Source organism: Lapillicoccus sp. (assembly GCF_046595215.1).
GTDB lineage: Bacteria > Actinomycetota > Actinomycetes > Actinomycetales > Dermatophilaceae > Lapillicoccus.
This window is the reverse complement of the sequence record NZ_JBKJPP010000126.1, coordinates 1-54,524: the sequence shown is the minus strand read 5'-3', so window position 1 is coordinate 54,524 and position 54,524 is coordinate 1. Positions and strand designations below refer to the sequence as shown.

At 70.0% G+C, this 54,524-nt stretch carries 55 protein-coding genes (1 of these 55 running past the window's edge); 16 read left to right on the top strand and 39 right to left on the bottom strand.

Annotated elements, in window-relative coordinates:
• Positions 1–577 carry the 5' portion of an IclR family transcriptional regulator gene (locus tag ACLL9L_RS10760; RefSeq protein WP_411284649.1) on the bottom strand. The gene continues 230 nt to the left of window position 1, outside the view, so the window shows 577 of its 807 coding nt (coding positions 1–577); the start codon lies at positions 575–577; its stop codon lies off the left edge, out of view.
• Between the two features lie 145 nt (positions 578–722).
• Between ACLL9L_RS10760 and betA the strand changes: the two genes are divergently transcribed.
• Positions 723–2,414, top strand: a complete 1,692-nt coding sequence (gene betA / locus ACLL9L_RS10755; protein ID WP_411284668.1) for a choline dehydrogenase — start codon at positions 723–725, stop codon at positions 2,412–2,414.
• A gap of 13 nt (positions 2,415–2,427) precedes the next feature.
• Here the strand turns inward: betA and ACLL9L_RS10750 are convergent, their stop codons facing one another.
• The 9 genes from ACLL9L_RS10750 to ACLL9L_RS10710 form a co-directional block, all read right to left on the bottom strand.
• Complete coding sequence (locus ACLL9L_RS10750; RefSeq protein ID WP_411284648.1) at positions 2,428–3,045, bottom strand: sarcosine oxidase subunit gamma; 618 nt, start codon at positions 3,043–3,045, stop codon at positions 2,428–2,430.
• Positions 3,035–5,884 (bottom strand): 2Fe-2S iron-sulfur cluster-binding protein, encoded by a 2,850-nt coding sequence (locus ACLL9L_RS10745; RefSeq protein WP_411284667.1) that lies wholly within the window; start codon positions 5,882–5,884, stop codon positions 3,035–3,037. The genes ACLL9L_RS10750 and ACLL9L_RS10745 overlap by 11 nt, the downstream gene beginning before the upstream one ends.
• 8 nt (positions 5,885–5,892) lie before the next feature.
• Positions 5,893–6,171, bottom strand: coding sequence for a sarcosine oxidase subunit delta (locus ACLL9L_RS10740; protein ID WP_411284647.1), 279 nt, complete (start codon positions 6,169–6,171; stop codon positions 5,893–5,895).
• A gap of 59 nt (positions 6,172–6,230) precedes the next feature.
• Positions 6,231–7,496 carry a sarcosine oxidase subunit beta family protein gene (locus ACLL9L_RS10735; protein ID WP_411284646.1) on the bottom strand — a complete coding sequence of 422 codons (1,266 nt, stop codon included), beginning with the start codon at positions 7,494–7,496 and terminating at the stop codon, positions 6,231–6,233.
• A complete protein-coding gene (locus ACLL9L_RS10730) occupies positions 7,496–9,934 on the bottom strand; it encodes a GcvT family protein (RefSeq protein ID WP_411284645.1) in 2,439 nt (812 codons plus the stop codon). The genes ACLL9L_RS10735 and ACLL9L_RS10730 overlap by 1 nt, the downstream gene beginning before the upstream one ends.
• A gap of 108 nt (positions 9,935–10,042) precedes the next feature.
• Positions 10,043–11,032: an ABC transporter substrate-binding protein gene (locus ACLL9L_RS10725; RefSeq protein WP_411284644.1), complete on the bottom strand. Its 990-nt coding sequence runs from the start codon at positions 11,030–11,032 to the stop codon at positions 10,043–10,045.
• A 100-nt stretch (positions 11,033–11,132) separates the two neighbouring features.
• Positions 11,133–13,118: an ABC transporter permease gene (locus ACLL9L_RS10720; RefSeq protein WP_411284643.1), complete on the bottom strand. Its 1,986-nt coding sequence runs from the start codon at positions 13,116–13,118 to the stop codon at positions 11,133–11,135.
• Complete coding sequence (locus ACLL9L_RS10715; protein ID WP_411284642.1) at positions 13,115–14,206, bottom strand: quaternary amine ABC transporter ATP-binding protein; 1,092 nt, start codon at positions 14,204–14,206, stop codon at positions 13,115–13,117. The genes ACLL9L_RS10720 and ACLL9L_RS10715 overlap by 4 nt, the downstream gene beginning before the upstream one ends.
• Entirely contained in the window at positions 14,203–15,672 is a 1,470-nt protein-coding gene (locus ACLL9L_RS10710; protein ID WP_411284641.1) for an aldehyde dehydrogenase family protein, read from the bottom strand. Before ACLL9L_RS10710 ends, ACLL9L_RS10715 begins: the two co-directional genes overlap by 4 nt.
• 376 nt (positions 15,673–16,048) lie before the next feature.
• On the opposite strand from ACLL9L_RS10710, the gene ACLL9L_RS10705 reads away from it, so the two are divergent.
• Complete coding sequence (locus tag ACLL9L_RS10705; protein ID WP_411284640.1) at positions 16,049–16,465, top strand: hypothetical protein; 417 nt, start codon at positions 16,049–16,051, stop codon at positions 16,463–16,465.
• On the opposite strand, the gene ACLL9L_RS10700 is transcribed toward ACLL9L_RS10705, so the two are convergent.
• Complete coding sequence (locus ACLL9L_RS10700) at positions 16,422–17,453, bottom strand: 4-hydroxy-3-methylbut-2-enyl diphosphate reductase (protein WP_411284639.1); 1,032 nt, start codon at positions 17,451–17,453, stop codon at positions 16,422–16,424. The genes ACLL9L_RS10705 and ACLL9L_RS10700 overlap by 44 nt on opposite strands.
• Before the next feature lie 104 nt (positions 17,454–17,557).
• Between ACLL9L_RS10700 and ACLL9L_RS10695 the strand changes: the two genes are divergently transcribed.
• Genes ACLL9L_RS10695 through ACLL9L_RS10680 form a run of 4 tightly spaced genes read left to right on the top strand, consistent with a single transcriptional unit; the run spans position 17,558 to position 20,196 of the window.
• The gene (locus ACLL9L_RS10695; RefSeq protein ID WP_411284638.1) at positions 17,558–17,935 is read left to right on the top strand and encodes a hypothetical protein; all 378 of its coding nucleotides are present in this window, start codon (positions 17,558–17,560) and stop codon (positions 17,933–17,935) included.
• A 10-nt stretch (positions 17,936–17,945) separates the two neighbouring features.
• On the top strand, positions 17,946–18,590 hold the full coding sequence (locus ACLL9L_RS10690; protein WP_411284637.1) for a vWA domain-containing protein: 645 nt from the start codon (positions 17,946–17,948) through the stop codon (positions 18,588–18,590).
• Positions 18,591–18,626: 36 nt separating this feature from the next.
• Positions 18,627–19,916 (top strand): exodeoxyribonuclease VII large subunit, encoded by a 1,290-nt coding sequence (xseA, locus tag ACLL9L_RS10685; protein WP_411284636.1) that lies wholly within the window; start codon positions 18,627–18,629, stop codon positions 19,914–19,916.
• 19 nt (positions 19,917–19,935) lie between these two features.
• On the top strand, positions 19,936–20,196 hold the full coding sequence (locus tag ACLL9L_RS10680) for an exodeoxyribonuclease VII small subunit (protein WP_411284635.1): 261 nt from the start codon (positions 19,936–19,938) through the stop codon (positions 20,194–20,196).
• Positions 20,197–20,203: 7 nt separating this feature from the next.
• On the opposite strand, the gene ACLL9L_RS10675 is transcribed toward ACLL9L_RS10680, so the two are convergent.
• Positions 20,204–20,815: a DUF4245 domain-containing protein gene (locus ACLL9L_RS10675; protein WP_411284634.1), complete on the bottom strand. Its 612-nt coding sequence runs from the start codon at positions 20,813–20,815 to the stop codon at positions 20,204–20,206.
• 124 nt (positions 20,816–20,939) lie between these two features.
• Between ACLL9L_RS10675 and glpX the strand changes: the two genes are divergently transcribed.
• Both glpX and ACLL9L_RS10665 read left to right on the top strand, forming a co-directional pair.
• Positions 20,940–21,941, top strand: coding sequence for a class II fructose-bisphosphatase (gene glpX / locus ACLL9L_RS10670; RefSeq protein WP_411284633.1), 1,002 nt, complete (start codon positions 20,940–20,942; stop codon positions 21,939–21,941).
• 5 nt (positions 21,942–21,946) lie between these two features.
• On the top strand, positions 21,947–22,861 hold the full coding sequence (locus tag ACLL9L_RS10665; protein ID WP_411284666.1) for a carbohydrate kinase family protein: 915 nt from the start codon (positions 21,947–21,949) through the stop codon (positions 22,859–22,861).
• Between the two features lie 99 nt (positions 22,862–22,960).
• Here the strand turns inward: ACLL9L_RS10665 and ACLL9L_RS10660 are convergent, their stop codons facing one another.
• The 3 genes from ACLL9L_RS10660 to ACLL9L_RS10650 form a co-directional block, all read right to left on the bottom strand.
• On the bottom strand, positions 22,961–23,884 hold the full coding sequence (locus tag ACLL9L_RS10660; RefSeq protein ID WP_411284632.1) for a carbohydrate ABC transporter permease: 924 nt from the start codon (positions 23,882–23,884) through the stop codon (positions 22,961–22,963).
• On the bottom strand, positions 23,881–24,870 hold the full coding sequence (locus ACLL9L_RS10655) for a carbohydrate ABC transporter permease (RefSeq protein WP_411284631.1): 990 nt from the start codon (positions 24,868–24,870) through the stop codon (positions 23,881–23,883). Before ACLL9L_RS10655 ends, ACLL9L_RS10660 begins: the two co-directional genes overlap by 4 nt.
• A 93-nt stretch (positions 24,871–24,963) precedes the next feature.
• Entirely contained in the window at positions 24,964–26,301 is a 1,338-nt protein-coding gene (locus tag ACLL9L_RS10650) for an ABC transporter substrate-binding protein (protein ID WP_411284630.1), read from the bottom strand.
• 414 nt (positions 26,302–26,715) lie between these two features.
• On the opposite strand from ACLL9L_RS10650, the gene ACLL9L_RS10645 reads away from it, so the two are divergent.
• On the top strand, positions 26,716–27,219 hold the full coding sequence (locus ACLL9L_RS10645) for a beta-class carbonic anhydrase (RefSeq protein ID WP_411284629.1): 504 nt from the start codon (positions 26,716–26,718) through the stop codon (positions 27,217–27,219).
• 27 nt (positions 27,220–27,246) lie between these two features.
• Here ACLL9L_RS10645 and ACLL9L_RS10640 read toward each other — a convergent pair whose 3' ends face one another.
• The 4 genes from ACLL9L_RS10640 to rplM form a co-directional block, all read right to left on the bottom strand.
• Positions 27,247–28,593, bottom strand: coding sequence for a 6-phospho-beta-glucosidase (locus ACLL9L_RS10640; protein WP_411284628.1), 1,347 nt, complete (start codon positions 28,591–28,593; stop codon positions 27,247–27,249).
• Positions 28,594–28,830: 237 nt separating this feature from the next.
• A complete protein-coding gene (gene glmM, locus ACLL9L_RS10635; RefSeq protein ID WP_411284627.1) occupies positions 28,831–30,177 on the bottom strand; it encodes a phosphoglucosamine mutase in 1,347 nt (448 codons plus the stop codon).
• A 148-nt stretch (positions 30,178–30,325) separates the two neighbouring features.
• On the bottom strand, positions 30,326–30,844 hold the full coding sequence (rpsI, locus tag ACLL9L_RS10630) for a 30S ribosomal protein S9 (RefSeq protein WP_411284626.1): 519 nt from the start codon (positions 30,842–30,844) through the stop codon (positions 30,326–30,328).
• A gap of 42 nt (positions 30,845–30,886) precedes the next feature.
• A complete protein-coding gene (gene rplM / locus ACLL9L_RS10625) occupies positions 30,887–31,330 on the bottom strand; it encodes a 50S ribosomal protein L13 (protein ID WP_411284625.1) in 444 nt (147 codons plus the stop codon).
• 254 nt (positions 31,331–31,584) lie between these two features.
• On the opposite strand from rplM, the gene ACLL9L_RS10620 reads away from it, so the two are divergent.
• Both ACLL9L_RS10620 and ACLL9L_RS10615 read left to right on the top strand, forming a co-directional pair.
• A complete protein-coding gene (locus tag ACLL9L_RS10620; RefSeq protein ID WP_411284624.1) occupies positions 31,585–32,175 on the top strand; it encodes a helix-turn-helix domain-containing protein in 591 nt (196 codons plus the stop codon).
• Positions 32,172–33,449, top strand: coding sequence for an MFS transporter (locus ACLL9L_RS10615; RefSeq protein WP_411284623.1), 1,278 nt, complete (start codon positions 32,172–32,174; stop codon positions 33,447–33,449). Before ACLL9L_RS10620 ends, ACLL9L_RS10615 begins: the two co-directional genes overlap by 4 nt.
• 107 nt (positions 33,450–33,556) lie before the next feature.
• On the opposite strand, the gene ACLL9L_RS10610 is transcribed toward ACLL9L_RS10615, so the two are convergent.
• From ACLL9L_RS10610 to ACLL9L_RS10595, 4 genes are all read right to left on the bottom strand, one after another.
• Entirely contained in the window at positions 33,557–34,591 is a 1,035-nt protein-coding gene (locus tag ACLL9L_RS10610; protein ID WP_411284622.1) for a DUF2891 family protein, read from the bottom strand.
• Positions 34,592–34,603: 12 nt separating this feature from the next.
• Positions 34,604–35,578 carry a DUF979 domain-containing protein gene (locus ACLL9L_RS10605; protein ID WP_411284621.1) on the bottom strand — a complete coding sequence of 325 codons (975 nt, stop codon included), beginning with the start codon at positions 35,576–35,578 and terminating at the stop codon, positions 34,604–34,606.
• Complete coding sequence (locus ACLL9L_RS10600) at positions 35,575–36,282, bottom strand: DUF969 domain-containing protein (RefSeq protein ID WP_411284620.1); 708 nt, start codon at positions 36,280–36,282, stop codon at positions 35,575–35,577. Before ACLL9L_RS10600 ends, ACLL9L_RS10605 begins: the two co-directional genes overlap by 4 nt.
• Before the next feature lie 129 nt (positions 36,283–36,411).
• A complete protein-coding gene (locus ACLL9L_RS10595; RefSeq protein ID WP_411284619.1) occupies positions 36,412–37,113 on the bottom strand; it encodes a GntR family transcriptional regulator in 702 nt (233 codons plus the stop codon).
• 103 nt (positions 37,114–37,216) lie between these two features.
• Between ACLL9L_RS10595 and ACLL9L_RS10590 the strand changes: the two genes are divergently transcribed.
• From ACLL9L_RS10590 to ACLL9L_RS10580, 3 genes are read left to right on the top strand one after another with little or no spacing between them, the layout of a single operon-like run.
• Entirely contained in the window at positions 37,217–37,987 is a 771-nt protein-coding gene (locus ACLL9L_RS10590) for a LamB/YcsF family protein (protein ID WP_411284618.1), read from the top strand.
• Positions 37,984–38,607 carry a 5-oxoprolinase subunit B family protein gene (locus ACLL9L_RS10585; protein ID WP_411284617.1) on the top strand — a complete coding sequence of 208 codons (624 nt, stop codon included), beginning with the start codon at positions 37,984–37,986 and terminating at the stop codon, positions 38,605–38,607. The genes ACLL9L_RS10590 and ACLL9L_RS10585 overlap by 4 nt, the downstream gene beginning before the upstream one ends.
• Positions 38,604–39,476: a biotin-dependent carboxyltransferase family protein gene (locus ACLL9L_RS10580; RefSeq protein ID WP_411284616.1), complete on the top strand. Its 873-nt coding sequence runs from the start codon at positions 38,604–38,606 to the stop codon at positions 39,474–39,476. The genes ACLL9L_RS10585 and ACLL9L_RS10580 overlap by 4 nt, the downstream gene beginning before the upstream one ends.
• Positions 39,477–39,526: 50 nt before the next feature.
• Here the strand turns inward: ACLL9L_RS10580 and ACLL9L_RS10575 are convergent, their stop codons facing one another.
• The 7 genes from ACLL9L_RS10575 to ACLL9L_RS10545 form a co-directional block, all read right to left on the bottom strand.
• The gene (locus ACLL9L_RS10575; protein WP_411284615.1) at positions 39,527–40,750 is read right to left on the bottom strand and encodes a CehA/McbA family metallohydrolase; all 1,224 of its coding nucleotides are present in this window, start codon (positions 40,748–40,750) and stop codon (positions 39,527–39,529) included.
• On the bottom strand, positions 40,747–41,793 hold the full coding sequence (locus ACLL9L_RS10570; RefSeq protein ID WP_411284614.1) for an ABC transporter ATP-binding protein: 1,047 nt from the start codon (positions 41,791–41,793) through the stop codon (positions 40,747–40,749). Before ACLL9L_RS10570 ends, ACLL9L_RS10575 begins: the two co-directional genes overlap by 4 nt.
• The gene (locus tag ACLL9L_RS10565; RefSeq protein WP_411284613.1) at positions 41,793–42,614 is read right to left on the bottom strand and encodes a carbohydrate ABC transporter permease; all 822 of its coding nucleotides are present in this window, start codon (positions 42,612–42,614) and stop codon (positions 41,793–41,795) included. The genes ACLL9L_RS10570 and ACLL9L_RS10565 overlap by 1 nt, the downstream gene beginning before the upstream one ends.
• On the bottom strand, positions 42,611–43,540 hold the full coding sequence (locus ACLL9L_RS10560; RefSeq protein WP_411284612.1) for a carbohydrate ABC transporter permease: 930 nt from the start codon (positions 43,538–43,540) through the stop codon (positions 42,611–42,613). Before ACLL9L_RS10560 ends, ACLL9L_RS10565 begins: the two co-directional genes overlap by 4 nt.
• 103 nt (positions 43,541–43,643) lie before the next feature.
• Positions 43,644–45,071: an extracellular solute-binding protein gene (locus tag ACLL9L_RS10555; protein ID WP_411284611.1), complete on the bottom strand. Its 1,428-nt coding sequence runs from the start codon at positions 45,069–45,071 to the stop codon at positions 43,644–43,646.
• Positions 45,072–45,218: 147 nt separating this feature from the next.
• Positions 45,219–46,964, bottom strand: coding sequence for an ABC-F family ATP-binding cassette domain-containing protein (locus ACLL9L_RS10550; RefSeq protein WP_411284610.1), 1,746 nt, complete (start codon positions 46,962–46,964; stop codon positions 45,219–45,221).
• Positions 46,965–47,044: 80 nt separating this feature from the next.
• Complete coding sequence (locus ACLL9L_RS10545; RefSeq protein WP_411284609.1) at positions 47,045–47,689, bottom strand: TetR/AcrR family transcriptional regulator; 645 nt, start codon at positions 47,687–47,689, stop codon at positions 47,045–47,047.
• Between the two features lie 67 nt (positions 47,690–47,756).
• Between ACLL9L_RS10545 and ACLL9L_RS10540 the strand changes: the two genes are divergently transcribed.
• Positions 47,757–48,251 carry a dimethylsulfonioproprionate lyase family protein gene (locus tag ACLL9L_RS10540; RefSeq protein ID WP_411284608.1) on the top strand — a complete coding sequence of 165 codons (495 nt, stop codon included), beginning with the start codon at positions 47,757–47,759 and terminating at the stop codon, positions 48,249–48,251.
• Positions 48,252–48,254: 3 nt separating this feature from the next.
• Entirely contained in the window at positions 48,255–48,737 is a 483-nt protein-coding gene (locus ACLL9L_RS10535; RefSeq protein ID WP_411284607.1) for a methyltransferase family protein, read from the top strand.
• Here ACLL9L_RS10535 and truA read toward each other — a convergent pair.
• The 9 genes from truA to infA all read right to left on the bottom strand — a co-directional run bounded on the left by truA (position 48,734) and on the right by infA (position 54,303).
• Positions 48,734–49,579: a tRNA pseudouridine(38-40) synthase TruA gene (truA, locus tag ACLL9L_RS10530; RefSeq protein ID WP_411284606.1), complete on the bottom strand. Its 846-nt coding sequence runs from the start codon at positions 49,577–49,579 to the stop codon at positions 48,734–48,736. The genes ACLL9L_RS10535 and truA overlap by 4 nt on opposite strands.
• Positions 49,579–50,115, bottom strand: a complete 537-nt coding sequence (locus ACLL9L_RS10525) for a mycothiol transferase (protein WP_411284605.1) — start codon at positions 50,113–50,115, stop codon at positions 49,579–49,581. The genes truA and ACLL9L_RS10525 overlap by 1 nt, the downstream gene beginning before the upstream one ends.
• A gap of 98 nt (positions 50,116–50,213) precedes the next feature.
• Positions 50,214–50,939 carry a 50S ribosomal protein L17 gene (gene rplQ, locus ACLL9L_RS10520; RefSeq protein ID WP_411284604.1) on the bottom strand — a complete coding sequence of 242 codons (726 nt, stop codon included), beginning with the start codon at positions 50,937–50,939 and terminating at the stop codon, positions 50,214–50,216.
• A gap of 29 nt (positions 50,940–50,968) precedes the next feature.
• Positions 50,969–52,012, bottom strand: a complete 1,044-nt coding sequence (locus ACLL9L_RS10515; RefSeq protein ID WP_411284603.1) for a DNA-directed RNA polymerase subunit alpha — start codon at positions 52,010–52,012, stop codon at positions 50,969–50,971.
• A gap of 200 nt (positions 52,013–52,212) precedes the next feature.
• Positions 52,213–52,821, bottom strand: a complete 609-nt coding sequence (gene rpsD / locus ACLL9L_RS10510; protein WP_411284602.1) for a 30S ribosomal protein S4 — start codon at positions 52,819–52,821, stop codon at positions 52,213–52,215.
• Between the two features lie 43 nt (positions 52,822–52,864).
• Positions 52,865–53,272, bottom strand: a complete 408-nt coding sequence (gene rpsK, locus ACLL9L_RS10505; protein WP_411284601.1) for a 30S ribosomal protein S11 — start codon at positions 53,270–53,272, stop codon at positions 52,865–52,867.
• A complete protein-coding gene (gene rpsM, locus ACLL9L_RS10500) occupies positions 53,272–53,649 on the bottom strand; it encodes a 30S ribosomal protein S13 (protein WP_411284600.1) in 378 nt (125 codons plus the stop codon). Before rpsM ends, rpsK begins: the two co-directional genes overlap by 1 nt.
• 221 nt (positions 53,650–53,870) lie before the next feature.
• Complete coding sequence (rpmJ, locus tag ACLL9L_RS10495) at positions 53,871–53,984, bottom strand: 50S ribosomal protein L36 (protein WP_034715213.1); 114 nt, start codon at positions 53,982–53,984, stop codon at positions 53,871–53,873.
• Positions 53,985–54,081: 97 nt separating this feature from the next.
• Entirely contained in the window at positions 54,082–54,303 is a 222-nt protein-coding gene (gene infA, locus ACLL9L_RS10490; RefSeq protein ID WP_411284599.1) for a translation initiation factor IF-1, read from the bottom strand.
• Between the last annotated feature and the right edge of the window lie 221 nt (positions 54,304–54,524).

Genomic DNA, 54,524 nt, shown 5'->3' with positions numbered 1-54,524 from the left:
ACGCGAGCTCGGTGCGGTCGGTGATGGTGTGCTCGGTGAAGCGCTCGGTGCCGGCCGCGTCCAGCAGGGCGTCCCGCTCGTGGCGTTCGAGGTGGGCCAGCAGCACCTTCCCGCTCGAGGTGGCGTGCAGCGGCGTCAGCTGGCCCAGCCAGTTCTGGGCCGCCACGGCCGCGAAACCCTGGGCCTGGTCGACGTTCACGACGTAGTGCGAGCGGATGACCGCGAGGTTGACGGTCTCGTCGAAGTCGGCCGCCAGCTCGTCGAGGACGGGTCGGGCCTGCCGGACGAGGTCGAGGCGGCCCGGGATGGCGCTGGCCAGCCGCAGGATGCCGAACCCCAGGTGGTACTTGCCGCGTTCCTGGTTCTGCTCGACCAGCCCACGCGCCTCGAGGGCTCCCAGGAGGCGGAAGGCGGTCGACTTGTGCACACCGATGTCCGCCGCCACCTCACTGACGCCGGCGCCGCCGCGCCGGGCCAGGATCTCCAGGACGCTCACGGCCCGGTCGACCGACTGGACGCCCCCGCCGGAGTCCGCGGTCTTTGCGGATCTCGGCGCCTTCGGCGGGTTGTTGCTCATGACGCAACTGTAGCAATCCGGAGCTCTGTTGCGGATCGTGCGACCTGGTGCGCAATCTGGGACGACGCCCTAGACTGGTGCCCCGGGGGTGCTGCCCCGCACCCGGCGCCCGACTGTGTGGAGGAAGCCCATGACCTCGCCCCCGATGGCCACGGCATACGACTTCGTCATCGTCGGCGGCGGCTCGGCCGGGTGCGCCCTCGCGAACCGGCTGTCCGCGGACCCGGCCCACTCGGTGCTCGTCCTCGAAGCCGGCCGCAACGACTCCCTCTGGGACGTGTTCATCCACATGCCGGCGGCGCTGCCCTTCCCCATCGGCAGCCGGTTCTACGACTGGAGGTACCGCTCCGAGCCCGAGCCCCACCTGAACGGCCGGCGGATCTATCACGCCCGCGGCAAGGTCCTGGGCGGGTCGAGCAGCATCAACGGGATGATCTTCCAGCGCGGCAACCCGCTCGACTACGAGCGCTGGGCCGCCGACCCGGGGATGCAGACGTGGGACTACGCCCACTGCCTGCCCTACTTCAACCGGATGGAGAGCTGCCTCGCCTCCGACGCGGACGACGTCTTCCGCGGGCACGACGGCCCGTTGGCACTTGAGCGCGGTCCCGCGACGAACCCGTTGTTCCGGGCGTTCTTCCGGGCCGGGGAGCAGGCCGGCTATGCCCGCACCGACGACGTCAACGGCTACCGGCAGGAGGGCTTTGCCGCCTTCGACCGCAACATCCGACGCGGCCGCCGGCTCTCGGCCGCCCGGGCCTATCTCCACCCGGTGATGGGCCGTCCCAACCTCACCGTGCTCACCGGGGCCATGGCGACGAAGATCCTCTTCGAGGGTAAGGCCGCCGTGGGCGTGGAGTACCGCCGCAGCCGCCGCGGCGGTCTCGGCCGCCGGGGCACGACCCAGCAGGTCCGCGCCGGGACCGTGGTGCTGTGCGGCGGCGCGATCAACTCCCCCCAGCTGCTCCAGCTGTCGGGCGTGGGCAACGCGGGCGAGCTGACGGCGCTCGGGATCGACGTGGTGCACGACCTACCCGGTGTCGGGGAGAACCTGCAGGACCACCTCGAGGTCTACATCCAGTACGCCTGCAGGCAGAAGGTGACGATGCAGAAGTACCTCAAGCACGTCTACAAGCCGTGGATCGGGGCCAACTGGCTCTTCCTGCGCCGCGGTCCCGGCGCGACGAACCACTTCGAGGGTGGGGCGTTCGTGCGCTCCAACGAGGACGTCACCTACCCCAACCTCATGTTCCACTTCCTCCCGATCGCCGTGCGTTACGACGGGTCCGCTCCCGAGGGCGGCGAGGGATATCAGGTGCACGTCGGGCCGATGTACTCCGACGCCATCGGCTCGGTGAAGATCCGCAGCAACGACCCGCTGGAGCACCCGTTCCTGCGCTTCAACTACCTCTCCACCGACCAGGACCGCCGGGAGTGGGTCGAGTCGGTGCGGGTGGCCAGGCACATCCTCAACCAGCCGGCCTTCGAGCCGTTCAACGCCGGCGAGGTCTCCCCCGGTCCCGAGGTCGAGACCGACGAGCAGATCCTGGACTGGGTGCGCAAGGACGGCGAGACCGCGCTGCACCCCTCGTGCACCCTCAAGATGGGGCTCGACGAGATGTCCGTCGTCGACCCACTGACGATGGGCGTGCACGGGCTGGAGAACCTCAAGGTCGTCGACGCCTCGGTGATGCCCTACGTCACGAACGGCAACATCTACGCCCCCGTGATGATGGTGGCCGAGAAGGCCGCCGACCTCATCCTCGGCAGGACCCCGCTGCCCCCGGCCGAGGTCGAGTTCTACCGCCACCAGCGGCAGGCCCCGAGCACCACCTGAGGGGCGGCGTCGCTCAGTCGTCGCTCCCGGCATACTCCAGGCTCGCGTCGAGCAGCCAGTCGGCGACGTAGGTCGCGAACGAGGACCGCACGAGCAGGAGGTATGCCGGGCGCTCGCCACCGCGGGCGAGCAGCAGCACCGGGGCCAGGCCCAGGAGGACCTGCTCGCACCGACCGACGGTGAAGACGCTCGGGTGCAGGTCCAGCGAGCAGCCCTTGGCGAGGACGTCGAGGACCCGGTCCCCGGACAGCTCGATGGTGGTCCGGTGCGCCGAGACGTCCACGACGGCGCCGTTCTCGCCCTCGACCGCGTGGAGCAGGTCGGTCCCGAGAGCTGTCGCGAAGCCCGTGGCGCGCACATCCGTGGGATCGGCGGGGGCGACCACGAGGAACTCGTCCGGTCCCAGCCACATCGTCGTCAGCTCGCCCGAGCGGACGGCGGTGTTCGGCTCCGTCGGGAGGGGAGCCCCGAGGAGCTGCGCCACGGCGCCGGCGGCGGGCCCGACCGGGTCAACGCGCAGGTCGAGCTGGGTGAGGAACGGCACCTCACGCAGTCCCACGCCGGTCGGGTTCGCGGCCAGCTCGGCGGCCCGGTGCCCGAGCGGGCTCCGCCGCCTCGTGTCAGCCGTCACGGCGGGTCCCCTCGGGGTCGTAGAGCACGGGTTCGGCGACCGTCACGGCCACCACCTGCTCGCCCATCGGCACGTAGAGGGTGTCACCGATCCGGTCGCGTCCCCCCTTGACCAGGGCCAGCGCGAAGGTCCCCTCGAGGGCAACGCTGCGATAGCTGGAGGTCACGTGGCCGAGCATCGGGACGGGGGGCTCCGGCAGCTCGGCGGTCTGGATCAGCTGCGACCCCTCGGGCAGCAGCACGTCCCGCTGGACGGGCAGCAGGCCGACGAGGTGCTTGCGGTCGGGCCGGTTGTTGTCGGCGCGGGCGAAGGAGCGCTTGCCGATGAAGTCGGCCTTCTTCTTCGAGACGACCCATGCCATGCCGAGATCGTGGGGGGTCACCGTGCCGTCGGTGTCCTGCCCGATGATCGGGTAGCCCTTCTCCGCTCGCAGCACGTGCATGGCCTGCGTGCCATACGGGGTGATGCCGAAGTCCGACCCCGCCACGTGCAGGGCCTCCCAGAGACTCACGGCGTCCCAGCCGCTGACGTTGATCTCGAAGGCGAGCTCGCCCGAGAAGCTGATCCGGCAGACGCGGGCCGCCAGCCCGGCCACCACCGCGTCGCGCCAGGTCATGAACGGGAACGCGTCGTTCTCGACGGCCAGGTCGGGCGCCACCCGGGACAGGACCTCGCGTGACCGGGGCCCGACGAGGGCCACGGTGGCCCACTGCTCGGTGACGCTGGTGAGCCGGACGGCGAGGTGGGGCCACTCGGTCTGCAGCCACTCCTCCATCCAGTCGAGGACGGTGGCCGCGTTGCCGGTCGTCGTCGTGAGCACGAACCGGTCCGCGGAGAGACGCATGACGGTGCCGTCGTCGATGGCCATCCCGTCCACCCCACACATCACGCCGTAGCGCACCGAGCCCACCTTGAGGCTGCTCATGAGGTTGGTGTAGACGAGGTCGAGGAACTCTGCGGCACCGGAGCCGGACGCCTCGATCTTGCCCAGCGTCGAGGCATCCATCATCGCCACCCCCTGCCGGGCGGCTGCGCACTCGCGCAGCACGGCCGTCTCTTGGTCCTCTCCGGTCAGCGGGAAGAACCACGGCCGCTTCCACTGCCCGACGTCCTCGAACAGGGCCCCCGCGTCCTCGTGCGAGCGGTGCAGGGGGGTGACCCGCTCCGGGTCGTGCAGGTGCCCCCGGTCACGGCCGGCGAGCGCCACGAACGAGACCGGCGTGTAGGGCGGACGGAACGTCGTCGTGCCCAGGTCGCCGATCTCGACCCCGAGGCGGTCCGCGACGATCCCGGACGTGATGATCCCCGAGGTCTTGCCCTGGTCGTGGGCGGTGCCGATGGTGGTGTAGCGCTTCACGTGCTCCACCGAGCGCAGCCCGGCGCTGGTGGCGCGCAGGATGTCGGCCACCGTGGCGTCGCGCTGCAGGTCGACGAACTGCCGCGCCCCCCGGTCGACCTCGGACGGGTCCGGCACGGACCACAGGGTCAGCGACGCCTCGAGCGGGACCGACTCGGTCTCGTGGACGGTGCCCGACTGCGGCGTGTCGAGCCCCAGGGCCGCCAGGGCCCGCGAGCCCGCGTCGGCGCCGTCGGCCAGGCACTCCCCCAGGCTGAACCGCCCTGCTGCGGCGCCCGCGACACCGACTCCCCTGACCTGCGCTCCGGGCAGGAACGCGCCGATGGCGTCATCGTAGGTCAGTCGTCCCCGGGCCTGGCTGTAGAGGTGGACCGCCGGGTTCCACCCGCCGGAGACGAGCAGCACGTCACAGCCGAGCCCCGTCCGTGGTCCGAGGGCGCCGTCGACCATGCGCGCGACATGGGCCCGGCTGACCCGTCTGTTGCCGCTCGTGCCGGTGACCACGTGCCCCTCGCGCACCTCGATGCCACGCCGCTCGCACTGCTGGACCCAGTGGGTGGGCGCGACGGGTCGGGCGTCGACGACGGCCGCCACCTCCACACCCGCGTCGGACAGCTCCACGGCGGCGCCGTAGGCGCTGTCGTTGGTGGTGAAGACCACGGCGCGCTCTCCGACGAGGACGCCGAAGCGGTGCAGGTAGGTGCGGGCGCTGCCGGCGAGCATGATGCCGGGGCGGTCGTTGTCCGTGAACACGACCGGACGCTCGTGGGCCCCGGTGGCCAGCACGACCTCGCGGGCACGCAGCCGCCAGATCCGTTGGCGTGAAACGTGGTCCGGGGCCCTGAGGCCCAGGTGGTCGGTGCGTCGCTCGATCGCCAGGACGAAGCCGTCGTCATAGAAGCCGAACGCGGTGGTCCGCCTCAGGACGCGGACCTCGGGGAGGCTGGCCAGCTCCGCCAGCGCCAGCGCGACCCACTCCAGCGCGGGACGTCCGTCGATGAGGTCGACGCTGCCGAGGAGGGAGCCGCCCGCTTCGGGCTGGTCGTCCAGCAGCACCACTCGGGAGCCGGAGCGGGCGGCGACGAGGGCAGCCGCCAGCCCGGCCGGTCCGGCACCGACCACGAGGACGTCGCAGTGCGCGTGCATCGCGTCGTAGCGGGCCGGGTCCGGCTCGGTGGCCAGCCGGCCCCTGCCGGGGAGACCGCGGGCGACGAGGCCGTCGAAGAGCTCGATGGTCGTGGCCGTGAGCATTGGCTCCGGGAAGGGAACCTCCATCTGCACCAACGCATTGGGGTCCTCGGCGCCGGCCGCCATGATCCCGCGCGGGCGACCGTGACGGATGCTGCTCGACACCTCGTGCACCCCGTTGGCGAGCAGGGCCGAGGCCAGCGTGTCCCCCTGGTGCCCGGTGTGGGTCACCCCGTCGAAGGTGAAGGACAGCTCGACGTCACGCTCGACCCGGCCCCCTGCAGCCGTGCGCATCGGGGTGCTCACGTGATGACCGGCTTCGGGTCGCCGACGCGATAGATCGCCAGCAGCTGGTGGGTCGAGGTGTCCCGCACCGCGTTGAACCAGCGACGGCACCCGGCCGAGTGGCACCAGCGTTCGGCGAAGGCGCCCTTGGGGTTGTCGCGGAAGAAGACGTAGCGAGCCCACTCCTCGTCGTCCAGGGCCTGCGGGTCCTCGGGATAGGGCACGTGGGCCTGGCCTCCGTAGTGGTACTCCACCTCGTCGCGGGGCCCACACCAGGGGCACGGGATCAGCTGCATCGACTCACTCCAGGTCTGCGCTCTGCGGTCTGTGGTTTGGTCTGGTCTGTGCCTGGTGATCAGTGCGCCACGGCGGCGGCGCCGTGCTCGTCGACGAGCGCCCCGGTCGTGAACCGCTGGAAGGTGAAGGCCTCGATCAGCTCGTGGGGCTTGCCGTGGGCGAGGGTGTCGGCAAGACACCACCCGACGCCCGGGGTGGCCTTGAACCCCCCGGTGCCCCACCCGCAGTTGACGTAGAGGCCCTCGACGTCCGTGAGGCCGACGATCGGGGAGGCGTCTGGTGTCGTGTCGACGATGCCGGCCCAGGTCCGCAGCAGGTGGGCCCGGGCGAAGACGGGGAACAGCTCCAGGGCCGCCGCCATCTGACGTTCGATGATGTGGAAGGCACCCCGTTGGCCATAGCCGTTGTAGGCGTCGATGCCCGCTCCCATGACGAGCTCGCCCTTGTGGGCCTGCGAGACGTAGACGTGGACGGCGTTGGACATCACCACGGTGGGGTGCACGGGCTCCAGGAGCTCCGACACCAGCGCCTGCAGCGGATGGCTCTGGAGCGGCAGCTCCAGGTCGACCATCTTGGCCAGCACCGAGGTGTGGCCCGCCGCGCACAGCGCCACCGTGTCGCCCCGGATGCGGCCCCTGGTGGTCTGGACGCCGGTGACGCGGCCCCCTGAGGTGTCGATGCCGGTGACCTCACAGTCCTGGATCAGGTCGACGCCCATCGCGTCCGCGGCGCGGGCATAGCCCCACGCGACGTAGTCGTGCTTCGCGATGCCGGCCCGGGGCTGGTAGGTCGCGCCGAGCACCGGGTAGCGCACGTCCTGGGAGATGTTGACGATCGGGCAGAGCTCCTTGACCTGGCGCGCGTCCACCCACTCGGCGTCGATCCCGTTGAGCCTGTTGGCGTTCACCCGGCGGACGCTGTCCCGCACGTCCTGCAGGGAGTGCGCCAGGTTGAGCACACCGCGCTGGCTGAAGAGGATGGGATAGTCGAGGTCCTCCTCGAGGGTCTCCCACAGCTTGAGCGAGTGCTCGTAGATCCCGGCGCTCTCGTCCCAGAGGTAGTTGCTGCGGATGATGGTGGTGTTCCGGGCCATGTTGCCGCCGGCGAGCCAGCCCTTCTCCAGGACCGCGACGTTCGTGATGCCGTGGTTCCTGGCGAGGTAGTAGGCCGTGGCCAGGCCGTGACCGCCGCCGCCGATGATGATGGCGTCATAGTGCTTCTTGGGCTCGGTGTTGCGCCAGAGGAAGGCCGGGTGCTCGGGGGTGTTGCCGTCGTCCGCCGGGCGAGGCGGCGTGGTGTTGGCTGCCTTTGTGTCCGCAGCCATCAGCTGCGCAGCCTGGTCATGCCGGGGTCGAACAGGGGCTCAGCCGTGACGACGGCGTCGATCCGCTGGTCGAAGTATCCGATCTGCACATGGGTGCCCGCCGTGGACAGCGCGCTCGGCAGCCACGCATACGCGATGCCCGTGCCGATGGTGTACCCGTAGCCCGCGCTCGTGACGTAGCCGACGCAGGCGTCGCCGGCGTAGACCGGCTCCTTGCCCATGACGAGGGAGCCGGGCTCCGGGAGGGTCAGGCACGTCAGCACGGACGTGCTCGCGTCCCTGCGGGCGAGCAGCGCCTCCCGCCCGATGAAGTCGCCCTTGTCGAGCTTCACGGCGAAGCCGAGCCCGGCCTGGTAGGGCTCGTGCTCGAAGGTCATGTCGGCGCCGAAGGAGCGGTAGCCCTTCTCCAGCCGCAGGCTCGAGAAGGCTCCGCGGCCGGCGGCGATGACCCCATGCTGCTGCCCCGCCTCCCAGATCAGGTCCCACAGCCGCTCGCCCTGGTCAGCGCTGGTGTAGAGCTCCCAACCGAGCTCACCGACGTAGGACAGGCGCATCGCCGTCACGGGCACGGTGCCGATGAAGGCCGGTGTCGAGCGGAAGTACTTCAGCGCCTCGTGGCTGAAGTCGGTCCCGGTGAGGGGCGCGATGACGTCCCGGGCGCGAGGGCCCCACAGGCCGATGCAGCAGGTGCCCGGGGTGGCGTCGCGGACCTGGACGGTGCCGGCCTCGGGAAGGTGGCGGGTGAACCAGTCGAGATCGAGGTTGCCGTTCGCGCCGACCTGGAAGCGGTCCGCCGCGAGACGGGCGACGGTGACGTCACTGCGGATCCCGCCGTCGACGTCGAGCAGGAGGCAGTAGGTCACGGACCCGACCGACGTGTCGACGTTGCCGGTGACGAGCGAGTTGAGGTATGCCGCGGCGTGGCGTCCGGTGACCTCGATCCGCTTCAGGGCGGTCATGTCGTAGAGGGCGACCGCCTCGCGGGTGACCTGGGCCTCGGCGGCGACGATCGGCGACCAGTGCTGCGCCGCCCAGCCGTCCGGCGTGGCGATGTCGCGACCTTCGACGAGCCCCGCATTTGCCTCGTACCACTGGGGTCGCTCCCATCCGGACGCCTCGAGGAAGACGGCCCCGAGCTCCTGCTGGCGGTGGTGGAACGGGCTGGTGCGCAGCGGCCGCAGGCTCTCGGCCGGCTCCAGCGGGTGGAGGATGTCGTAGACCTCGACGAAGTTCTGGCAGTCCCGGGTGAGGACGTAGTCGGGTGAGAGCTGGTGGGCCTCGAACCGGTTCACGTCGCACTCGTGCAGGTCGAAGCTCGAGCAGTGCCCGTCCACCAGCAGCTCGGCGACCGCCCGGCCGACCCCGGCCGAGTGGGTGACCCACACGGCCTCGGCGACCCAGAATCCCGAGACCTGCGGCGACTGCCCGATGAGCGGCATGTTGTCGGTCGTGAAGGAGAAGAGGCCGTTGATGCCCTCCTCCACCTTGGCGTCGCGGGTCGAGGGGAGCAGGACCTGGGTCTGGGCCCAGGCCTGCTCGAAGTCCTCCTCGGTGAACTCCATCACCGAGGGCATGCCCGCGCACTCGTTCGTGCGGGCGATGTCCTGCGCCCGGATCGGCATCGGACGGTGGCCGTAGTAGCCGACGCCGAGGGCGTCGAACCGCTCGCGGTAGTACAGGTCCTGGTCCTGGTGGCGCAGGATCGGCAGGACCGCCTCCCGGTCGCGGCCGGCGAGCGCGGGCACGGCCGAGGTCCAGGCGAGCTGGTGCCCGAGCGGGGTGAGGGGCAGCGTCATCCCCACCTTGGCGGCAATGACGGGGCCCCAGATGCCGGCGCAGCAGACGACGACGTCAGCGGGGAAGTCGCCGTGGTCGGTGACGACGCCGATAACGGCGCCGTCGACGACGGTGATGTCGAGGACCTCGTGCCGGTCCAGGACCGTCGCGCCCCGCTCGGCCGCGCGCCGCGTCTGCGCGTCCACGGCGCGGACGGCCTTGGCGATGCCGTCGGTCGGGGTGAACAGCCCGCCGAGAACGACCGCGGGATCGAGCAGCGGGTACTTCGCGGCGGTCTCGGCGGCGTCGAGCAGCTGGGACTCGACGCCCCACGCGCTCAGCCAGCCGGCCCTGCGGTGCAGCTCCGCGACCCGCTCGGGGGTGGTCGCGACCTCGAGCCCACCGACCTGCAGGAAGCACGGCTGCCCGTCGACCTCGAGGCTGCAGAGCTTCTCGACGGTGTAGCGCGCCAGCTCGGTCATCGTCTTGGACGCGCTGGCCTGGAAGACGAGGCCCGGGGCGTGGCTGGTCGAGCCTCCGGGCGCGGGCAGCTCGCCCTGCTCGAGGATGGTCACGTCGTCCCACCCGCGAAGGGTCAGCTCGTCGACGAGCGCCGCACCCACCACGCCGGCACCGATGATGACCACGCGCGGACCCGGCATACCAACCTCCAACGTCTCATCTGGCGCAACATCATGCGTTCTACGCAACGATCGTGGAGGATCGCCCCGCCCCTGTCAAGGCCTGCCGGACCGTCTGCCACGCACGGGTCAGGACAACCAGGCCGCGACCTTGGCAGGGTTGGCCTCCACCCACTTCTTGGCAGCGTCCTCGTCGGACATCTTGTCCTGGGCGATGTACTTCGCGACGAGGTTCTGGTCCTCGTTGGTCCAGGTGAACTTCTTGACCAGCGCGTATGCCGGGCTGCCGGACGTCGCGAACTTCGTCGAGACGACCTTGTTGAGGGTGTAGTCCGGGTAGTCGCAGGCCACCTTGGCCGCGTCCGCGTCGCACCCCGCGGTGTAGGCCGGGAGCTTGACCTTGACCAGCGGCACCTCGGAGAGGAACCACTGCGGCGAGTAGAAGTAGCCGATCATCGGCTTCTTGGTCTGCTCGGCCTGGCGGAAGCTGGTGATCAGCGCCGCCTCCGAACCGGAGTAGACCACCTTGTAGTTGAGGTTGAGGTTCTTCACCAGGGCGGCGTCGTTGGTGACGAAGCCGGGGTCACCGTCGAGGAGCTGGCCCTGGTCACCGGACTCGGAGGTCTTGAAGAGCGACGCGTACTTGTTGAGGTTGTTGTGGTCCGTGATGTCGGGGTACTGGGCCGCCAGGGACGGCGTGACGTACCAGCCGATCGCGCCGATGTTGCCGCTCGGTCCGGCATCCTGGGCCACCTTCTGCTCGGTGATGTACTTCTTCGCCAGGTCCTCGTGTCCCCAGTTCTCGAGGATGGCGTCGACCTCACCCGTGCCGAAGCCCTGCCACGACACCTGCTCGTCGAGGTTCTTCTTGACGACCTTGCAGCCCAGCTTGTTCTGCGCCACGTAGGCGATCACGGCCGCGTTGGCCTCATAGCCGACCCAGGCGTTGACCGCCAGGTTGAACGTGCCGCAGGTGGCCCCGGACGGACCCCCGGATGCGGGAGCCGCGGCGGTCTCGCCCACCTTGGCACCGCTGCAGGCGGCCAGCGCAACGGCCACGCCTGCCGCGACGAGTGCGGTCACGGGTCGAGAGCTGTTGCCGTTCCTGGAGAGTCTCATGGTGTGGTGCCCTTTCGGTCGGTTCGGTCGGTTCGGTCGGATGACGGGGGTGGGTTCGGGGGGTCTCGGGGCCGGCTGCGCCAGGGCGGCGGATGAGCGCTCACAGGCGCCCGTGGTGGGTCCGCGCGTCGGCTCGCCGGGCCACCGCCTGGGTCACCCGGTCGAGCATGATCCCGAGGAGCACGATCGCCAGTCCGGCGGCGAGACCCTTGCCGAAGAGGGCGTTCTGGCGGAAGCCGGCCACGACGTCGTAGCCGAGCGCCCCCCCTCCGACGAGCCCGCCGACCACGACCATCGACAGGACGTAGATGAGTCCCTGGTTGGTGGCCAGCGTGAGGGTCCGCAGGGACATCGGCAGCTGGACCTTGGTGATGATCTGCCACGCGGTGGACCCGGCTGCGGTGGCGGCCTCGATGGTCGTCGGTGACACGGCGGCGATCCCGTCGGCGATGATCTTGATCGCCACCGGTGAGGCATAGACCACCGCGGCCGCGATCCCCGTGAACCGGCTGGCGGCGAAGAGCGCCACGAACGGGACGAGGTAGACGAACGACGGCATCGTCTGGGCGGCGTCGAGCACCGGCCGGATCACCCGGTCGACCCGCGGGCTGCGCCCCATCCACACGCCGACGACCAGGCCCAGCGCCATGACGAGGACCGTCGCGAGCAGCGTGGCGGCCAAGGTCGCCATGGCGTCCGACCACAGCCCCGTGGCGATGAGCAGGGCCAGGCACACCGCGGTCGTCAGGGCGGCGCGGGCGCGCCCGGCCACCGCGGCCAGGGCGATGAGCGCAGCGCTCACGAGCCACCAGGGGGACTCGGTCAGCAGGCTCTGCAGCGGGTTGAGCAACCCGTTGGTGGTGACGTCCTTGAAGCCGTTGGTGACCCCGCTCAGGTTCAGCTGCACCCAGTTCGTCACCGTCGTCGCGAGCTGGGCGATCGGGGCACCCAGGTTGACGTCCGCCGGGAACTCCGCCGCCCAGACAAAGGTGTAGGCGAGGTAGACGCAGACGGCCGTCACGAGGCCGCCCGCGATGAGGCCCATCCGTCGCGCCCTGGCCGCGCGCGTGCCGCCACTGCGCCGGGCGGTCTCCACCCTGACGCTGGCGGCAGTGGTGACCCGGTCGAAGACGATGGCCATGACGACGATCGACAGTCCCGCGTTGAACGCGCGTCCCACGTCGAGGGACTGCAGCGAGCGCAGCACGACCTGGCCCAGCCCGGGCGCGTCGATGAGGGCGGCGATGGTGACCATCGACAGGGCCGCCATGATCGTCTGGTTGATGCCGATGACGATGGTGCGCTTGGCCATCGGCAGCATGACGTTGCGCAGCATCTGCAGGCGGGTGGCGCCGAGGGAGCCCGCGGCCTCGAGGGTCTCCCCGGGCACCTGCCGGATGCCGTGTGCGGTGATCCTGATCACCGGGGGCGCGGCGTAGATCAGGGTCGCGATGACGGCCGACGCCGGTCCGATCAGGAAGACGAGGGTGAGCGGCGCCAGGTAGACGAAGGTCGGCATCGTCTGCATGAAGTCCAGCACGGGGGTGACGAGCCGGTTGACCCGGTCGGACAACCCGGCCCAGATCCCGATGGGGAGACCGAGCAGCAGCGCCACGAGGACCGCTGCCAGGGTGAGCGAGAAGGTGTCCATGCTCTCGCGCCACAGCCCCTGCAGGCCCATGAAGGTGAAGCCGGCGACGGTCAGCGCGGCGACCTTGAGGTTGCCCAGGGCCCAGGCACCGAAGCCGAGCAGCGCGATCACGCCGAGCCACCCGATGAGCGGGACGGGCCGACCGAACGCCGGCTGCGCCACGAGCCCCGAGATGAAGGTCGTGAGCTGGTCGATCACCAGCCGGATCTCGTTGAAGAAGTAGAGGAACAGCGGGTTGGTGTTGCGGTTGGCGCCCACGGAGTCGTTGAGGTCGTTGAGCCGGGTGTGCAGTCCGGTGACGTCCGACGTCGCCAGGGCGAGGGTGTCGCGACCCCGGAGCACGGCATACCCCACCACCCACACGGCGAGGATCGCCGCGATGAGCACACCCCGGCTCACCCGGATGCCGGCCCGGACAGCCGTGACCGTGGTCATGACCCGGCGACCACGGCGAGGATCTCGGCGTTGCCGACGACGCCCAGCAGGCGGCCGTCCGCGACCACCTTGATCGGGCGTTCGGCCTCGAGCACCGCTCGCACGGCGTCACGCACGATGACGTCCGGGCCGAACTCCGGGCCCTCGAGGTCGTCACCGTCGGCGACCGGACGCATGATCCACCGCAGCGTCAGGACGTGGGAGCGGGGCACCTCACGCACGAAGTCGCGCACGTAGTCGTCCGCGGGGGCCCCGACCAGCTCGGCGCCGGTCCCGATCTGGACCAGGCGGCCGTCGCGCATGATGAGGATCCGGTCGCCCAGCTTCAGCGCCTCGGAGAGATCGTGCGTGATGAAGACCATCGTCTTGCCGACCTCGTGGTGCAGCCGGATGACCTCGTTCTGCATGTCGCGCCGGATGAGCGGGTCGAGCGCGGAGAACGGCTCGTCGAAGAGCAGGACGTCCGGGTCCCCGGCGAGCGCGCGGGCCAGGCCGACCCGCTGCTGCATCCCCCCGGACAGCTGGTCGGGGAAGGAGTGCTCGTATCCCGTCAGCCCGACGAGGTCGATCACCTCGGCGGCGCGCCTGAGCCGCTCGGCCTTGGCGGTGCCGCGGATCTCGAGGCCGTAGGCGACGTTGTCGACGACGCGACGGTGAGGCAGCAGCCCGAAGTGCTGGAACACCATCGAGATCCGTTGCCGGCGCAGGTCGCGCAGGGCCTTCTCGTTGCAGTTCAGGATGTCCTCGCCCTGGAAGACGACCTCCCCCGCGGTCGGCTCGATCAGCCGCGTGAGACAACGGACCAGCGTCGACTTGCCGGACCCCGAGAGCCCCATGACGACGAACACCTCGCCGGGCGCGACGTCAAAGCTCAGGTCGCACACCGCGGCGACGCATCCGGTCGCCTCCTTGAGCTCCTTGCGCGAGAGGGAGGACAGCTCCGTCGACCCGGGCACGCCGTCCGCCTTCTCGCCGAAGACCTTCCAGAGGTTGCGGACCGAGATGACCGGCTCCACCGCCGGTGTCGCGTGCACGGCCATGGCCCGATCTCCTTCGGTCGCGGGCGCGACGCCCGTGTCGGTGCTCATGCGTGGAACCAGTGCTCGGCTCGAGGCCGCACGTTCTGCCAGATGTGCTTGGTCTCGCGGTACTCCTGCAGCCCGGCCTGCCCGAGCTCCCGGCCCACGCCCGACTGCTTGAACCCGCCCCACTCGGCCTGCGGCACGTAGGGGTGGTAGTCGTTGATCCAGATCGTCCCGTGGCGCAGCAGCGCGGCCACCCGCTGGGCCTTGCCGCCGTCCTGGGTCCACACCGCGCCGGCCAGGCCGAAGGTGGTGTCGTTGGCGATCCGGACCGCGTCCGCCTCGTCGGTGAAGCGCTCGACCGTGAGGACCGGCCCGAAGGACTCCTCCTGCACGACCCGCATCGTCGTGAGGCAGTCGTCGAGCACGGTCGGTCGGTAGAAGAAGCCCTTCGCGAGGTCGCCCTCCGTGTCCCTCGTCCCGCCGCAGCGCAGCACAGCGCCCTCGGCCAGACCACCCTCGACGTATGCCGCGACCTTGTCCAGGTGGGCCCGGGAGATCAACGTCCCGGTCTCGGCCTGCTCGTCGAAGGGGCCACCGAGCCGGATCCCCTTCGCGCGGCGCACGACCTCGTCGACGAAGCGGTCGTGCAGCTCCTCCTGGACGACCAGCCGGGCCCCGGCCGAGCAGACCTGGCCGGAGTGGAGGAAGACCGCGGTGAGGGCGTGGTCCACGGCCGCGTCGAAGTCCGCGTCGGCAAAGATGATGTTGGGGTTCTTGCCCCCCAGCTCGAGGGCGACCTTCTTGATGGTCCGGGCCGCGCTCGCCATGATCTGGCGCCCGGTCTCGAGGCCGCCGGTGAAGGACACCAGGTCGACGTCCGGGTGCTCGGACAACGGTGCGCCGACCTCGGCGCCGGTGCCGAGCACGAGGTTGGCGACCCCCGGGGGGAGCCCCGCCTCCGCGAGCGTGCGCATGAGCAGGACGGCCGTCGACGGGGTGAGCTCGCTCGGCTTGAGGATGAAGGTGTTGCCGGCCACGAGGGCCGGGGCGACCTTCCAGGACACCTGCAACAGGGGGTAGTTCCACGGGGTGATGAGGCCGCAGACCCCGACCGGCTCGTGCACCACCGCGCTGATGGCGTCGGCGACCCCGGTGTCGATGACCCGTCCGGCGTCGGTGCCGGCGATCCCGGCGTAGTGGCGGAGACAACGCACCACGTCGTCGATGTCGAGCTCGGCCTCGACGAGCCGCTTGCCGGTGTCGAGCGCCTCCGCCCGGGCGTACTCCGCCGTGTCCCGGACCATCAGGTCGGCCGCCCGGGTCAGCAGTGCGCCGCGCTCGCGTTCGGGCGTCCGCGGCCAGGGACCGTTGTCGAAGGCACGTCGCGCAGCGCTGATCGCCCGCTCGGTGTCGGCCCGGGTCCCCTCGGAGAGCGTGGCAACGAGTGAGCCGTCGGCGGGGCAACGGATCTCCCGCCGGCCACCGGCCACGGGGTCCTGCCACTCGCCGTCGAGGTAGAGCTCCGCCACGTCGTCACCCTTCGGAGGAACGGTAGCGGCAATGACAGTTGTTGCTCATTGCGCAGTGGGCTTCTTCCTGTGCAACAGGGTGCTGGGCTGGGTCCCCCCTGTCAAGACTTCTAGTTGATGTTGCTCACATTGTGAAGCGGACGGGTCGACCGCTCAGGGGGCGGTCTCGGCCGCAACCCTCTCGAGGTGGCTGCGCAGCGCCGCACGGACTCTGGCCGTGCTCGTCTCCCCGGATAGAGGGCGAGATGCAGCGAGAGCCCGTCGAGCAGACCGTGGAGCTCGTCGACCGGGCGCACGGGCACCGCGCCCTCGCTGGTGGACCTCGTGCTGCTCACTGCGACGGTCCTCGACCTGCGCGGCGGCGGCACGGCCCACCGTGGCGCACACCCTCGCCGGCGTCTACCTGGGCTGCTCGGTGGGGTTCGGGCACCACCTCCTCGGCCGGGCCGACGTGCGGTTCGCGCACCGGTTTGCCGGCGGCCCAGCTCCGACGCCGAAGCCGAGACACGGAGCCGGCCGCGCGGCATACGACAGCCGGGCCTGGCTGCGCCACCTCACGGCATACGGGGTCGGGGTGGGCCTCATGCTGCTCGCGGTGGTTGCCGTCGGGGATTCCTCGCGCACCGGGGAGTTCCTCGACACCGCGAGGTGGTGGACGGCCCTGCTGGTCGTCGACGGACTGGTCGTCGACGGACTGGTCGCCCTCGGCTACCGCCTCTGGCCGCGGGCTGATCCGGCTCGGGCTCGCGCTAGTGCAGGGACTCGGCAGCCCGGCCCGACGGATCGTGCGTGAGCTCGGCGGGCTCCTGCCCGGAACGGGCCTTGAGGTCACGGCGCAGCTCGGTGGGCAGGCTGAAGAGGAGCGACTCCTCGGCCGCCACGACGGTGTCGACGTCGGCGTAACCCCGCTCGGCGAGGAAGGCGAGGACGTCCCTCACCAGCAGCTCGGGCACGCTTGCTCCCGAGGTCACCCCCACGGTGGCGACCCCCTCGAGCCAGGCCTCGTCGATCTCGTCGGCGTAGTCGACGAGGTGTCCCGCGCGAGCGCCGTGCTCGACGGCCACCTCGACGAGCCGCACCGAGTTCGAGGAGTTGCGCGACCCGACGACGATCATCAGGTCGCAGTCCTGGGCCATCTGCTTGACGGCGAGCTGGCGGTTCTGGGTGGCATAACAGATGTCGTCGCTCGGCGGGTCCTGCAACAGCGGGAACTTCTCCCGCAGTCGGCGCACCGTCTCCATCGTCTCGTCCACCGACAGCGTCGTCTGGGAGAGCCAGACGACCTTCTCCGGGTTGCGGACCTCGACGTTGGCGACATCGTCCGGGTTGTCGACGATGGTGATGTGCTCGGGTGCCTCACCCGAGGTGCCGACGACCTCCTCGTGACCCTCATGGCCGATGAGGAGGATGTCGAAGTCGTCGTCAGCGAAGCGGACCGCCTCGCGGTGGACCTTCGTCACCAAGGGGCAGGTCGCGTCGATGGTCTTCAGGCTGCGTGCCCTTGCCTCCTCGTGGACGACCGGTGCGACCCCGTGGGCGCTGAAGACCACGGTGGCTCCCTCGGGCACCTCGTCGGTCTCCTCGACGAAGATCGCCCCGCGCTTCTGCAGGGTCGTCACGACGTGCCTGTTGTGGACGATCTCCTTGCGCACGTAGACCGGCGGGCCGTAGAGCTCGAGCGCCTTCTCCACGGTGATGACGGCCCGGTCGACGCCGGCGCAGTAGCCGCGCGGGGCGGCCAGGAGCACGCGCTTGTGCTGGACCTCGGACGACTGGGACATGCCCTCATCGTACGTGCGCCCAGACGGGCCACCTCATCCCCCCGTATGCTGGGCCTCCCGTCGCACTTTCTGCGTAACCGCACTTTCTGCGGTATGCTCGAGCGATGTCGAGCACTGAGGACAACCAGCTCCGGGCGATCCACGCCGACCTCGACGCCGCCTCCGGCGTCGAGCCGGCGAGCGCCCTGCCGCACCTGCGCGCGGCTGCCGACCGACTGACCCGGCTCATCGACGAGTCGATGGCGCAGGCCGTCCTGACGGGCAGGGCGTCACTGCGCTCGGCCGGGGCGGGCGCCGGACTGTCGGAGAACGCCGTCGGTCCCCGACTGGCCCGGACCCTCGCCCTGGGGGCCTATGCCAACGAAGACGGTCGGGTCACCGCAGCGGGCGTGCAACGCGCCCGGTACGACCACGAGAGCGGCACGGCCAGGACCGGGGCGGCGAGCGAGCCGCTGCGGTTCAAGCCGCGCCGCACCACCTGAGAGGACGACCATGTCACGTCACGACCTGACCCATCTCTTCTTCCTGCTCGACCGCAGCGGGTCGATGCAGTCGATCAAGACTGACACCGAGGGCGGGTTCGCCGCCTTCATCGAGGAGCAGCGGTCGGCAGTCGGCGAGTGCCGCGTGACGCTGGCCCAGTTCGACGAGCACTACGAGATCGTCTTCGCCGACACGCCCGTGGCCGATGTCGGACCGTTGCGCCTGCAACCGCGCGGGAGCACGGCGTTGCTCGACGCCATGGGGCGGATGATCACCGAGGCGGGCGCCGCCCTGGCCGCGCTCCCGGAGGACGAGCGGCCGGGCAGCGTCGTCGTGGCGATCATGACCGACGGCCTGGAGAACGCCAGCCGCGAGTGGACCCACCGGGCCGTCAAGGCCCTGGTGGAGCAGCAGAGCACCTCCTACGCCTGGCAGTTCCTCTACATGGGCGCCGACCAGGACGCCATCGAGGTCGGTCACGCCCTCGGTGTGAGGGGGGAGCACGCCGTCACCTACGGGCGCGGCAACGTCGAGCAGGTGCTGGCTGCGAGCTCGGCGAAGGTCAGCGACCTGCGCCGGGCCCGGTCACTCGACCCGGCCGCGGCGATGCGGGCCTACACCACGCAGGAGCGCGAGGCCGCGTCCCGGGACTGACGCCGACGCCGGGCCGACGCCGGGGCCACTGTCGGGATGGGACGGCATACTCGAGCCGTGAGCACCGCCCCCCTGCCCGAGAAGGCCGCCGACACGTCGGCCGAGCAGGCCTGGCCGGTCCGGGTGCTCAGCATGAAGATCGCCGACTACGTCGACAAGATGTCGGCCCTGTGGGTCGAGGGCCAGGTCGTCCAGATCAACAAGCGGGCCAACACCGCATACCTCGTCCTGCGCGACCCGGACGTCGACATGTCGCTGTCGGTGAGCATCTCCGTGCACGCCCTCGCAGCCATGGGGACCCCGATGGTCGAGGGCGCTCGCGTCGTCCTGCAGGCCAAGCCGTCGTTCTGGACCAAGCGCGGCACCCTGTCGCTCGACGCCCGCCAGATCCGCCCCGTGGGGGTCGGTGACCTCCTCGCCCGGATCGAGATCCTCAAGCAGCGGCTGGCCGCCGAGGGGCTCTTCGACGACGACCGCAAGCGAGCGCTGCCCTTCATCCCCCGCACGGTCGGCCTCATCACCGGCCGGGCGAGCGCCGCCGAGAAGGACGTCGTCGAGAACGCCCGACGGCGTTGGCCCTCGGTGCAGTTCGCGGTCCGTGAGGTTGCGGTGCAGGGCGCCAACACCGTCACCGAGGTGAGCGAGGCCCTGCGCGAGCTCGACGCCGACCGGTCCGTCGACGTCATCATCATCGCCCGCGGTGGAGGCGCCGCCGAGGAGCTCCTCCCGTTCTCCAACGAGGCCCTCCTGCGGGCCGTCGCGAACGCCGTCACCCCGATCATCAGCGCGATCGGCCACGACATCGACACCCCCCTGCTCGACCACGTCGCGGACTGGCGCGCCTCGACTCCTACCGACGCGGGCAAGCGCGTCGTCCCCGACGCCGCCGAGGAGCACCACCGTCTCGAGCAGCTCGCCGGCCGGGCCCGCCACGCGCTCCGTCACCGGATCGGCCACGAGCGGCAGCTGGTGGCCGCCCAGCGGTCCCGGCCGGTCATGGCCGACCCCACCGCCCTGGTCCGACGCCACCAGGAACAGGTCACCGCCCTGCGCGGACGAGCCAGCGAGCGGCTCCTCGCCCGGCTGCACCGCGCGAGCGACCAGGTCGGCCACCTCGCGAGCCAGGTCCGCGCCCTGTCGCCCCAGTCGACCCTCGAACGCGGGTATGCCGTGGTGCAGCACCCCGACGGGCGGATCGTCATGGATCAGGCCGACCTCTCCCCCGACGACCTGTTGAGGGTGCGGGTGGCCCGCGGCGACTTCGGGGTCCGGACGGTCGGCCGCGGCAGCGAGACGACGGCGCCCTACGCTGGTGCGCCGAGATGATCAGGGAGAGGGTGCACGGATGAGCGACGAGAACACGGGGGAGGCCGCCGAGGCGTCAGCGGAGTTCCCCGACGTGGCCGGGCTGTCCTACGAGGATGCCCGAGACGAGCTGACCTCGATCGTGTCCCGGCTCGAGGGCGGGCAGGTCCCGCTCGAGGAGAGCATGCGGCTGTGGCGGCGGGGCGAGGCGCTCGCCGAGCACTGCACCGCGTGGCTCGACGGCGCCCAGCGGCAGATCACCGAGGCGCCGGCGGCAGAGCGCGAGTCGGCTCAGGGCTGAGCGGGCCTCAGGGCTGAGCGGGCTTGAGGGAGTTGGTGAACAGCAACACCTCGTCCAGTCCGGCCGTAGCCGTCACGACCGTGACAACGCCCGTCCCCGGCTGGCTCGGCTGGGTGACCAGGCTGGTCCGGTCGTGCTCCGCGTCGTAGAGCTTCTGCCAGGTGCGGCCCGACGCCTCGACCGTGCCCTGGGACTGGCCGTTCGTTGTCGCGACCCGCAGCCAGTTCGGGCTCGCCGTCTTCGTCTGGCGGATCGCGACGTAGCCGCCCCGGGGCGTCGTCCACCCGCCCTGCCAGGTCAGGAGCTGGTCGGTGTTCGTGTCGTAGCGCGCGCTCGTGGCCTTCCACCCCGAGGGCAGCCCGACCGGGGCCTCGAACGGCAGTCCAGACTGGCGAGCGGCATCCGCGACGACCGAGGCGGCGTCGACGGCAGGTTGCTCGACGCTGCTGACCCGGGGGACGATGGCGATCAGGACCCCGACGAGCCCGAGGATCACCAGCAGGGAACGGAGCATGTTCGGCATCGAGCCCATGGAGTAGGCGCTCTTGCGCGGGGACGTCGAGCCCTCGGGACCAGCCGGGTCGACCGGCTGCGGGGCGGGCGTGCTCGTCGTACTCACCCGCCCATCGTCCCTCAGCACCGTCGCCGCGCCAAACCCGGCCACCCGATCTGGTCGCTCAGGGCTCCCCCATAGAGTGAGCGAGCCGAAGCCTTGCCGCCCCACGTGGAGGACATGTTCGCCGATGAACCCGACCAAGCCGGATCGCAACCTTGCACTCGAGCTCGTGCGCGTCACGGAGGCGGCCGCGATGGCCGCCGGTCGATGGGTGGGACGCGGTGACAAGAACAGCGCCGACGGCGCCGCCGTCGAGGCCATGCGTCACCTCATCTCGAGCATCAGCATGGACGGCACCGTGGTCATCGGGGAGGGCGAGAAGGACAACGCCCCCATGCTCTTCAACGGCGAGAAGGTCGGCGACGGCACCGGGCTCGAGGTCGACGTCGCCGTTGACCCCGTCGACGGGACGACGCTGACGGCCAAGGGCATGAGCAACGCGGTCTCGGTGATGGCCGTCGCCGAGCGCGGCACCATGTATGACCCCAGTGCGGTGTTCTACATGGACAAGCTGGCCACCGGCCCCGACGCCGCGGACGTCGTCGACATCCGGCTGCCCGTCGCTGAGAACATCCGGCGGATCGCCAAGGCCAAGCGGGAGCAGCCCTCCGACGTCACGGTGGTCATGCTCGACCGGCCCCGCCACGAGCGTCTCGCCGAGCAGATCCGGGCCTCCGGGGCGCGGCTGTTCTACATCTCCGACGGCGACGTCGCGGGCGCGGTGATGGCGGCCCGACCCGACACCGGCGTGGACCTGCTTCTCGGCATCGGCGGGACGCCCGAGGGCATCATCGCCGCGTGCGCGATCAAGTGCATGGGCGGCGTCATCCAGGGCCGGCTCTGTCCCACCGACGACGACGAGCGGCAGAAGGCCCTCGATGCGGGCCACGACCTCGACGCCGTCCTGTCGACCGACGACCTGGTCCGGGGTGAGTGCTACTTCGTCGCGACGGGGATCACCGACGGCCAGCTGCTCCGGGGCGTGCGCTACGGCTCGGAGACGGCGACGACAGAGTCGTTGGTCATGCGCTCGCGCAGCGGCACGATCCGGCTCATCGAGGCCCAGCACCAGTTCCACAAGCTGGCGGCCTACAGCCACCTCGACTTCGTGCACCCTGCAGCCGGGTGACCCCGATGGACCGCACCCTCGTCATCGGCGAGGCACTCGTCGACATCGTCCGGCGCCCGGACGGCTCCACGACCGAGTTCGTCGGCGGCAGCCCCCTCAACGTCGCCCTGGGCCTGGCCCGGCTCGGGCAGTCGGTCGACTTCGCCACCCGCTACGGCGACGACGAGCGCGGCCACCGCATCACCGCCCACCTCGCATCGGGGGGCGTGCACGTCCTTGCGGGCAGCACCACCGCAGACCACACCTCGACCGCCCTCGCCGAGCTGGACCCGGCCGGCGCCGCGGCATACACGTTCGACCTCATGTGGGACCTGCGCCGCGTCCCCGTCCCCGTCGGCACGGGGCACGTCCACACGGGGTCCATCGCCGCGGTCCTCGAGCCCGGCGGCACCGCCGTCGTCGAGACGCTCACGGCGGCCCGCCCGGGCGCGACGGTCAGCTACGACCCCAACGTGCGCACCGCCATCATGGGTGACCTCGACCTCGCCCGGGTGCGGATCGAGGAGGTCATCGCCCTCTGCGACGTGGTCAAGGCCAGCGACGAAGACCTCGAGGCCCTGTATGCCGGGATGCCCGTCCACGAGGTCCTGCGCCACTGGGGGCGGCTGGGCCCGGCGTTGACCGTGGTCACCCGGGGCGCTGACGGCGTGGTCTTCCGGGTGGAGCACGCCGGTGAGGTCGCCTCGGCCCCCACGGTCGCGACGTCGGTCGTCGACACGGTCGGAGCCGGTGACTCGTTCATGGCGGGCCTGGTCTCCGGCTTGTTGAGCGATGGTCTGCTCGGCGGACCTCAGGCCCGTCGACGCCTTCGCGAGGCGACCCTGGCGGATGTCCGGTCCGCGATCGAGCGCGGGCTCGCCTGCAGCGGCCTGACCGTCGGACGGGCCGGCGCCTACGCACCGTCCCTCGCCGAGCTCTGACGCCTCGGCGGCACGGCGCGGCGACCCTCCCACCGGGTCGGTGGGAGGGTCGCCGCGCTTTGCGTGCGCGTGCCCGTCCGGCAGCGCCCACCTGGCAGGTCAGCCTTTGACGGCGCCCGAGGTCATGCCCCGGACGAAGAACCGCTGCAGTGCGAGGAACACCAGGATGGGGACGATCATGCTGATGAAGGCGCCCGCCGTGAGGAGGTTTGCCCCCTGCCCCTGCTGACCGAGCAGCCCCTTGACATTGACCGTCAACACCATGTTCTCGCCCTGACCGAGGAAGATCAGCGCGATGAGAAGGTCGTTCCACACCCAGAGGAACTGGAAGATCGCGAAGGACGCCAGCGCGGGGACCGACATGGGGACGATGAGCCGCCAGAACGTCGTGAAGTGGCTGGCGCCGTCGATCTTCGCCGACTCGATGATGGCCCGCGGCAGACCCGCCATGTAGTTGCGCAGGATGTAGACCGCGAGCGGCATCCCGAACCCGGCGTGGGCCAGCCACACTGCAGGAAATGTCCCGTTGAGTCCGAGCGAGCCGTAGAGCTGCAGGAGCGGCACGAGGGCCACCTGGTTCGGCACGACGAGGAGGGCGACGAAGATGACAAAGATCGTGTCGCGGAACGGGAACTCCATGAAGGTGAACGCATAGGCTGCGAAGGCCGCGATCATGATGGGGATGATCGTCGCGGGGACTGCCACGACGAGGCTGTTGACGAACGAGATGTTCATCGGCGTCTGGCCCTGGCTGATCACCTGGGAGTAGTTGTCGAAGGTCCAGGTGGTCGCTGAGAGCGGGTTGGCGAACGCCTTCCACCAGCCGCTGGAGTTGATCGCCTCGAGCGGCCGGAACGACGTGACGAAGAGCCCGAAGGTGGGCAGCAGCCACGCCAGGCAGATGATCACCATGACCACCGTGATCAGTGGGCTGACCTTGCGGTTGCCCTCGGAGTTGGTGCTCTCCTTGGCGAACCGCTTGACGCGCGGCGTCTTGGCGACGGTGGGTTCGGCGATGCTCATCGTTCGGCCTCCTGCTTCCGGAACTGTCTGACCTGGTAGACCATGAACGGGATGATCGCGATCATGAGGATGACGACGATCGCTGCGGCATTCCCCGCATTGCCGTTGGTGAAGAGCTCCGTGTAGAACCGGTTCGCGATGACGTCGGTGTTGAAGCTGCCGTTCGTCATGACGTTGACGATGTCGAAGACCTTCATCGTCCCCAACAACACGGTGACGAAGACGGTGATCACCGTGGGCCAGATCTGGGGCACGACGATCCGGAAGAAGATCGCCACCTCGCTGGCACCGTCGATGCGGCCCGCCTCGATGGTGTCCTCCGGGACGGACTTGATCGCAGCCGACAGCAGCACCATGGCGAACCCGGTCTGCAGCCAGATCAGGATGACCATGAGCAGGAGGCTGTTGATGCGCGCGGTGTTGAACTGCAGCCAGGCCTGCGGGTCCCCGCCGAAGGCCGTGACGATGGCGTTGAGGAGCCCGGGCTGCTCACTGCCCTTGGGAGCCGCCTGGTAGATGACCGACCAGATCGCCGATGCCCCCACGAGGCTGATGGCCATTGGCATGAAGATGAGCGTCTTGGCCAGCTTCTCGCCGCGCGGGTTCATCCGGTCCGACAGCACCGCGATGAGGAGGCCCACGGCGACCGCCGCCGTGGGGACGATGATCATCCAGAGCAAGGTGTTGAACAGGACCCCGCGGAACTCGCCATTACCGAGGAGCTTGGAGTAGTTGGCCAGCCCCACGAACGCCGTTGACTGCGCGTTCGCCAGGCTGAGGAGGATCGTCCGGATCGCGGGATAGAGCAGGAACAGCGAGACGAGGAGGACGGCCGGACCGATGAAGACGAAGGGCTTGACCTTGTCCTCGGTCCGGTTTGGCAGCCGCTCGACGACCTTGTTGAGGAACCAGTAGAGGATCAGCGCGCCGCCGACCCCTGCGATGACGGCCAGCAGTGCGTTGACCAGCTTGATGATCATGTCCATCTACACACCCTCCTTCTTGACTCTCGCAGCGGCCGACCAGACGCTCAGGTGGTCGGCCGGCCGCTGCGAGGACGGATCGAGTCGTGCGAGGCCTCAGGAGGCTGGCCAGCTGTCGTCGATGGCCTTCACTGTCGCGTCCACGTCCTGCTGTCCGGACGTGTAGGCCACCATGCCCTTCCAGAATGACCCCGCCCCTACGGCGCCGGGCATGGCGTCCGAGCCGTCGAACCGGACTCCGGACGAGGTGTAGGCGATCTGGGCGATGCTCTGGGTGAGCTTCGTCCCATACTTCGACACGTCGAAGTCCTTGTGCGGCGACAGGAACCCGCGGTCCGCCGGACCCGCCCACGCCTGCCCGAAGGTCGGGTCCTCGGTGATGTACTTCATCACCTTGGTGACGTTGGTGTCGTTGGCCGTGAACATCGTCGCCATGTCACCGCCGCCCTCGACGGTGTCGAACTTGTCCTTGGGGAAGGGGTAGACCCCGACGTTGTCGTCGATCTTGGTCTGGATGGCGTCCGTCAGGAAGCCCTTCTGGGTGAGGAAGTTGCCCTGCTTGTGCAGGTAGCACTTCGCCGGGTTGTCGAAGAGTGGGTTGGCTGCGGTGCCGAACTTCGTCGACACGATGGCCTTGCTGCCCCCGTAGGTCTGACCTTCGGCCAGGACGAGGTCGTTGAAGGTCTTGAAGACGCTCTTGATCTCCGGGGAGTCGAACTTCAGGGTGTGGTTGACCCACTGGTCGTACTTCTCGGGGCCGAGCTGCTTGAGCACCAGCTCCTCGATCCAGTCGGTCCCCACCCAGCCCGTCGCGTTGCCGGACTCCATGCCCACGCAGAACGGCGTGGTGCCGTCGGCCTTGATCTTGGCGGCGAGCGTCTTCAGCTCGTCCAGGGTTTTCGGTTGCGTGTATCCCTTCTGGGTGAAGGTGTTCTTGTTGTAGAAGAGCAGGCTCTTGACGTTCATCGAGACCGGGACGCCGTACTGCTTCCCGTCGACCTGGGCGGCCTCGAGGAAGCCGGGGACGATGCTGCCCTTGAGCTTGCCCATGTCGAGGACGCTGGTGAGGTCCTGCATCTTGCCGTTGCTCGTCTTCTGGATGTCCTTCAGCAGCCCGGGCTGCGGGAAGAGGGCGATGTCGGGGAGCGTGTTGCCAGCCAGCTTGGTGCGGATGATGGTGTCGAACGAGTCGGACTGCTGGTAGTCGATAGTGATGCCATTGGCCTTCGCCCAGGGGTCGAGGGAGTCCTTGAAGCCCTGGGTCTGGTCGCCACCGAAGCCGAAGATGATGGAGACCTTGCTCTTGGCGCTGGCGTTCCCGGTGGCGCCCGAGCCGGACCCGGAGTTCGAGGAGGGCGATGAGAGACAGCCCGAGGCGAGACCGGCAACGGCCACGGCCACGAGCCCGGTCAGTGTTGTCCTGCGAGTGATCATGAAGGTGGTCCTCCTTGGAGGGTGATCGTGCGGGCAAGTGCGGTGCTGACCGGCATCTCCGGCCACGGCAAGGGGCCCGCCCCGGCCCCTCGCCGGTCCTGGCCCCTCGATGATGTCCTCGTTAACCTCGGGGCCACCTCCTCGTGTCTCAGACGCCATGCAACACCACTGGGCACCGTCTGCGCTACAGCCCTCCTCCTCGTTGCCGACTTGTGACGTTCGGCCTCAGGCCCCTCGCGGTGGTTCGACGGTTGAGCCCTACGCTGTGGAATGGCGCCGGAAGGCGCTAGACAATCCCTCTGGTTCGGGACAACCCGACCGGGACCGTCCATCGCGAAGGACAGGCCGCGTGACCGAGTACAGCTTCGCCACGGTGACCACACCGCCGACGACCATCGCCAAGCGTGCGGGACGGTGACCAGCGAAGGGGCGTTCGGCGACCTCGTGGCGGCCAACGCGAAGTTTGCGTCGACGTTCGCGCTGAGCGGGTTCGATGGGGTGGCCCACGCAGGCGTCGCCGTCGTCACCTGCATGGACTCGCGCATCGACCCGCTGGGCATGCTCGGGCTGACGCCGGGCGACGCCAAGATCTTTCGCAACCCGGGCGGCCGCGTCACCGAGGCTGCGCTCGAGGCCCTCGTCCTCGGCGTCCACCTGCTCGGCGTCGAGCGGATCGTCATCATCCCGCACACCCGGTGCGCAATGGCCAGCAACACCGCGGAGGAGCTGCGTGCGGCTGTGGGTGAGTCCGCCGGTCAGGACGTGTCCTGGCAGGCCTTCCACGTCGTCGACGACCAGGTTGCCGCGCTGCACGAGGACGTCGCAAAGGTCCGCAGTCACCCCCTCATCCCCGACGCCGTCGCCATCGGCGGCTTCCTCTACGACGTCGACACCGGCCTGATCGACCGGCTCGTCTGAGCTTGCGCCGGGTTCAATGCCGCCCGGTCAGCGCAGGTCAGACAAGACCGCGTCGACCTCGGGGATCCGCTCTCGGTAGGCGGCCACCAGCTGTCTCGCGACCGCTGCCGAGTCGACCAGGGGGTGCAGGCCGAACGCCTTCTCCGCGGCGGTGACCGACCCCGTCGTGGCGGCCTCGATCGTCAACCGGTCGACGGCCTTCACCTGCTCCATGAGGCCCCGTTGGTGCAGATCGGGTGGGCTCACCGCCGAGGCCACCGGCCCCGACGCGTCCACGGTCACCGGCACCTCGACGACGGCGTCCTCGGGCAGCCCAACGACGGTGGATCCGTTGCGGACATTGAGGATCATCGACGCCGGCTCGTCGCGGGCGATGGCCCGCATCAGCGCCAGCGCCACCCCCTCGTAGCCGCCGACGTCCGCCACCCCCTCCTCGCCGCCGCGGGGCCGGCCCGCGTGCTCGGCCGCCATGTAGGTCTCCTCGCGCTCCTGTCGGGTCGCGACCCAGAGCTCGCGGGCCCGCCCGGGCTCCGCTGACACGGCGTCGTAGAAGCGCCCCTGCTGCTCTTGCAGGAACTCGCCCCGGGTCGGCCCCCCGGAGCGGATTGCGGCGACGGCCTCCCGGGCGAAGTAGTAGTAGTAGAGGTATTCGTTGGGCACCGACCCGAGCGTCCGCAGCCAGTCGAGACCGAAGAGCTGGCCCTCCTCGGTCGCCCCGAGCAGGGCATCGTCGCCGAGCAGCCGAGGCAGCACATCGACGCCCTCGTGCCGCAGACCCCGCAGCCAGCCGAGGTGGTTGAGGCCCACGTAGTCCATCTCGACCGGGTCGTTGCCGAGCCCGAGGAGGCGAGCAACCCTCTTGGCCATGGTGATCGGCGTGTCACAGATGCCGACCGCGCGGTCCCCGAGCACGATCTGCATCGCCTCGGTGATCATCCCCGCGGGGTTGGTGAAGTTGATGACCCATGCCTGCGGCGCCACAGCCCGGACCCGCTCGGCGATGTGGATCGCGACCGGGATCGTCCGCAGGCCATAGGCGATTCCCCCCGGGCCGGTGGTCTCCTGTCCCAGCAGACCGAGGTCGAGGGCCACGCGTTCGTCGGCCACCCGGGCCTCGAGACCGCCGACCCGCACGGCCGAGAACACGAAGTCGGCTCCCTCGAGAGCCTGGTCGAGCTCCGTGGTCACCGACACCCTCGGCGCGTCGAGCACCCCCGCGCTGGTCTGGTCGAGGACGTGACCGATCGCGTCGAGGTGGGTGCGGTCGGGGTCCTGGAGGACCACCTCGGTGACGCCCCCGGCGCGGTCCGCGAGCAGCGCGGCATACACCAAAGGGGTCCGGAAGCCTCCTCCCCCCAGCATGGCGAGCTTCATGCACTGGCCTCTCGGGGGCAGGAGCGTCGGACGCCTGACATCGTATGCCGCGCCGCCACGGCTCCACCGGCCCGCCTCCCGCCCACCTCCGGCCCCCTAACGGCCCACCTCCCGCCCACCGTTTGCGGCTTGCGCCGCTTCCGACGCGTCAGCAGGGCCTCGGGCGCGGCCGCCGCCGCAACACGTGGAGGTGAGGTGGCCGCCGCCGCAACACGTGGAACGACGCGGCGGGCGCCCTCAGCGGGAGAGGTGGGTGCGCACCGATGCGGCCAGCCGTTCGGCGACGGCATGGGCCTGCGCCTCGTCGGCGGCCTCGACCATCACCCGCACGAGGGGTTCCGTGCCGGACTTGCGCAGCAGGACCCGGCCCGTGCCCTCGAGCTCGGCACTGGCCGAGGCGACGTCGGCCTGGACCCCCGGGTGGGAGTCCACCGCCGCCTTGTCCACGTCCGGGACGTTGACGAGGACCTGCGGCAGCCGGGTCATCACCGCAGCCAGGTCGGCCAGGGTGCGTCCCGTCTGGGCGACGCGGGAGGCGAGCATGAGGCCGGTGAGCACGCCGTCGCCGGTGGTCCCGTGCTCGAGGAAGATCACGTGCCCCGACTGCTCGCCCCCGAGGGAGTAGCCCCCGGCCTTCATGTCCTCCAGCACGTAGCGGTCGCCCACCCCGGTCTGTCGCACGGTGATGCCCTCGCGCGCCATCGCCTGGATCATCCCGAGGTTGCTCATCACCGTCGCGACGAGGGTGTCGTCGGCAAGGCGCCCCTGCTCGCGCATCGCCAGCGCGAGGACGGACATGATCTGGTCGCCGTCGACGACCCGTCCGGTGGCGTCGACCGCCAGGCACCGGTCGGCGTCACCGTCGTGGGCGACACCCAGGTCGGCGCCCACCTCGATGACCGCTGCGGCGAGCTTCTCCAGGTGGGTCGAACCGTAGCCGTCGTTGATGTTGAGGCCGTCCGGGTCGGCGCCGATGACGATGACCGTCGCGCCAGCCTGCCGGAACGCGTCCGGGGAGACCCGCGAGGCGGCCCCGTGGGCAGCGTCGATGACCACGGAGAGGCCGTCGAGGCGGTGCGGGAGGATCGAGAGCAAGTGGGCGACGTAGCGGTCGTGGCCCGCCTCGAGACGGCGGACCCGGCCGACTCCGGCACCGGTGGGCCGGCTCCACCGTTCGCCCATCCGCTCCTCGATCGAGTCCTCGACGTCGTCCGGCAGCTTGTGCCCGCCGCGGGCGAAGAACTTGATCCCGTTGTCGGGCATGGGGTTGTGCGAGGCCGAGAGCATGACCGCCAGGTCGGCACCGGTGTCCGCGGTGAGGAAGGCGATGGCCGGGGTCGGGAGGACGCCGGCGTCGAGCACGTCGACCCCGGCCGAGGCGAGCCCCGCGATGACGGCGGCGGAGAGGAACTCGCCGGAGGCCCGTCCGTCGGTCCCGACCACGGCGACCGGCCGGTGCCCCCGGAAGGCCCCGATCTCCCCCAGGACGTGCGCCGCCGCGACCGAGAGGTCGAGGGCGAGCTCTGCCGTGATGTCCTTGTTCGCGAGGCCGCGGACGCCGTCCGTGCCGAAGAGTCGAGCCACGTGGTGCCTTTCGAGAGGGCCGGCCGCCAAGGTGCACTCCCCCGACGGGGGGAGGTGAGCACCCGGCATGCCGACGATCGAACCTACTACCAGACACGCCAAGGGCGGCCAGGAGACATCCCCTGGCCGCCCTCGATGTGGACCCTGGTCAGCGCTTGCTGTACTGCGGAGCCTTGCGGGCCTTCTTGAGGCCGGCCTTCTTGCGCTCCGGGACGCGGGAGTCGCGCTTGAGGAAGCCTGCCTTCTTCAGCGCCGGACGGTTGAGCTCCTCGTCGATCCCGTTGAGCGAGCGGGCGATGCCCAGCCGGACGGCGCCGGCCTGGCCGGACGGACCGCCACCGTGCACGCGCACGAGTACGTCATAGGCGCCGACGAGCTCGAGGAGGGCCAGCGGCTCGTTGACGATCTGCTGGTGCACCTTGTTGGGGAAGTAGGACTCGAGGGTCCGACCGTTGATCGTCCAGTCGCCGGTGCCGGGGACGATCCGCACGCGGGCGATGGCCTGCTTGCGGCGCCCGGTGGCGGCGCCAGGAGCGGACGCGGTCGGCCGCGGGGCCGCTTCGGCGCCGACCGGGCCCTCGGACTCGGAAGTGTATTCGGTCAGCTCGGGCTCGTCGTCGCCGATGGTGTCGACGGCGCCGGACTCGTTGATCTCGTTCTCAGCCACAGTGGTTCCTTGTCGTGTTCTGCACAGGTCCGCGGGGCGGACTTACTGCGCGACCTGGGTCAGCTCGAAGGGCACGGGCTTCTGGGCCTCGTGGGGGTGCTTGTCGCCGGCGTAGACCTTGAGCTTCGAGAGCTGCTCGCGGGCGATGGAGTTCTTGGGGAGCATGCCGCGCACGGCCTTCTCGACCGCCTTGGCCGGGTTCTTCTGCAGGAGCTCGGTATAGCTCGTCGACTTCAGACCGCCCGGGAAGCCGGAGTGGCTGTAGGCCTTCTTCTGCTCGAGCTTGGCGCCGGTCAGCGCCACCTTGTCGGCGTTGATGATGATGACGAAGTCACCGGTGTCGACATGGGGGGCGAAGGTCGGCTTGTGCTTGCCCCGCAACAGGATGGCGGTCTGGCTGGCGAGCCGGCCGAGCACGACGTCCGTCGCGTCGATCACGTGCCACGAGCGAGTGACCTCGCCGGGCTTGGGGGTGTACGTGCGCACAGTGGTCCAGCTTTCGTTCTCGGTGGAACTCGTGGAGGTCGTATGCCGTGGGCCCCGCCTGAGCGGGCCACCGTGTGCTCCGGAAGGGAGCCGTCGGGGTGGCACAACAGTTAGTCAGTCTACGGAGAAGCCCACGTCGGGGCCAACTCATGGCCGTCGGGGGGCTCAACGCCCCCTGACCTGCCCGGATGCCCTCGCAAAGGCTATCTGCAAATTTGTTGTGCAAACAGAATGTGCAACACTATTGTGCACACATGGCTCCCACATCACTCCCCCAGAGCAGCGTTCGCCTCAGCTCCGAGGCCGTCAAGGTCCTCGCTCACCCGCTCCGGTCCCGGCTGCTGTCACAGCTGCGCCGGGTCGGGCCCGCATCCGCGACCGAGCTGGCCAGCCTCCTCGGGACGAACTCCGGCGCGACGAGCTACCACCTGCGCAAGCTCGAGTCGGTGGGCCTCGTCGTCGACACAGAGGGCGGCAAGGGCAAGGAGCGGCTCTGGCGCGCGGCGAGCGAGCAGCACTCCTGGATGGCGAGCGACTTCGCCGATGACGAGGACGCGTCGACCGCGCTGAACTGGTTGGAGCGCGACTACGTGCGCCACTTCGCGACCCGTGCCGAGCAGTGGCTCGACGTGTCGGCGACCTGGCCGGGCGACTGGGCCGACCACCTCGGCCTCAACGACAACGTCGCGCTCGTGACCCAGGAGCAGCTCGTGGCCCTGCGCGCCGAGCTCGAGGCCGTCCTCCAGAAGTACCGGCGCGTCGGCCAGGGCAACCCCCGCGCCAAGCGGGTCGCTGTCTACACCTACGCCTACCCCGTCGATCTCGACAAGACACCGGGGCGATGAGCTCGCACCTGTCCCGGGCCGCAGCCCGGCGGGTCCTCCTCACCCTGACCTTCACCCGGTGGTTTCCCGTCGGGCTCATCGTCGGGATCACGACGCTCTGGCCGTTGGAGCGCGGACTGACGGTGGCCCAGACACTCAGCGCCGCAGCGCTCGTCGGGATCACCGTGTTCGCCCTCGAGCTGCCGACGAGCGGGTTCGCCGACGCCTTCGGACGACGCCCCGTCTATGTCGCCTCGGCCGTCGTCAGCGTCATGGCGGGTCTCGTCTTCTCCACCGCGTCTGCGTGGTGGCAGTTCGCCCTCGCCGCCGTCCTCACCGGCGTCTTCCGGGCGCTCGACTCCGGGCCGCTCGAGGCCTGGTTTGTTGACACCGTCCATGTGCGCGACCCCGGTGCGGACGTCGACGCCGACCTGTCCGCGCAGGGGATGCTCCTGGGGATCGCCATGGCCGTCGGCGCGCTCGTCTCTGGGGTGCTGTTCTGGTGGCATCCGCTCACGAGCCGGAGCGCGTTCCTCCTGCCAGGCATCGCCTACATCGCCCTGAGTGTGGTCCACCTCGTTGCCGTCCTCGTCCTGCTCACGGAACCGCGGGCCGGGGTCGACACGGCCAGCGCGCGTCGCGCGCTCGCATCCGTCCGAGAGACACCGGTCGTCATCCGCGACGGCCTCGGTCTGCTGCGGCACAACCGGGTGCTGGCCGGCCTGATGGCCGTCGAGCTCTTCTGGTCCGCGGCGATGGTCGTCTTCGAGACCTTCACCCCGATCCGGCTGTCCGAGCTGCTCGGGAACCAGGTCCGGGCAGGTGCCCTCATGGGTCCCGTGGCGGCGGCCGGCTGGGGCGTCTTCGCGCTGGGCGCGGCCCTGTCCGGCATGCTGAGCGGACGCCTCGGGGTCGTCCCGACCGCCGTCCTCGCTCGGGTCCTGAACGGGCTGGGCGCCCTCGTTATGGGCGTTGTGGCCGGACCCGTCGCGCTCGTCGCGGCCTACCTCGTGACCTACTCGCTCCACGGATCCGCGGGACCGATGCACAGCGCCCTGCTCCACCAGGAGGCGACGGCCCGCAACCGCAGCACGGTGCTGTCGATGAACTCCATGATCGGGTTCCTGTCCTTCAGCGTCACCGCGACCATGGGCGGCCTGCTCGCGGGCCGCACCTCGACGGGTGTCGCCATGAGCGTCATCGGCGGCATCAGCATGCTCGGCGCCCTCTTCTACCTGCCGGCCTGGGGACAGGAGCGCGCGTCACGTGCGTCCTGCGCGCCCGCCGCCGGGTGACCATGCTGGGGCCCGGACCGGGTCCGCCGGGTTGGTCAGAGTCCGCCGGGTTGGCATGGGGGGCGACGGTCGGTCAGACAGGCAGAGACGTGGGCCTCGACCAGTGATCAGCGCTCTTCGGCCGTGACGGCCAGGAGCGCGAACGAGACCAGCCAGTGGGTCGACATGAAGTCCCCCTCGATGATCTCTCGCTCGACCTCCTCGACCTGGCGTCGCGAGGCTTCGGCAACTCTCGCCGCGGCCGCCTCGCCCATGAACGGCGTCAGGCCCCGGAGCTGCCAGGCACGCGACAGCGCCAGTCCGAAGAGGTGCACCGCCTTGCCATCGGTGCGGTCGAGGACCTGCGGCACCTCGAGCAGCGGGTCCCCCTCGGCAGCGAGGTGGGGAAGGAAACCGGACAGCCACCCGGCATACTCCCCGGCTGGCAGGACGCGGCGCATGAGGTCAGCCTCGCAGAGCGCGGGCGAGAGGAAGTCGCTGCCGCTGGGCTCCCACCGCGAGGGGTAGTCGCGGTCGGACCCGAACCAGCGCCGGGCGTGGTCCGCGATGACGGCGACCACGTCGTCGCGACCGAGGCCGCGAGCCGCCTCGTGCACGAGGGCCAGCCCGAAGGCGAGGTTGGAGTGCTCACCGTGCCTGACCGGATAGGCGAGCCTGGGCAGCCAGTCGACGACCAGATCCGCGACGGCGTCGAACAACGGCCGGGTGGCGACCGCCCAGCCGCTCGCCTCACGCAGCGGGCAGTCGCGGGCGGCGAGGGCGAGCAGGGCCGCCCAGCCCCACCCGTAGGGCCGCTCGTAGCGGGGGGTCGCCCTCAGGTAGTCCGCCTCGACCCGGCAGTTCTCCAGCGTCAGCCGTTCGTCGAGGACCGCCACGAGGCCCGCCCGCACCTCCGCGCCGAGGTCGTCGGGCGCGAGGGTCAGCAGCCGGATCGCCGACCACTGCATGTGCGCCGAGGAGTGCCAGTCGAGACACCCGTGGAAGGCCGGGTGGAGCCGCTCGGGGGTGACGTCGACATCGTCAGGCCCTTGCGAGACATGTTGCGCCGCATAGGGATAGGAGGTCGCGAGCACCGCCGGGATGGTCTGCCCCCAACGCCGCGCGTATGCCGTGCGCCAGGTCTGTGGGGTGCGATCGGTCATGGGGTGTCACCTTCAGCGGGGGAAAGCGAAGAAGAACATGATCAGGACGTTGGCGACCCACAGCGGGGCCGCCGTCGGGATCTGGGCCTTGATCGGGCCGTACTGGTCCTTGAGCTCGAGCAGCGCCGCAGGAACGAGGTTGAAGTTGGCGGCCATCGGCGTGACGAGCGTGCCGCAGAAGCCCGCAAGCATGCCGATCGCGAAGACGGCCGGCGGGTTGCCGTTGAACTGCTGGACGAGGATCGGCCAGCCGACCGCTGCCGTCATCACCGGGAAGGCCGCGAAGGCGTTGCCCATGATGATCGTGAACAGGGCCATGCCCAGGCAGTAGACGACGACGGCGAGGAAGAGCACCCCTCGGGGCAGGACCGAGTTCGTGACGTCGCCCACGGCCTTGCCGACGCCGGCCTGGTTGAACAGCAGCCCGAGGGTGGCGAGGAACTGCGGCAGGATCGCCGCCCAGCCGATGTGGCCGAGGAGGCGGTCACCCTCACGGAACGCAACCACGGGGCTCCTGACGTGGAAGAGCAGCATGCCGACGACGAGGGCGATGATCGCTGCCACCCCGAGCCCGATGATCGTCGCCGAACCCTTCTCGAGGAGCAGGCCCTGGCCGACCGTGACCGTGGCCAGGGCGGCCCCGAAGATCACGGCGATGACGGGGATGAGCAGGGCGGGGACGAAGAGCGTGTTGCCGTATCGCTCGGCCAGGGTGACCCGTTCCTCGGCGGAGGTGGTGTCGTCGCGGCCCTTGCCCGGAAAACCGAGACCGGCCAACGCTGCGAGGGCCAGGACTGCGACGCCCTCGACGAGGGCGCTGCCCGTCTTGGCGACGACCAGCGTGCCGTAGACGAAGGCGAAGGCCAGGACGGCCCAGAACGCCGCGCTGCCGTAGCGCTTGCGGTCGCTACGGTCGGTGAGGCGGATGACGGCCACGACGAGAAAGATCGCGGCACAGACCCAGTAGAACCATTCGACCTTGATCATCGGGGCTCACCCGCCGTCATGGACTCGGTGCGGGGTTCCTTGGCCATCACGGCCAGCTGCCGGTCCAGGCGCAGCATCCGCCCGCCGTGGATCAGCAACGCGCAGATGGCCGTGGGGATGGCCCACAGCGCGATCTGGAGCGCATCGAGCTTCAGTCCGTAGGTGGTGTCGACGAATCCGGTGATGAGCAGGATGGAGCCGATGGCCACGAAGATGTCCTCCCCGAAGAACAGCCCGACGGTGTCCGCCGACGCGGCGTAGGAGCGGACCTTCTCCCGCATCCGGAGCGACAGCGGGCCGTGCACCCGCTCGGCGGCGGCCTCCGACATCGGCGCCACGATCGGACGCACCGCCTGGGCGGGCCCCCCGATCGCGGTCAGTCCGAGGGCAGCAGAGGCCTGCCGGATGAAGAGGTAGGTCGCGAGCAGACGGCCGGTCGTCAGGCCCCGCAGCTTGCCGATGAGGGTGCGGGCCTGGTGCTGCAGACCGTAGCGCTCGATCAGGCCGATGACGGGCAGGACGACGATGAAGACAGTGACCGACCGGCTCCCCGCGAAGCCGGTGCCGAAGGCCTCGATGATCTTGACGGGGGTGAGGCCAGCGATCAGCCCGGCGACGATCCCGGCGAGCGTCACGACGAGCATCGAGTTGAGCTTCAGGGCAAAGCCGACGACCACGACGGCCACCGCAAGCAGGACCCACATGCGTGCACACCTCGCTGTTGGGGCGGGCGGCGCGGGAATGCGCCGCTGTGCACTCTAGACATTGTTCAACAATCCCTGCAAGAGCCTCGGATGACCTGGGTCACATCGTGGACAACTCCCGTCCACCTCTCAGCCCTTCAGCTGTTCCGCATAGCGCCCGACGAGGTGCTGCTCCGCGCGCAGGAGATACTCCTCCAGCACGATCGAGGCCCGGACCAGCTCGCCCGCCTCGACGAGGGAGGCGACGTGGACGTTGTCCTCGAGATAGCGCTCGTGCACGTCACGCGCCTCGTCGGCGACGAGGAAGAGCAGCCGCATCTCGGTCAGGAGACTGCGGAGGGTGCGATCGATGACGTCGTTGTCGGCCAGGGTCGCCAGGGCGAGGTGGAACTCACCGTTCGCCGTCCCCAACGCCTCCCAGGAAGCGTCCGCTGCAGCCCTGACCCCCGCATCCACGGCCGCCCGGATCGCAGAGACCGAGCGCTGCCAGTCCATCTCGAACACCTGACTCTGCGCGGAGTCGAGTGACGGCGCAACGGCTTGGCGCAGTGCGGCCTCCCTCAATGCCCCGCACTCGAGGAGGCGGCGGGTCCGGTAGGCGTCTTGGGCCTCCTTGACGGTCAACCGGCGCACGAACACCCCACGGTTGGGCAGGTGCTCCACGAGGTGCTCGTGGGCCAGCACCCGGAAGGCCTCGCGCAGGGTGTTGCGGCTGACGTCCAGCCGCCCGACCAGGATGGTCTCGTCGAGCCGGTCCCCCGGCCCCAGGCGCCCCCCGAGGATCGACGCACGGAGCGTGTCGACGACGGCGTCCGCCGCGAGCCTGGCCATCGCGTCCCTCTCGAGATCTGCCACAGGGTGTCTGGCCCAGGGGAACGGGACTGATCCCGTCGCACATCTTGACAGACGGAGTGTTGTTGAACAATCTAGGGACATGCCCCCTCCGCAGCAGGTGGATCTCAACGCCGACATGGGTGAGTCGTTCGGGCGCTGGACCCTGGGGGACGACGCCGGTCTGCTCGGTCTCGTCACCTCGGCCAACATCGCGTGCGGCTTCCACGCGGGCGACCCCGCGACCCTCGTCACGACCTGTCGGGGCGCGGTCGAGCGCGGCGTGGCCATCGGGGCCCAGGTGGGCTACCGCGACCTGGCCGGCTTCGGACGGCGGTTCATCGACATCGAGCCGGACGCCCTCTACGCCGACGTGCTCTACCAGATCGGCGCTCTCGACGGCATCGCCCGATCCCTCAGCGGCGCCGTCACCTACGTCAAGCCCCACGGCGCGCTCTACAACGCCGTGGTCCACCACCGTGACCAGGCCGAGGCGGTGGTGGCCGCCGTGGCCGACCATCCCAGCGACCTCCGTCTGCTCGGCCTCCCCGGCTCGGTCCTGCTCGAGGTGGCCGGACGCCGCGGACTCCGCACCATCGCCGAAGCCTTCGCCGACCGGGCCTATACCGCCGAGGGCACCCTCGTGTCGCGCCGGGAGCCGGGCGCCGTCCTCCACGACCCCGCCGTGGTGGCCGCCCGGGTCGTCCGCCTCGTCACCGAGGGTCGTCTGAGCGCCGTCGACGGCACCGAGATCGCGTTCCGGGCCGGGTCCATCTGCGTGCACGGAGACTCTCCCGGGGCCGTGGCCATGGCGGGGGCCGTCCGGCGTGCCCTCGAGGCGGCCGGCGTGGAGCTCGCCGCCTTCACCGCGTGAGGCTCCTGCCCTGTGGCGACGTCGCCATCCTCGTCGAGCTCGACGACGCTGCCGGACGCCGCCGCCTCGACACCGTCCTGCGTCGGACTCCCCTGGTCGGCGTCGTCGACCACGTCCCCGCAGCGCGGACCGTCCTCGTGAAGGTCGCGTCCCCCGACGACCTGCAGGGCGTCGCGGCCCGGCTTCGGGCCCTTGACCTCAGGGACGTCGACGACGCGAGCGCCGCGCCCGACGCCCCGTCCCTGCGGCTCGCCGTGCGCTACGACGGCCCCGACCTCCCCGACGTCGCCCGCCACCTCGGGATCCATCCCGCAGAGGTGGTCACCCGGCATACGGGGCAGCTCTGGACCGTCGAGTTCTCTGGATTTGCACCGGGTTTCGGCTATCTTGTCGGCGACGACGGCGGCCTCGACGTGCCGCGCCGCGACTCGCCGAGGACCCGGATCCCTCCCGGCTCCGTCGGACTGGCCGGCCCGTTCACCGGGGTCTATCCGCGACCGTCCCCCGGGGGCTGGCAGCTCATCGGCCACACCGACGAGGTGATGTGGGACGGTGCACGGGAGCCGCCGGCACTGCTCCTGCCAGGACGCCGCATCCAGTTCGTCGAGGTGTCAGGGTGACGTCGCTCGTGGTCGAGGTCGTCGGCCCGCTGGCGACCATCCAGGACCTCGGCCGGCCCGGCCACGCCGCCTTGGGTGTGACGACCAGCGGGGCGGCGGACCGGCGGGCCCTTCGCCTGGCCAACCGGCTCGTCGGCAACGACGAGGGGGCCGCCGCCGTCGAGATCCTGCTCGGGGGGCTGGTGCTGCGCGCCGGGGGTCCCGTCACGGTCTCTGTCGCCGGGGCGCCGACACCGTTGAGCGTCAACGGTGCTGCTGCGCCGCTCTGCGCTCCCTTCGACCTGGGTGCCGGCGACCGCCTGGCAGTCGGTATGCCGTCCAGCGGCCTGCGCACCTACCTCGCCCTCGGCGGTGGTCTCGTCGTCGAACGCCTCTTCGGGAGCGCCAGCAGCGACCCGACGACGGGACTGGGGCCACCACCGCTGGAGGTGGGAACCCGGTTGGAGGTCGGGCCTGCCCCCGGAACGGTCCCCGTCGGCGTGGACGCCCTCGGCCCGGAAGGGCCGCGGGTGAGCGCCCTTGTGCTGCGGGCCGTGGCGGGTCCGCGCGACGACTGGTTCACGCCCGGGGCGATGGCGACCCTCACCGGCTCCTCATGGACGGTCACGGCCGACAGCGACCGGGTGGGCGTGCGCCTCGCCGGCCCGAGCCTCGATCGCCGACGCCCCGGTGAGCTGCCGAGCGAAGGGGTCGTCAGGGGGGGCGTCCAGGTGCCCGCGTCCGGCCAGCCCCTGGTCTTCTCGGCCGACCACCCCACCACGGGCGGTTACCCCGTCATTGCCGTGGTGCTCGACGAGGACACCGACGCCCTCGCCCAGTCCCGGCCCGGGGAGCGGGTCCGGTTCCGTCTGCTGCGCCCCCGCTGGTGATCCACCGTGCGCGGGAGAGAACCGGCAGGCTGAGCACGCGTTGGGCTGCCTCAGAGGCAGAGTGCGAGCACGCACCGGTGGTCATCCTCGAGCCACCACGGACCCGCAGCGGCGGGCAGGACGACCCGGTCGCCGACGATCCGGCGCCGACCCTCCTCGAAGGTCGACAACAGGGCACCGTCTGCGCCCAGCGCCATGAGCTCGTCCCCGACCCGCAGCAGGACCGGCCCCTGCGGGTCGACCCCGACGGCAGTGCGTCCCGCCGCGACGCCACCCAGGACGTCCTGCCCCTCGCAGAGCACCCACGTCGTCGGCGAACCCGGGAGGGCGTCGCTGCCCTCGCGGTGGAAGTCGCTGCCACCGATGGGCACCGTGTCCTTTCCCCATGACAGCCACCACGCGAGCGGCCCGCCCCAGTTCCGGAGCACCGGCAGGGCGTGCCACGACGAGTGCCAGATCTCGGCCACCGCGGTGGGCTGGTCGAGCTCCATCCGCCAGCAGCTGTCGCCGCCGAGCGGGTGGTTCACCGAGAGGATGCCGCCCCGCTCCGCGACGTCGCGCTGCCACTGCCTGCCCGGTCGACGGAAGTCCACGAAGCCGATGTCACCGAACGCGTTCGCGTGGCCCCGATCCGTGGTCACCTCCTGCCCGGGGACCAAGGTGATGCCGTAGCGCTCGCCCACCTGAGCCAGGTGGGCATGGTGGCTCGTCGTGTTGTGGTCGGTCACCGCCAGGACGTCGAGACCGCGTGACACCGCGAGCGCGGCGAGCTCGTCGATGCTGAGGGCGCCATCGGAGTGGAGGGTGTGGGCGTGGAAGTCCGCAGCAAGCCACCGCATCCCGTCCACGGCGGGCAGGTCGCGGCCCGGGGGGCGCTCCGGCACCGGGGGGGCTGCGGGTTGAGCCCGCCGTTCGGCGGCGACGTCGGCGGCGGTGGCCCTGCTGACGACGACCCGGTAGTCGACCCCCGCAGCCGGCACCTCGTGAAGGCCGACCACGACGTGCCACTCCGCCGCCGACACCGCAGTCGGCAGATAGCCCGGTGTGGACCACTCCTCGCTGATCACGACGGACGACCGCTCGCCGCCGGACCACCCGACCCACCCGTGCGGACCATCACAACCGAGGTCGAGCACGCCGCCCCCGGACCTGTCGAACTCCAGGCCCACCCGGAACGCCGTCACGCCTTCCGGCATCTCGAACGACAGCGTCTGCACCTGCTGCGCCGCCCGGTCCACCGGCCGCCAGGTGCCGCTCTGCTCGAACAGCGTCATCGGTCCTGCAGGTGCGCCGGCGACGACGTCAGCAGCTCACCGTCGCTCGCCCGATAGTGCAGGACGCGACGGTCGTGCGGGCTGACCGTCACCTCCGTGCCCACCGGAGGCTCGTCCCCATCGGGCACCAACGCCTGGACCGACTGCTCACCACACTGTGCCGACACGAGCATCGTCGCGCCGAGATTCTCCACGATGGTCACGGTCCCGGACAGCGCGTAGCGGCCACCGCCGCCGAGGCGGGTGTACTCCGGCCGGAAGCCGACGAGGACCTCGTCCCCCTCAGGCACCTCGGACCCGAACAGCGATCCCGGGACGAGGTTCATCGGGGTCGACCCGATGAAGTTCGCGACGAAGACGTTGGCCGGCCGGTGGAAGACCTCGGACGGGGTCCCCAGCTGGCGGATGTGTCCCGCCTCCATGACCGCGATGGTGTCGGCCATCGCGAGGGCCTCGGACTGGTCGTGGGTGACGAACACCGTGGTCACCCTGAGCTCGTGCTGCAGGCGCTTGAGGAAGGTGCGGGCCTCCAGGCGCAGCCGCGCATCCAGGTTGGACAGCGGCTCGTCGAAGAGGAACACCGACGGCTGGTAGGCAATGGCCCGGGCGAGCGCCACGCGCTGCTGCTGCCCCCCCGAGAGCTGCCCCGGGCGACGGTCCATCAGCGTCGACAGCCCCAGCCCGGCCCCCGTCAACGCGGCCTTCGCGCGGCGGTCCTCCCGGGGCATCTTCTGGATCCGCAGGGGGTAGGAGATGTTGTCGGTGACGTCCATGTGGGGGAACAGGGCATAGTCCTGGAAGACCATCGCCACGTCGCGCTTGCCCGGTGACAGCTTCGTGACGTCCTTCCCGCCGAGCAGCAGCCGGCCCGCGGTCGCGTCCTCGAGACCGGCGATGGTGCGCAGGAGGGTGGTCTTGCCGCAACCGGAGGGGCCGAGGAGGGCGAAGAACTCCCCGTCGGCGATGGTGAGGCTCAGGTCGTCGACGGCGGCGACCCCTCCGTCGTAGACCTTGGACAGACCCACGAGTTCGATGCTGGCCATCAGCTCTTGATCCCTCCATGGAAGCGGAAACCATAGCGGCGGTTGACGAAGAGGTAGAGCGCCACCACCGGTAGCGCGTAGACGAGCGAGAAGGCCGAGATCAACGAGAGATTCGCTTGGCCACCCTCGTTGTAGAAGGTGTACATCAGCACACCGGCAGGCATCTTCTCCGGGTCGCGAAGGAGGATGTAGGCCATCAGGAAGTCGCCCCACGCGTTGACGAGCGCCCAGACCGCGATCGTCGCGAGACCCGGCCTCGCGATCGGCAGCACCACGTGGCGCAGCACCTGCAGCGGACTCGCACCGAAGACCCGCGCGCTCTCCTCGTAGGACGCCGGCGTCGCGTCCATGAAGTCCTTGAGGATGAAGATCGCCGCCGGCAGGAGCCCACCGGTGAGGACGAGCGTGACACCGGATCGGTCGTCGATCAACCCCAGCTGGAACATCAGCAGGAAGATCGGGACCATCGCGGCGGTCCCCGTGACGATCGAGGAGAGCAGCAGCAGGCTGTAGAGGATCAGGTTGCGGCCCGGCACCCGCACGCGGGACAGGGCGTATGCCGCCAGTGCCGACAGGGCGGTGACGAGCACCATCGCCCCCCCGGAGATGAGGACCGAGTTCTTCAGTGACGAGAGGGCATAGGGGTTCTCGCCGAGCTGGCGGAAGTTGTCGAGCGTGAACTGCGGAAGCTTCACGGTGAGCGACGGGTGCGCGTCGAAGGGCGCGAGCACCAACCAGAGCAGCGGCAGCGCGAAGAACGTCGCGACGACCGCGAGCAGGGCGTAGAAGAGGATCCGTCGCACCATCGCTGCCGGCGTCATGGCGAGGACTCCGCTGCGGGCGCGACCGGTGTCCGCTGACCGCGCCGGTCGCGGAGCAGGCGGATGTAGAACAGCGCGATGACGAGGTTGATGAGCAGCATGATGAACGAGATCGCCGACCCGTAGCCGAGCTCGCCCCCGTAGAGCGCCCGCTGGTAGATGAAGACGGGCAGGGTCTCCGAGGCATGGTTGGGGCCACCTGCGGTCAGCAGGTAGGGCGAGAAGTCGTTGAACGTCCAGAGGCTGATGAGCAGGGTGTTCGTCAGGACGTGACCACGGATGTGCGGGAAGACGACGTCCCGGAACTGCTGCCACGCACCGGCTCCCGCAAGCCGCGCGGTCTCGAGCTGTGACGGCGGGACCGCGCCGAGAGCCGCCGAGAAGAGGAGCATCGAGAAGGCCGTGCCGCGCCACGTGTTGAAGACGATGATCGACAGCATCGGGTGCTCGAGCAGCCATGCCGTGTCGGGCGTGTTGAGCAGGGTGCTCAGGGTGCCGCCGTCACGGTTGAGGAACGCCACCCAGAGAAACGCGACGATCGAGCTCGGCAGGATCCACGCAAGGAGCACGAGCGTCTCCACCACGGTCTTGACGACCTTGGGGACCGACCGCATCGACGACGCGATGAGGAAGCCCATCGTCGTCTGCCCGATGATCGCCGACCCGAAGACGAAGAGCAGCGTCAACATCAGCGACCGGCGGAACGCCGGATCGCCCAGTGCCTCGGTGTAGTTCGCGAGGCCGACGATCTTCGGGTCGGCGGCCGCCACCCCGGTCAGCCGGAAGTCGGTGATCCCGAGGTAGATCGTCCACAGCGCCGGAAAGACGAGGAACGCCCCGATGAGGAGGAAGGCCGGGGTGATGAACGCGAGCGCCCGGGGCCGTCCGAGGCCAGCCGCGTCGGACGTCCCCGCAGCAGCCGTCATCCGGCGCCGCTCACGTGAAGCCGCTCATGCGGAGCCGCTCATGCGGAGCCGCTGCGGCGAGCGCCGCTCGAGCGGCGCACCGGGTGCGCGGTGGAGGAGCGCGTCACGACCTGGCGACCTTGTCGGCGCCGGCGACCTTCTCGACCGCCGCCTGGTAGGCCGCCGCCGCCTCGTCGACGGACTTGCCCGAGACGATGTCAGCGGTGGCCTGCTGGAGCGCCTGCGAGACCTGCGGATAGATCGCGAGGCCGGGCCGGTAGGCCGTCAGTGGCAGCACCTTCTGGGAGATGAACGACAGCAGCGGGTCCTTGGCGAGGACCTCCGAGTTGACGTCCTTGCGCGGCGTGATGCGCGGCGAGTCACCGAGCAGGGCCTTGACCGCATCCGGGGAGCCGATGAACGTCAACAGGTCCCAGGCCTGCTGGGGAAACTTGGTGTTCGGATTCAGGAAGTATCCGGAGCCACCTGACATGGAGACGTAGTCCTGTCCGCGGGTCCCGGCCTGGGGCTGCTTCGCTGGGATGAGCGCATAGCCGACATCGGTGTCCCGGCTGGCCATCGGGGCGGCGCCCTTGTTGGGGTTGACGACCGAGCGCCAGAAGTAGTCACCCTCCCCGAGGATCCCGACCTTGCCCGCCGCAAAGGCGGCGAACGACTCGTCGCGCCCCTTGGCCGCCTGCTGGAAGCCCTTGTCCATGAGCCCGCCGTCGATGAGCCCCTTGTAGAAGCCAAGGACGTCGCGGATGTTCTGCGTGTTGCCCTGCCACTTGCCGTCCTTGTAGATCTCCGCTCCGGTGCCCACGAGAAGTGGCAGCGCGCCCTGCATCGAGGTCGCCTCACCCATCGCCGTGCCGGCGTTGATCTGGATGGGCGTCACACCCGGGACGGTCTTGAGCTTGGCGCCGGCGTCGAGGATGTCCTGCCAGCTCTTCGGCTGCCAGTCGGCCGGCAGACCCGCTTGGGCGAAGAGCTTCTTGTTGAAGTAGAGGATGCGCCCATCGGTGCCGGCCGGGATGCCGTACAGCTTGTCGTTGTAGGCGACTTCGGACTGCACCGCCTGGGGTATCTGCGCCCACCCTTCCCAGGACGGGACCGAGGGGCCGACGACCTTCTCCAGGGGCTGGAGGTAGCCCGCGTCGGCGAACTCACCGACCCAGATGCCGTCGAGAGCCATGATGTCCGCGCCCGCCCTGCTCTTGAGGTCGAGGGCCATCTTGGCCTTGTACTGCTCGTCGTCGACGCCTGACGGCTGGAACTTCACGTTGACCGTGACGCCCTTGGCCTTCTGTGCCTCGGTGAACTTCGGGATGACGAAGGTGGTGAACCACTGCGCCTCGGCGGAGTTCTTCCCCCCGTTGATGGCGTTCGAGCTGATCGTCAGGTCGACGTTCTTTGCGTCCACATTCTGGCTCGGGCTGGCCGTTCCCTTGGACCCACTGTCGCACGCGGCCACGAGGGCCCCCACGAGCAGGATCGAGGCGGCAGGGACGACCCGCCACAGGATGCGTCCCCGGCGTTGCACTGCAGTCATCGTTGACTCCCCTTTGGGTGGTGCGGCCCGGCTTCCTCGCGGACACGCCTTGACGGTCCCATCGTAGGGAAGAATGTCCTGACAATATAGAGCAGACTGTGAGTGAGTTTCGCTGTTCACCCCCGCGGCTGCACGGAGAACACGCTCTCAGCGAGGACGGGTCACCCGCCCCTCGTCCCAGACGGGTGCGGGAGCCTCGTAGACCCGGCCGTCGGCGCCGAAGACGAGGAAGCGGTCGAAACCCCGGGCGAACCACCGGTCGTGGGTGACGGCGACGACGGTCCCGTCGAACGCCGCGAGCCCCTCCTCGAGCGCCTCCGCGGAGTCGAGGTCGAGATTGTCGGTGGGTTCGTCGAGCAGCAGCAGAGTGGCCCCGGACAGCTCCAGGAGCAGGATCTGGAACCTGGCCTGCTGCCCTCCGGAGAGCAACTCGAAGGTCTGCTCGGACGCCCGCGCCAGCTCGTAGCGATCGAGCGCCCGCGCCGCCTCCTCGCGGGGCCTGCCCGCCCGGTGCTCGTCGCCGCGGTGGAGGATCTCGAGCAGGGTGCGCCCCATCAGCGACGGGTGCTCGTGCGTCTGGGCGAACCACCCCGGCCGGACGCGCGACCCGAGCCGCGCACGACCGGTGTGGGACACGGTCGTGGGGACGACGTCGCCGACGGGTCGGTGCTCGGGCTCGGGGTCGGACCCCCCGGCTGCGAGCAGCCGCAGGAAGTGGGACTTGCCGGAGCCGTTCGAGCCGAGCACGGCCACCCGCTCGCCGTACCAGATCTCGAGGTCGAACGGCTTCATCAGCGCCCCGGGCGCCACCGGCTTCCCTGCCGCCGCAACGGCAACTGACGGGATCCCCGCGGTCCCGACACCGAGCTCGAGCCGTTCGCAGATCACCGCCCGCTTGGCGGTGCGGCCCCCCTGCAGCCGCATCGTGACGTTCTGCTGCATCGGCAGCGCCTCCGGGGGCCCGACCTCGACGAACCGGCGCAACCGCGTCTCGGCAGCCTGCAGCCGGGTGGCCATGTCGGAGTTGTAGGCCGCCTTCTGTCGATACATGATGACCAGCGCCTTGAGCTTGGCGTGGTCCTCGTCCCAGCGTCTGCGCATCTCCTCCAGCCGGGCGAAGCGCTCGACCCGGGCCTGCTGATACGTCGCGAAGCGTCCCGGATGGACCCAGAGCGTCGACCCGGCCGCGCCGGGCTCGAGCGTCGCGACGCGCGTGGCGACCCGGTGGAGCAGCTCGCGGTCGTGGCTGACGAAGAGCACCGTCTTTGGCGAGCCGATGAGCTGGTCCTCGAGCCAGCGTTTCGCGGGGACGTCCAGGTAGTTGTCGGGCTCGTCGAGCAGCAGCACCTCCTCGGTCCCGCGCAGCAGCGCCTCGAGCAATAGCCGCTTCTGCTCCCCACCGGAGAGGGTGGTGACCTTGCGCCACTGGGCCTGCTCGAAAGCCACCCCCAGCGCGCTCGTGCTGCACACGTCCCACAACGTCTCGGCCTCGTAGCCGCCGGCGTCTCCCCAGTCGACGAGTGCCTGGGCGTAGTCGAGCTGGTCCCGCTCGGTGTCGCGCTCCATCATCGCCAGCTCGGCGCGCTCGATCTCCGCCGATGCGGCGCGGATCTTCGGGGGGGCCACCGTCAGCAGCAGGTCGCGCACGGTCGAGTCGTCACGGACCTTTCCGATGAACTGGCGCATCACGGCGAGCCCCCCGCTGCGGGTGATGGCCCCCTCGTGCGCCGCGAGGTCGCCGGCGATGATCCGGGCCAGCGTGGTCTTGCCGGTGCCGTTCGGCCCGATGAGCGCAACCTTCGCCCCCTCACCGACCCGCAGCGACACGTCATTGAGCAGTGGCCGCCCGTCGGGCAGCGAGAACGAGACGGTGTTGACGTCGAGGTGACCCACGAGGCCCAACCCTCCCAAAGGAAGGGCCCCGCGTCACATGCTTTCGGGGGCGCAGGCCGCCACTCCGGTATGCCGGGTGCTCACGGCGCGAGCAGGGTTCGGCTCCAGAGCTCGGTCAGGAGCCGTCCGTAGTCCTCGGCCGTCCTGCCACGACGCTCGAGGAGGAGGTAGTACTCGACGGCGTTCGTCGACCAGATGAGGTCCGCGACGGTGTCGTCGTCGAGGTCGTCCCGCAGCTCGCCCGTGGCCCTCAGCTCGGCCGCAAAGAGGCGCATGTTGGCCGCCCGGCGCTCCTCGAGCCGGGTTGCCGCGGCACGGCAGGCCGGGTCGTCCTCCCCGGCCCGGACCAGCGCCTGGACGAGCGGCGCGATCTGCGGGATGAGCAGGGCCATGGCTGCGGCGTAGGTCTCGAGCTTGCCCACCGCCCCCTGCGCAGCACGGACCGCAGCGACATAGTCGCGCTGCTCCGACGGCACCGTCTCGTCCGCGCCGGCGAGGAGCAGGTCGACGACCGCGAGCGCCAGCTCCGGCTTGCGCCCGACGCTGGCGTAGACCGTCTCGACCGAGACCCGCGCGCGGCGAGCGACCTGTGCGACGGAGGTCGCGGCATACCCCTGTCTGCGCAGGAGATCACGTGTCGCCGTGAGGATCCGGCGCCTCGTCGCGGCAGCCTGCGCCTCGCGGACCGGCGATCGGTAGGCGCGGGTCTTGACGGGCTCGGTCACCCGACCTACGGTAGCAACATTGACCGGAATTGAATTCAGGTCAATTGACCTGGACGAGGAGGCAGCGATGACCGACGTGGTGCACCGGCCGGCCGGAATCGGGCCGATGACCTGGGCGATGGGCTCGCTCTTCGAGCACGTGCTCACCGGTGCGGAGTCGGGTGGCGCTCTCGGGCTCGCGCTGGTCACCCAACCCCCGGGGACTGCGACCCCGCTGCACCGGCACACCCATGAGGCAGAAGGGTTCTACCTCCTCGACGGGACGATGACCTACCGCGCGGGCGAGGACGACTTCCACCTCGGCGCCGGCGACTTCATCTGGCTGCCGAGTGGCCTGCCGCACGCCTTCCGGGTCACCGGCGACCGACCGGTGCGCTTCCTCGGGATGAGCGCGCCAGGTGGGCTCCTGCGGCTCTACGACGAGGTCGGCGTCCCGGCAGCAGAGCGGCGACTCCCGGGCGAGGACGGGCAGAGCATGGACGTCGAGATCCCGCGCTGGAACGAGATGGCGCCGAAATACGGCCTCGAGGTCCTCGGTCCGCCACTGCCGCAGGAGCGCTGACCGGTGACTGCCGGGGAGTCACCCCGCGCAGCGCCGGGCGCGGACGTGCGCATCCCACCACCCCTGATGTATGCCGTGCCCCTCGTGCTCCTGTGGCTGCTCGACCGCATCATCCCGCTGCGGATGCCGGCCGACGGATGGCGGGCGTCCATCGGGTGGGTGCTGGTCGCCTCGGGCGTGGCGCTCGCAGTCTCCGGCGCCTCGACCTTCCGACGCCATGGCACCACCGTTATCCCGCACCATGCCGTCTCGAGCTTCGTCACCTCCGGGCCCTACCGCGTCACCCGGAACCCGATGTATCTCGGGATGAGCACCGCCTACCTCGGCGCCGGGCTGGTCGTGGGGTCGTGGTGGCCGCTGCTCGGGCTCCCCGTCATCATCCTGCTCGTCGACCGGTTCGTCATCGCCCGTGAGGAGGCATATCTCCGAACGAGGTTCGGGGCGGACTACGACGACTTCTGCGCCAGGACCCGCCGCTGGCTCTAGCCCGCCGCGACCCGCCGGGCACGGGTCTGGGCCGCCCTGGCGCCGAGCCGGTCATCCTCGGCATAGACGACCTCCTCGAGACTCAGTCCGTGGGGCGGCATGACGACGACGCCGGGGTCGCGCTGCCGGGCGGCCAGCACCTCGGCCGGCCACCCGGCCGCGCGCCGCCCCTCCCCCACCGGCACCACGGCGCCGACGAGGGCGCGGACCATGGAGTGGCAGAAGGCGTCTGCCACGACCGTCCCGGCCACGATGCCGTCATCGAGTCTGGTCCACGAGAAGTCGAGCAGCGTCCGCACCGTCGTCGCCCCCTCGCGCTTCCGACAGAACGCCGCGAAGTCGTTCAGCCCCAACAGGTTCCAACTCGCCTCGCGCATCGCGTCGACGTCGAGCTCAGACCGCACCATTACGGTGTCACGTCGTCGCAGCGGGTCGTGCGCCGCGTCACGGTCCGCCAGTCGGTAGAGGTAGCGGCGTGAGGTCGCAGAGAAACGGGCGTCGAAACCGGCTGCGGCCCGGCTGACCCGGGAGACCGAGATGTCAGCAGGGAGGATGCCGGTCAGCCGGGTCCGCGCCGCGTCCTCCGCCGTGCGGTCGGAGCGTCCGGGCACTCGCGCCCACAGCTGCGGGTCGACGTCCGCGTGGGCGACCTGGCCCCGGGCATGTACGCCGGCGTCGGTGCGACCGGCCACGGTCAGGCGTACCGGCTCGGGTGCCCGGATCATGATCGTCAGGGCGCGGGACAGCTCGTCCTCGACCGTCCGCAGCCCGGGTTGCGCAGCCCAGCCAGAGAACTCGGTGCCCTCGTAGCCGACGTCGAGGCGCAGGCGCAAGCGCGCCATCAGCCGTGCGAGCGCTCGACGACGCCGCGGATGAAGGCGGCCTGACCGGCGTGCTGGGTCGTGTCGCCGATGACGCTGACCAACCTGGCCCCGAGGGTCACCGGGGGGTCCCACCGCTCGTCGACGACGGTGTCGAGGTCAGCGTCGCTCAGACCCGCCACGAAGGCCAGGGTGGCAGCGTGCACGGCGTCGTAGTAGTCGCTCAGGAGCGCCGCCGAGTCGACGGTGACCTCGCCCACCTCCTCGCTGGTGTGCCCGTATCCCGTCGCCGTGTCGTCGAACGGCAGGTCGAAGCGCCGGGCGAACCCCTCGCTCGCCCACACCTGCCGTGCAACACCCGGGCGGCCGAGAACCTCGGCGGCCGCGGCGACGTGGTCGTCCTCGACGCGGGCGAGGTGCCAGACCAGCCAGGCAATCGTGTTGGCCCCGTGGTCGACCCGGTGGGTGAGCTGCTGGGGGGAGAGCCCGTCGACGACGGCGCTCACGAGGCCCTGGACGCGGGCGAAGGAGTCGGTCAACAGCGCGGATCCGGTCATCCCCGACGGTACCGCGGTGGGACCGAGCGACGGACGCGGCACTGACAGGAACCCCCGCGGTGGGGGGTGCCCGTCAGCGCCGCGGTGGTGCCGAGGTCCTACTCGGTGTCGTCGCCGCCGGCCTTGGTGAAGCCGGCTGCGTGAGCGGCGTCCGAGGTCCTGAACCAGACTTCGGGCACCGTCTGGTCATACCACTGCCCGTCGGGCTCGTGGAACTTCATCGAGTCCTTGTTGCCCTTGATGTCGAACCCGGCCGGGGCCGAGCCGTCCTTGGTGGGGGCAGCCGAGTCGGCGCCGTACTCGCCCTCGCCTCCGTCGGCGTGGGTGTCGGGAGCCTCGGGGGCGTCCTGCGCGGTCTCGACCGGGGCGGCCTCCACAGGAGCAGTCGCGGCGGGCGTGCGGTCATCCCTGGCCGCGCGCTTCGTCGCCGCCTCGGCCTCCTTCACGGTGGCCTTCTTGGCGGACAGCGGCTCGCGGACGAGCTCGATGACGGCCATCGGGGCGTTGTCGCCCTTGCGGGCGCCGATCTTGGTGATCCGGGTGTATCCACCCTGGCGGAGCTCCATGTCGGGCGCGATCTCCGTGAACAGACGGTGGACGACGCCCTTGTCCCTGATCACGGTGAGCACTCGGCGGCGCGCGTGCAGGTCACCGCGCTTGGCGAAGGTGATGAGGCGTTCGGCCAACGGGCGAAGTCGCTTGGCCTTGGTCTCGGTCGTGGTGATCTGGTCGTGCTCGAACAGCGACGTAGCGAGGTTCGCCAGCATCAGCCGCTCGTGAGCCGGACCGCCACCGAGACGGGGACCCTTTGTGGGGGTAGGCATTGTGGATCTCCTGTTTCAGGGTGGGTTGGTCAGAGCTGCTCGTCTTCGGCGAGGGCGCGGCCGTCGTCGGCCACCTCGTCGAAGTCGTCGAAGTCGTCGCCGTAGTTGTCCACGATGGCGCTCGGGTCGAAACCGGGCGGGCTGTCCTTGAGGGCCAGGCCCATGCCGACGAGCTTGGCCTTGACCTCGTCGATCGACTTCGCGCCGAAGTTGCGGATGTCGAGCAGGTCCGCCTCGCTGCGGCCCACGAGCTCACCCACGGTGTGGATGCCCTCGCGCTTGAGGCAGTTGTAGGAGCGCACCGTGAGGTCGAGGTCCTCGATGGGCAGGGCGAGGTCGGCCGCCAGGGCGGCGTCCGTCGGGCTCGGGCCCATGTCGATGCCCTCGGCCTCGACGTTGAGCTCACGCACGAGGCCGAAGAGCTCGACGAGGGTCTTGCCCGAGGACGCCATGGCATCGCGCGGAGCCATCGAGTTCTTGGTCTCGACGACCAGGATCAGCTTGTCGAAGTCGGTGCGCTGCTCGACCCGGGTGGCCTCGACGTTGTACTTGACCGCGAGGACCGGGCTGTAGATCGAGTCGACCGGGATCCGGCCGATCTCGGCGTCGCCGGCCTTGTTCTGCGCCGCCGAGACGTAGCCGCGGCCGCGCTCGACGGTCAGCTCCATCTCGACCTTGCCCTTGCCGTTCAGCGTGGCGATGTGCAGGTCGGGGTTGTGGACCTCGACACCGGCAGGGGGCGCGATGTCCGCAGCGGTGACGGGGCCGGGGCCCTGCTTGCGCAGGTACATCACGACCGGCTCGTCCTGCTCCGAGGAGACGACGAGGGACTTGAGGTTGAGGATGATCTCGGTGACGTCTTCCTTGCAGCCCGGGATCGTCTGGAACTCGTGCAGGACCCCGTCGATGCGGATCGACGTCACCGCGGCGCCGGGGATGCTCGACAGGAGGGTGCGCCGGAGGGTGTTGCCGAGCGTGTAGCCGAAGCCAGGCTCGAGCGGCTCGATGGTGAACCTCGAGCGGCTGTCGTTGACGACCTCTTCGGACAGGATGGGACGCTGTGCGATGAGCACTGTTCTGTTCCTTCCCACGGGCGACCGCTATTTGTCGCCTCGTGATGCTGTCCGGCCATGACGCCGGACGGCAGGGGTCGACTCTGGACGCGACTCCTGCCCTGCTTGGTGCACCTGACGTCATCATCGGTATGCCGGTGGGCCGCCTGCGGTGAGCGGGTCACCTGCCGTGCCCACCGGCATACCGGATGAGGGGGGTGTCAGTTCTTCGAGTAGAGCTCGACGATCAGCTGTTCGGTGAGGATCGTGTCGATCTGCGCACGGGTCGGCACCTGGTGGATGAGGATCTGGAGGGTGCCCTCCACGACCTGCATCCACGCCGGGGTCGGTCGCTCACCGTAGGTCTGGCGAGCCAGCTCGATCGGGAACGTGTTCCGCGACTGCTCGCGGACCGTGATGAGGTCGTACTGCTCGACCCGGTAGGACGGGACGTCCACGCGCTGCCCGTTGACCACGAAGTGACCGTGCGTCACGAGCTGGCGGGCAGCACGCCGGGTGCGCGCCAGGCCGGCGCGGTAGACGACGTTGTCCAGCCGCGACTCGAGGATGGCCAGGAGCGTCTCGCCGGTCTTGCCGGGACGGGACGCCGCCTCCTTGTAGTAGCGGACGAACTGCTTCTCCATGACGCCGTAGGTGAAGCGGGCCTTCTGCTTCTCCTGCAGCTGGGTGAGATACTCCTTCTCCGCGATCCGCCGGCGGCCGTGCTGGCCCGGCGGGAAGGGACGGAGCTCGAAGTTCTTGTCGCCGCCGACGAGGTCGACCTTGAGGCGACGCGACTTCTTGGTGATGGGGCCGGTGTAACGAGCCATGATTTATCGGACTTCCTTCACAGAATCTTCGCAGGGCCAGGCGTCAGACGCGACGGCGCTTGGGCGGGCGGACGCCGTTGTGCGGCGCGGGCGTGACGTCGCTGATCGCCCCGACCTCGAGGCCGGCAGCGGTCAGGGAACGGATCGCGGTCTCACGGCCGGAGCCGGGACCCTTGACGAAGACATCGACCTTGCGCATGCCGTGCTCCATCGCACGGCGGGCAGCAGCCTCAGCAGCCATCTGGGCGGCGAACGGGGTCGACTTGCGCGAGCCCTTGAAGCCGACCTGGCCGGACGAGGCCCAGGCGATGACGGCGCCGGCGGGATCGGTGATCGAGATGATCGTGTTGTTGAACGTGCTCTTGATGTGAGCATGCCCGTGGGCGACGTTCTTCTTCTCCTTGCGGCGCACCTTCTTGGCGCCGGGAGCTGCACGCTTCTGGGGAGGCATTACTTACCAACCTTCTTCTTGCCGGCCACGGTGCGCTTCGGGCCCTTGCGGGTGCGCGCGTTGGTCTTGGTGCGCTGCCCGCGCACGGGCAGGCCACGACGGTGACGAATGCCCTCGTAGGAGCCGATCTCCACCTTGCGGCGGATGTCGGCGGCGACCTCACGGCGGAGGTCACCCTCGATCTTGTAGCTGCCCTCGAGGAAGTCACGCAGCGAGACGAGCTCGACGTCCGAGAGGTCCTTGACGCGGGTGTCCGGGCTGACGCCGGTGGCGACCAGCGCTGCCTTGGAACGGGTTCGACCCACACCGAAGATGTAGGTGAGTGCGACCTCGACGCGCTTGTCGCGCGGCAGGTCAACACCAACAAGACGTGCCATGTTGGTTGTTCTCCTGATCAGTTGTGCGGAGGTCTGGAGCAGGCACCGTTCCGAAGCTCCCCACGGGGAACGGGCGCTGTGCCCTCTTCGGTCCCCGGCCTCCGTGCCGGGGGTGACGTCCTGCGCTGGTCGGTGACCAGTGGGCAGGGGCCGGGTGCTGCTTCACTGCTGGTCGTGCTGCGTGCGGTGGATCTCTGTCGAGCTCGTGCGTGGTGCTCTGCTCAGCCCTGTCGCTGCTTGTGGCGCAGGTTCTCGCAGATCACCATGACCCGGCCGTTGCGGCGGATCACCTTGCACTTGTCGCAGATCCTCTTGACGCTTGGCTGAACCTTCATCTGCCTGGTGTCTTTTCAGATCGTGCGCCGGCTGCGTGTGGGCCTGGGGCCCCACGTGCCGGCGCGTGGTCGGGATCGGGTGGTGCAGGGTGGTGCATCAGCGGTAGCGGAAGACGATGCGGCCCCGGTCGAGGTCATACGGCGAGAGCTCAACCACCACGCGGTCCTCGGGGAGGATCCGGATGTAGTGCTGGCGCATCTTGCCCGAGATGTGTGCGAGCACCTTGTGACCGTTGGTGAGCTCCACGCGGAACATCGCGTTGGGGAGCGCTTCAACGATCGTGCCCTCGATCTCAATGACGCCGTCCTTCTTGGCCATACCCTCTCAATCCGTTGCTGGCCCCACCCTGGGTGCGGCGCGAGGCCACCAGTGGAACCATGGAAGTGTGGCCACGCATGCATGAGTGCACACGAGACCGACGCTCCATCCTACGGGAGCCCGCGCTGAGCACGAAATCCGTGTATGCCGTCCGCCCCGGAGGGTGGTCCACGCTCGGCTCGGGCAAGACTGGGAACATGAACGTGCGCATTGCCGTCGTG

What these genes read in the sequence shown, in the direction of transcription:
- ACLL9L_RS10715 (WP_411284642.1), bottom strand. Translation starts at nt 14,206, where the DNA reads ATGAGCACCGACACGGGCGTCGCGCCCGCGACCGAAGGAGATCGGGCC.
- ACLL9L_RS10605 (WP_411284621.1), bottom strand. Translation starts at nt 35,578, where the DNA reads ATGATCAAGGTCGAATGGTTCTACTGGGTCTGTGCCGCGATCTTTCTC.
- ACLL9L_RS10560 (WP_411284612.1), bottom strand. Translation starts at nt 43,540, where the DNA reads ATGACGGCTGCTGCGGGGACGTCCGACGCGGCTGGCCTCGGACGGCCC.
- ACLL9L_RS10725 (WP_411284644.1), bottom strand. Translation starts at nt 11,032, where the DNA reads ATGAGACTCTCCAGGAACGGCAACAGCTCTCGACCCGTGACCGCACTC.
- ACLL9L_RS10570 (WP_411284614.1), bottom strand. Translation starts at nt 41,793, where the DNA reads ATGGCCAGCATCGAACTCGTGGGTCTGTCCAAGGTCTACGACGGAGGG.
- truA (WP_411284606.1), bottom strand. Translation starts at nt 49,579, where the DNA reads ATGGCGCGCTTGCGCCTGCGCCTCGACGTCGGCTACGAGGGCACCGAG.
- ACLL9L_RS10660 (WP_411284632.1), bottom strand. Translation starts at nt 23,884, where the DNA reads ATGAGCATCGCCGAACCCACCGTCGCCAAGACGCCGCGCGTCAAGCGG.
- ACLL9L_RS10540 (WP_411284608.1), top strand. Translation starts at nt 47,757, where the DNA reads ATGACCGACGTGGTGCACCGGCCGGCCGGAATCGGGCCGATGACCTGG.
- glpX (WP_411284633.1), top strand. Translation starts at nt 20,940, where the DNA reads ATGAACCCGACCAAGCCGGATCGCAACCTTGCACTCGAGCTCGTGCGC.
- ACLL9L_RS10680 (WP_411284635.1), top strand. Translation starts at nt 19,936, where the DNA reads ATGAGCGACGAGAACACGGGGGAGGCCGCCGAGGCGTCAGCGGAGTTC.
- ACLL9L_RS10640 (WP_411284628.1), bottom strand. Translation starts at nt 28,593, where the DNA reads ATGAAGCTCGCCATGCTGGGGGGAGGAGGCTTCCGGACCCCTTTGGTG.
- ACLL9L_RS10720 (WP_411284643.1), bottom strand. Translation starts at nt 13,118, where the DNA reads ATGACCACGGTCACGGCTGTCCGGGCCGGCATCCGGGTGAGCCGGGGT.
- rpsM (WP_411284600.1), bottom strand. Translation starts at nt 53,649, where the DNA reads ATGGCACGTCTTGTTGGTGTTGACCTGCCGCGCGACAAGCGCGTCGAG.
- ACLL9L_RS10665 (WP_411284666.1), top strand. Translation starts at nt 21,947, where the DNA reads ATGGACCGCACCCTCGTCATCGGCGAGGCACTCGTCGACATCGTCCGG.
- ACLL9L_RS10595 (WP_411284619.1), bottom strand. Translation starts at nt 37,113, where the DNA reads ATGGCCAGGCTCGCGGCGGACGCCGTCGTCGACACGCTCCGTGCGTCG.
- ACLL9L_RS10700 (WP_411284639.1), bottom strand. Translation starts at nt 17,453, where the DNA reads ATGTCCCAGTCGTCCGAGGTCCAGCACAAGCGCGTGCTCCTGGCCGCC.
- ACLL9L_RS10740 (WP_411284647.1), bottom strand. Translation starts at nt 6,171, where the DNA reads ATGCAGCTGATCCCGTGCCCCTGGTGTGGGCCCCGCGACGAGGTGGAG.
- ACLL9L_RS10525 (WP_411284605.1), bottom strand. Translation starts at nt 50,115, where the DNA reads ATGACCGGATCCGCGCTGTTGACCGACTCCTTCGCCCGCGTCCAGGGC.
- ACLL9L_RS10610 (WP_411284622.1), bottom strand. Translation starts at nt 34,591, where the DNA reads ATGACCGATCGCACCCCACAGACCTGGCGCACGGCATACGCGCGGCGT.
- rpsD (WP_411284602.1), bottom strand. Translation starts at nt 52,821, where the DNA reads ATGGCTCGTTACACCGGCCCCATCACCAAGAAGTCGCGTCGCCTCAAG.
- ACLL9L_RS10745 (WP_411284667.1), bottom strand. Translation starts at nt 5,884, where the DNA reads ATGCGCACGGCTGCAGGGGGCCGGGTCGAGCGTGACGTCGAGCTGTCC.
- rpsK (WP_411284601.1), bottom strand. Translation starts at nt 53,272, where the DNA reads ATGCCTCCCCAGAAGCGTGCAGCTCCCGGCGCCAAGAAGGTGCGCCGC.
- betA (WP_411284668.1), top strand. Translation starts at nt 723, where the DNA reads ATGGCCACGGCATACGACTTCGTCATCGTCGGCGGCGGCTCGGCCGGG.
- rplQ (WP_411284604.1), bottom strand. Translation starts at nt 50,939, where the DNA reads ATGCCTACCCCCACAAAGGGTCCCCGTCTCGGTGGCGGTCCGGCTCAC.
- ACLL9L_RS10690 (WP_411284637.1), top strand. Translation starts at nt 17,946, where the DNA reads ATGTCACGTCACGACCTGACCCATCTCTTCTTCCTGCTCGACCGCAGC.
- ACLL9L_RS10590 (WP_411284618.1), top strand. Translation starts at nt 37,217, where the DNA reads ATGCCCCCTCCGCAGCAGGTGGATCTCAACGCCGACATGGGTGAGTCG.
- ACLL9L_RS10575 (WP_411284615.1), bottom strand. Translation starts at nt 40,750, where the DNA reads ATGACGCTGTTCGAGCAGAGCGGCACCTGGCGGCCGGTGGACCGGGCG.
- ACLL9L_RS10620 (WP_411284624.1), top strand. Translation starts at nt 31,585, where the DNA reads ATGGCTCCCACATCACTCCCCCAGAGCAGCGTTCGCCTCAGCTCCGAG.
- ACLL9L_RS10565 (WP_411284613.1), bottom strand. Translation starts at nt 42,614, where the DNA reads ATGACGCCGGCAGCGATGGTGCGACGGATCCTCTTCTACGCCCTGCTC.
- ACLL9L_RS10695 (WP_411284638.1), top strand. Translation starts at nt 17,558, where the DNA reads ATGTCGAGCACTGAGGACAACCAGCTCCGGGCGATCCACGCCGACCTC.
- ACLL9L_RS10655 (WP_411284631.1), bottom strand. Translation starts at nt 24,870, where the DNA reads ATGGACATGATCATCAAGCTGGTCAACGCACTGCTGGCCGTCATCGCA.
- ACLL9L_RS10600 (WP_411284620.1), bottom strand. Translation starts at nt 36,282, where the DNA reads ATGTGGGTCCTGCTTGCGGTGGCCGTCGTGGTCGTCGGCTTTGCCCTG.
- ACLL9L_RS10555 (WP_411284611.1), bottom strand. Translation starts at nt 45,071, where the DNA reads ATGACTGCAGTGCAACGCCGGGGACGCATCCTGTGGCGGGTCGTCCCT.
- infA (WP_411284599.1), bottom strand. Translation starts at nt 54,303, where the DNA reads ATGGCCAAGAAGGACGGCGTCATTGAGATCGAGGGCACGATCGTTGAA.
- rpmJ (WP_034715213.1), bottom strand. Translation starts at nt 53,984, where the DNA reads ATGAAGGTTCAGCCAAGCGTCAAGAGGATCTGCGACAAGTGCAAGGTG.
- ACLL9L_RS10730 (WP_411284645.1), bottom strand. Translation starts at nt 9,934, where the DNA reads ATGCCGGGTCCGCGCGTGGTCATCATCGGTGCCGGCGTGGTGGGTGCG.
- xseA (WP_411284636.1), top strand. Translation starts at nt 18,627, where the DNA reads ATGGGACGGCATACTCGAGCCGTGAGCACCGCCCCCCTGCCCGAGAAG.
- ACLL9L_RS10650 (WP_411284630.1), bottom strand. Translation starts at nt 26,301, where the DNA reads ATGATCACTCGCAGGACAACACTGACCGGGCTCGTGGCCGTGGCCGTT.
- ACLL9L_RS10615 (WP_411284623.1), top strand. Translation starts at nt 32,172, where the DNA reads ATGAGCTCGCACCTGTCCCGGGCCGCAGCCCGGCGGGTCCTCCTCACC.
- ACLL9L_RS10735 (WP_411284646.1), bottom strand. Translation starts at nt 7,496, where the DNA reads ATGGCTGCGGACACAAAGGCAGCCAACACCACGCCGCCTCGCCCGGCG.